Source organism: Corynebacterium aquilae DSM 44791, from assembly GCF_001941445.1.
Taxonomy (GTDB): Bacteria; Actinomycetota; Actinomycetes; order Mycobacteriales; family Mycobacteriaceae; genus Corynebacterium; species Corynebacterium aquilae.
Window position 1 is genome coordinate 2,133,584 of the sequence record NZ_CP009245.1, and the last position, 57,671, is coordinate 2,191,254.

General features: G+C 62.5%; 48 protein-coding genes and 1 riboswitch (2 of these 49 running past the window's edge). Of the genes, 17 read left to right on the top strand and 31 right to left on the bottom strand.

Annotated elements, in window-relative coordinates; translation table 11 throughout:
- From CAQU_RS08970 to CAQU_RS08990, 5 genes are all read left to right on the top strand, one after another.
- Positions 1-518: the 3' portion of an ABC transporter permease gene (locus CAQU_RS08970; RefSeq protein ID WP_075728636.1), read on the top strand. The gene continues 292 nt to the left of window position 1, outside the view; the window shows 518 of its 810 coding nt (coding positions 293-810); its start codon lies off the left edge, out of view; it ends in the stop codon at positions 516-518.
- The gene (locus CAQU_RS08975) at positions 515-2,074 is read left to right on the top strand and encodes a dipeptide ABC transporter ATP-binding protein (protein WP_075727046.1); all 1,560 of its coding nucleotides are present in this window, start codon (positions 515-517) and stop codon (positions 2,072-2,074) included. Before CAQU_RS08970 ends, CAQU_RS08975 begins: the two co-directional genes overlap by 4 nt.
- A gap of 188 nt (positions 2,075-2,262) precedes the next feature.
- The gene (locus tag CAQU_RS12675) at positions 2,263-3,267 is read left to right on the top strand and encodes a hypothetical protein (RefSeq protein ID WP_157108965.1); all 1,005 of its coding nucleotides are present in this window, start codon (positions 2,263-2,265) and stop codon (positions 3,265-3,267) included.
- Positions 3,267-3,776 carry a hypothetical protein gene (locus CAQU_RS08985; protein ID WP_075727050.1) on the top strand — a complete coding sequence of 170 codons (510 nt, stop codon included), beginning with the start codon at positions 3,267-3,269 and terminating at the stop codon, positions 3,774-3,776. The genes CAQU_RS12675 and CAQU_RS08985 overlap by 1 nt, the downstream gene beginning before the upstream one ends.
- Before the next feature lie 95 nt (positions 3,777-3,871).
- A complete protein-coding gene (locus CAQU_RS08990) occupies positions 3,872-4,264 on the top strand; it encodes a DoxX family protein (protein WP_245797244.1) in 393 nt (130 codons plus the stop codon).
- A gap of 179 nt (positions 4,265-4,443) precedes the next feature.
- On the opposite strand, the gene CAQU_RS08995 is transcribed toward CAQU_RS08990, so the two are convergent.
- From CAQU_RS08995 to CAQU_RS09005, 3 genes are all read right to left on the bottom strand, one after another.
- A complete protein-coding gene (locus CAQU_RS08995) occupies positions 4,444-5,655 on the bottom strand; it encodes an alpha/beta fold hydrolase (RefSeq protein ID WP_245797337.1) in 1,212 nt (403 codons plus the stop codon).
- 519 nt (positions 5,656-6,174) lie between these two features.
- Complete coding sequence (locus CAQU_RS09000) at positions 6,175-7,137, bottom strand: LPXTG cell wall anchor domain-containing protein (RefSeq protein ID WP_075727054.1); 963 nt, start codon at positions 7,135-7,137, stop codon at positions 6,175-6,177.
- Positions 7,138-7,175: 38 nt separating this feature from the next.
- Complete coding sequence (locus CAQU_RS09005; RefSeq protein WP_075727056.1) at positions 7,176-8,081, bottom strand: class C sortase; 906 nt, start codon at positions 8,079-8,081, stop codon at positions 7,176-7,178.
- A gap of 437 nt (positions 8,082-8,518) precedes the next feature.
- On the opposite strand from CAQU_RS09005, the gene CAQU_RS09010 reads away from it, so the two are divergent.
- Positions 8,519-9,094: a neocarzinostatin apoprotein domain-containing protein gene (locus CAQU_RS09010; RefSeq protein WP_075727058.1), complete on the top strand. Its 576-nt coding sequence runs from the start codon at positions 8,519-8,521 to the stop codon at positions 9,092-9,094.
- 142 nt (positions 9,095-9,236) lie between these two features.
- Here the strand turns inward: CAQU_RS09010 and CAQU_RS09015 are convergent, their stop codons facing one another.
- Both CAQU_RS09015 and lepA read right to left on the bottom strand, forming a co-directional pair.
- Positions 9,237-11,126 (bottom strand): IS1096 element passenger TnpR family protein, encoded by a 1,890-nt coding sequence (locus CAQU_RS09015; protein ID WP_075727059.1) that lies wholly within the window; start codon positions 11,124-11,126, stop codon positions 9,237-9,239.
- Positions 11,127-11,290: 164 nt separating this feature from the next.
- A complete protein-coding gene (gene lepA / locus CAQU_RS09020) occupies positions 11,291-13,138 on the bottom strand; it encodes a translation elongation factor 4 (protein ID WP_075727061.1) in 1,848 nt (615 codons plus the stop codon).
- 117 nt (positions 13,139-13,255) lie between these two features.
- On the opposite strand from lepA, the gene CAQU_RS09025 reads away from it, so the two are divergent.
- Together CAQU_RS09025 and rpsT are read left to right on the top strand one after the other, a co-directional pair.
- Complete coding sequence (locus tag CAQU_RS09025; protein WP_075728640.1) at positions 13,256-13,816, top strand: type II toxin-antitoxin system PemK/MazF family toxin; 561 nt, start codon at positions 13,256-13,258, stop codon at positions 13,814-13,816.
- 273 nt (positions 13,817-14,089) lie between these two features.
- The gene (rpsT, locus tag CAQU_RS09030) at positions 14,090-14,353 is read left to right on the top strand and encodes a 30S ribosomal protein S20 (RefSeq protein WP_075727062.1); all 264 of its coding nucleotides are present in this window, start codon (positions 14,090-14,092) and stop codon (positions 14,351-14,353) included.
- 139 nt (positions 14,354-14,492) lie between these two features.
- Here rpsT and holA read toward each other — a convergent pair whose 3' ends face one another.
- Genes holA through CAQU_RS09045 form a run of 3 tightly spaced genes read right to left on the bottom strand, consistent with a single transcriptional unit; the run spans position 14,493 to position 17,901 of the window.
- Complete coding sequence (gene holA / locus CAQU_RS09035; protein WP_075727064.1) at positions 14,493-15,425, bottom strand: DNA polymerase III subunit delta; 933 nt, start codon at positions 15,423-15,425, stop codon at positions 14,493-14,495.
- A gap of 17 nt (positions 15,426-15,442) precedes the next feature.
- The gene (locus CAQU_RS09040) at positions 15,443-17,119 is read right to left on the bottom strand and encodes a ComEC/Rec2 family competence protein (protein WP_157108968.1); all 1,677 of its coding nucleotides are present in this window, start codon (positions 17,117-17,119) and stop codon (positions 15,443-15,445) included.
- A 26-nt stretch (positions 17,120-17,145) separates the two neighbouring features.
- The gene (locus CAQU_RS09045) at positions 17,146-17,901 is read right to left on the bottom strand and encodes a ComEA family DNA-binding protein (protein ID WP_075727068.1); all 756 of its coding nucleotides are present in this window, start codon (positions 17,899-17,901) and stop codon (positions 17,146-17,148) included.
- 257 nt (positions 17,902-18,158) lie between these two features.
- Here CAQU_RS09045 and CAQU_RS12680 point away from each other — a divergent pair, with 257 nt between their 5' ends.
- Positions 18,159-18,365 (top strand): hypothetical protein, encoded by a 207-nt coding sequence (locus CAQU_RS12680; RefSeq protein WP_157108969.1) that lies wholly within the window; start codon positions 18,159-18,161, stop codon positions 18,363-18,365.
- Between the two features lie 19 nt (positions 18,366-18,384).
- Here the strand turns inward: CAQU_RS12680 and CAQU_RS09050 are convergent, their stop codons facing one another.
- The 6 genes from CAQU_RS09050 to CAQU_RS09075 form a co-directional block, all read right to left on the bottom strand.
- Positions 18,385-19,212 (bottom strand): DegV family protein, encoded by an 828-nt coding sequence (locus CAQU_RS09050; RefSeq protein WP_075727070.1) that lies wholly within the window; start codon positions 19,210-19,212, stop codon positions 18,385-18,387.
- 133 nt (positions 19,213-19,345) lie between these two features.
- Positions 19,346-20,080 (bottom strand): histidine phosphatase family protein, encoded by a 735-nt coding sequence (locus tag CAQU_RS09055; RefSeq protein ID WP_075727072.1) that lies wholly within the window; start codon positions 20,078-20,080, stop codon positions 19,346-19,348.
- Positions 20,077-20,544: a ribosome silencing factor gene (gene rsfS, locus CAQU_RS09060; RefSeq protein WP_075727074.1), complete on the bottom strand. Its 468-nt coding sequence runs from the start codon at positions 20,542-20,544 to the stop codon at positions 20,077-20,079. Before rsfS ends, CAQU_RS09055 begins: the two co-directional genes overlap by 4 nt.
- A gap of 248 nt (positions 20,545-20,792) precedes the next feature.
- Positions 20,793-21,782: a CPBP family intramembrane glutamic endopeptidase gene (locus tag CAQU_RS09065; RefSeq protein WP_075727076.1), complete on the bottom strand. Its 990-nt coding sequence runs from the start codon at positions 21,780-21,782 to the stop codon at positions 20,793-20,795.
- A gap of 61 nt (positions 21,783-21,843) precedes the next feature.
- Positions 21,844-22,443 (bottom strand): nicotinate-nucleotide adenylyltransferase, encoded by a 600-nt coding sequence (gene nadD, locus CAQU_RS09070; protein WP_075727078.1) that lies wholly within the window; start codon positions 22,441-22,443, stop codon positions 21,844-21,846.
- Positions 22,444-22,510: 67 nt separating this feature from the next.
- Entirely contained in the window at positions 22,511-23,602 is a 1,092-nt protein-coding gene (locus CAQU_RS09075) for a GNAT family N-acetyltransferase (protein WP_075727080.1), read from the bottom strand.
- 109 nt (positions 23,603-23,711) lie between these two features.
- Here CAQU_RS09075 and CAQU_RS09080 point away from each other — a divergent pair, with 109 nt between their 5' ends.
- On the top strand, positions 23,712-24,101 hold the full coding sequence (locus CAQU_RS09080; protein ID WP_075727082.1) for a hypothetical protein: 390 nt from the start codon (positions 23,712-23,714) through the stop codon (positions 24,099-24,101).
- Positions 24,102-24,351: 250 nt separating this feature from the next.
- Here CAQU_RS09080 and CAQU_RS09085 read toward each other — a convergent pair whose 3' ends face one another.
- Entirely contained in the window at positions 24,352-25,380 is a 1,029-nt protein-coding gene (locus CAQU_RS09085) for a hypothetical protein (RefSeq protein ID WP_075727084.1), read from the bottom strand.
- 316 nt (positions 25,381-25,696) lie between these two features.
- Entirely contained in the window at positions 25,697-27,010 is a 1,314-nt protein-coding gene (locus tag CAQU_RS09090) for a glutamate-5-semialdehyde dehydrogenase (RefSeq protein WP_075727086.1), read from the bottom strand.
- Between the two features lie 155 nt (positions 27,011-27,165).
- On the opposite strand from CAQU_RS09090, the gene CAQU_RS09095 reads away from it, so the two are divergent.
- Complete coding sequence (locus CAQU_RS09095; protein WP_075727088.1) at positions 27,166-30,243, top strand: PD-(D/E)XK nuclease family protein; 3,078 nt, start codon at positions 27,166-27,168, stop codon at positions 30,241-30,243.
- A 29-nt stretch (positions 30,244-30,272) separates the two neighbouring features.
- Entirely contained in the window at positions 30,273-33,710 is a 3,438-nt protein-coding gene (locus tag CAQU_RS09100; RefSeq protein WP_075727090.1) for a UvrD-helicase domain-containing protein, read from the top strand.
- Between the two features lie 92 nt (positions 33,711-33,802).
- Here CAQU_RS09100 and proB read toward each other — a convergent pair whose 3' ends face one another.
- A complete protein-coding gene (gene proB / locus CAQU_RS09105; RefSeq protein WP_245797338.1) occupies positions 33,803-34,906 on the bottom strand; it encodes a glutamate 5-kinase in 1,104 nt (367 codons plus the stop codon).
- 42 nt (positions 34,907-34,948) lie between these two features.
- Positions 34,949-36,451: a GTPase ObgE gene (gene obgE / locus CAQU_RS09110; RefSeq protein ID WP_075727093.1), complete on the bottom strand. Its 1,503-nt coding sequence runs from the start codon at positions 36,449-36,451 to the stop codon at positions 34,949-34,951.
- Positions 36,452-36,682: 231 nt separating this feature from the next.
- Here obgE and CAQU_RS09115 point away from each other — a divergent pair, with 231 nt between their 5' ends.
- Positions 36,683-38,029: an MFS transporter gene (locus tag CAQU_RS09115; RefSeq protein WP_075727094.1), complete on the top strand. Its 1,347-nt coding sequence runs from the start codon at positions 36,683-36,685 to the stop codon at positions 38,027-38,029.
- A gap of 230 nt (positions 38,030-38,259) precedes the next feature.
- Positions 38,260-38,430 carry a hypothetical protein gene (locus tag CAQU_RS12685; protein ID WP_157108970.1) on the top strand — a complete coding sequence of 57 codons (171 nt, stop codon included), beginning with the start codon at positions 38,260-38,262 and terminating at the stop codon, positions 38,428-38,430.
- Between the two features lie 136 nt (positions 38,431-38,566).
- Here CAQU_RS12685 and rpmA read toward each other — a convergent pair whose 3' ends face one another.
- From rpmA to CAQU_RS09130, 3 genes are all read right to left on the bottom strand, one after another.
- Positions 38,567-38,830: a 50S ribosomal protein L27 gene (rpmA, locus tag CAQU_RS09120; protein WP_075727095.1), complete on the bottom strand. Its 264-nt coding sequence runs from the start codon at positions 38,828-38,830 to the stop codon at positions 38,567-38,569.
- A gap of 44 nt (positions 38,831-38,874) precedes the next feature.
- Complete coding sequence (gene rplU, locus CAQU_RS09125; protein ID WP_075727096.1) at positions 38,875-39,180, bottom strand: 50S ribosomal protein L21; 306 nt, start codon at positions 39,178-39,180, stop codon at positions 38,875-38,877.
- Positions 39,181-39,421: 241 nt separating this feature from the next.
- Positions 39,422-43,729, bottom strand: coding sequence for a translation initiation factor IF-2 N-terminal domain-containing protein (locus CAQU_RS09130; protein WP_075727097.1), 4,308 nt, complete (start codon positions 43,727-43,729; stop codon positions 39,422-39,424).
- 85 nt (positions 43,730-43,814) lie between these two features.
- Here CAQU_RS09130 and CAQU_RS12690 point away from each other — a divergent pair, with 85 nt between their 5' ends.
- From CAQU_RS12690 to CAQU_RS09140, 3 genes are all read left to right on the top strand, one after another.
- Entirely contained in the window at positions 43,815-44,258 is a 444-nt protein-coding gene (locus tag CAQU_RS12690) for a hypothetical protein (RefSeq protein WP_157108971.1), read from the top strand.
- A 417-nt stretch (positions 44,259-44,675) separates the two neighbouring features.
- A complete protein-coding gene (locus CAQU_RS09135; RefSeq protein ID WP_075727098.1) occupies positions 44,676-45,197 on the top strand; it encodes a hypothetical protein in 522 nt (173 codons plus the stop codon).
- Between the two features lie 2 nt (positions 45,198-45,199).
- Positions 45,200-45,517 (top strand): transcriptional regulator, encoded by a 318-nt coding sequence (locus CAQU_RS09140; RefSeq protein WP_075727099.1) that lies wholly within the window; start codon positions 45,200-45,202, stop codon positions 45,515-45,517.
- 65 nt (positions 45,518-45,582) lie between these two features.
- Here the strand turns inward: CAQU_RS09140 and CAQU_RS09145 are convergent, their stop codons facing one another.
- From CAQU_RS09145 to CAQU_RS09190, 10 genes are all read right to left on the bottom strand, one after another.
- Positions 45,583-46,533 carry a 2-dehydropantoate 2-reductase gene (locus tag CAQU_RS09145; protein WP_075727100.1) on the bottom strand — a complete coding sequence of 317 codons (951 nt, stop codon included), beginning with the start codon at positions 46,531-46,533 and terminating at the stop codon, positions 45,583-45,585.
- Between the two features lie 65 nt (positions 46,534-46,598).
- Positions 46,599-48,374: an ABC transporter permease subunit gene (locus tag CAQU_RS09150; protein WP_075727101.1), complete on the bottom strand. Its 1,776-nt coding sequence runs from the start codon at positions 48,372-48,374 to the stop codon at positions 46,599-46,601.
- A gap of 21 nt (positions 48,375-48,395) precedes the next feature.
- A complete protein-coding gene (locus CAQU_RS09155) occupies positions 48,396-49,898 on the bottom strand; it encodes an ABC transporter substrate-binding protein (protein WP_245797246.1) in 1,503 nt (500 codons plus the stop codon).
- A 75-nt stretch (positions 49,899-49,973) separates the two neighbouring features.
- Positions 49,974-51,494, bottom strand: a complete 1,521-nt coding sequence (locus CAQU_RS09160; protein ID WP_084562982.1) for an MFS transporter — start codon at positions 51,492-51,494, stop codon at positions 49,974-49,976.
- Entirely contained in the window at positions 51,491-52,201 is a 711-nt protein-coding gene (locus CAQU_RS09165) for an ATP-binding cassette domain-containing protein (RefSeq protein WP_075727102.1), read from the bottom strand. Before CAQU_RS09165 ends, CAQU_RS09160 begins: the two co-directional genes overlap by 4 nt.
- Positions 52,188-52,859: an ATP-binding cassette domain-containing protein gene (locus CAQU_RS09170; RefSeq protein WP_075727103.1), complete on the bottom strand. Its 672-nt coding sequence runs from the start codon at positions 52,857-52,859 to the stop codon at positions 52,188-52,190. Before CAQU_RS09170 ends, CAQU_RS09165 begins: the two co-directional genes overlap by 14 nt.
- Positions 52,860-52,947: 88 nt before the next feature.
- A riboswitch (cobalamin riboswitch) is annotated at positions 52,948-53,169 on the bottom strand.
- Between the two features lie 334 nt (positions 53,170-53,503).
- Complete coding sequence (gene ndk / locus CAQU_RS09175) at positions 53,504-53,914, bottom strand: nucleoside-diphosphate kinase (protein ID WP_075727104.1); 411 nt, start codon at positions 53,912-53,914, stop codon at positions 53,504-53,506.
- Between the two features lie 154 nt (positions 53,915-54,068).
- Positions 54,069-54,497: a DUF4233 domain-containing protein gene (locus CAQU_RS09180; protein WP_075727106.1), complete on the bottom strand. Its 429-nt coding sequence runs from the start codon at positions 54,495-54,497 to the stop codon at positions 54,069-54,071.
- Complete coding sequence (gene folC / locus CAQU_RS09185; RefSeq protein WP_075728646.1) at positions 54,494-55,963, bottom strand: bifunctional tetrahydrofolate synthase/dihydrofolate synthase; 1,470 nt, start codon at positions 55,961-55,963, stop codon at positions 54,494-54,496. The genes CAQU_RS09180 and folC overlap by 4 nt, the downstream gene beginning before the upstream one ends.
- 379 nt (positions 55,964-56,342) lie before the next feature.
- Positions 56,343-57,671, bottom strand: partial view of a valine--tRNA ligase gene (locus tag CAQU_RS09190; RefSeq protein WP_245797247.1) — the 3' end only. It continues 1,353 nt past the right edge of the window; 1,329 of the gene's 2,682 nt are visible here — the last part of the coding sequence; the start codon falls outside the window, past its right edge; its stop codon occupies positions 56,343-56,345.

Here is a 57,671-nt window from a genome sequence, read left to right on the forward strand (position 1 = left end):
AACAAATCGTCATGCGCATCTCCGATGTGCTGCTCGCCTTCCCGGCGCTGCTCATGGCGATCGTCACCGGCGCCGTCTTCGGCGCCTCCACCTGGTCGGCCATGGTCGCCATCGGTGTGGCCACCATCCCCGGGTTCGCCCGTGTAGCCCGCGCCGGCACCCTGCAGCTGCTCAACCGCGACTTCGTCGCCGCAGCTCGCGTCGCCAAAGTCACCGGCTTCTCCCTGGCCTGGCGCCACATCCTGCCCAACATCGTCGGGCTGGTCATCGTACAAGCCTCCGTATCCTTCGCGCTGGCCATCCTCGCCGAAGCCGCCCTGTCCTTTTTGGGTCTGGGCACCCCACCGCCGGATCCCAGCTGGGGACGCATGCTGCAATCGGCACAGTCCTCCCTCGGCTCCCACCCCACCCTGGCACTGTGGCCAGGACTGACCATCGCGCTGACCGTGCTCGGCTTCAACCTGCTCGGCGACGGCCTGCGCGACTTCTTCGACCCGAAAAATAAGGAGCGCTCGTGATTGACGTCAAAAATCTCACCATCGCCGATCTCGTCCACTCCTTAAGCTTCAGCATCGCCCCCGGCGCCCGCGTCGGCCTGATCGGCGAATCCGGCTCCGGTAAATCGCTGACCGCCCTGGCGTTGATGGGGCTGGTACCGGACAACCTGCCGGTATCGGGGTCTATCACCCTCGACGGGGAAGAACTGGTCGGCGCAAGTGACAAGCAACTGTGCAAGATCCGCGGCAAGCGGATCGCCATGGTGTTCCAGGAGCCGATGACCGCACTAGACCCGCTGATGAAGGCGGGCGCCCAGGTTGCCGGCGCGCTGAAGCTGCACGGCTTTAGTGGCGACCGCAATGCCCGGGTCGCCCAGCTTTTCCGCGACGTCTCCTTAGAGGAACGCCACATCGACGCCTACCCGCACGAGTTGTCCGGCGGCCAACGCCAACGCGTTCTAATCGCCATGGCCTTGGCGAACGAACCCGACGTGCTGATCTGTGACGAGCCGACCACCGCGTTGGACGTGACCGTCCAAAAAGAAATCGTCGATCTCATCCTGGACGTGGTGGCCAAGCGACAGCTGGGCCTGCTGTTTATCACCCACGATCTGGGATTGGTCAGCGAGGTCGCCGAAGAACTCATCGTGATTCAGCACGGCCGCATGGTGGAAAAAGGGCCAACCGACAAGGTGCTGCGCAACCCTTCCGCCCTGTACACCAAGGGTCTGTTGGCAGCCAGCGATCTGCACGCCCGCGATCACGACGGCCACCTGTACACGGTGACCACCGCCGCGGATGGCACCTACTCCCCCGGCGTCGCCCACGCCCGGCCCGCATTTATCCCCAAAGGGCAGCAGGTCCTGCTCAAAGCCACGGGTATTTCGAAAACCTACACCAAGGGCCTGTTGACGAAGTCCTCGGTCAATGCGCTGGCCCCGCTGGATGTGACCTTGACGGCCGGGCAGCGTCTCGGTGTGGTCGGCGGATCCGGCTCGGGCAAAACCACCTTGTTGAAGCTGCTGGCTGGACTGGTCGAACCCACCACCGGCACCATCGAACGCCACGCCGATGTACAGGTCGTGTTCCAGGATCCTTTCGACTCGCTGGATCCGCGCCGCACGATCGGCGACTCGGTGGGCGAACCGCTGTTGGCGACCTCGGCTGCGGATCGTGCCCGTCGCGTCCGCGAGGTTCTCGACGAGGTCGGTATTGCCTCGGATGCGGTCGCACGCTACCCGCACGAGTTTTCCGGCGGCCAGCGCCAGCGCATCTCGCTCGCCCGCGCACTGACGGTCACCCCGAAGGTGCTTCTGGCAGATGAGCCGGTCAGCGCCCTGGATGTGTCAGTGCGCGCCCAGGTGATGAACCTGCTGGCGGATCTGGCCGGCGAGTACGAGTTCTCCTTGCTGTTTGTCTCCCACGACTTGGCGGTGGTGCGCCAGCTGTGCGAGGACGTCCTGGTGATGGACAACGGCGAAGTCGTCGAGCACGGACTGGTCAAGGACGTTTTCGATGCGCCCGCAACGGAGTACACCCAGCGGCTTCTCGCTGCAGTTCCCAGGATTGTGCTGTAACTGCGACTGCTTTGTTCTGACAGCCCCGTCCACCGTGCTCGGTGGGCGGGGTTGTTGGGTTGTAGCGTGCGTGTCTTTCTTTGCGCGACATGCCAAGCCGGTAAAAGGGTCACAGTTTGGCCACGGCTTGGGTTGTCGTGCGTGCCGTGCCGGGGGTGCGGGGCGCAATCGCCCTAGAATCCTTCCCCGTGACTTCCACGCCTAGAGATGATGCTGCAGAAACCGGAACGCTTGATTCCGGTACTTTTCGTGCAGCCTATGGCGCGGAGTTTATTTCTTTAACGGGTGGTACGAGTACCACGGGAACCTGGCGGGCCCAGTCCTTTCCGTGGCGCGCCTCGGAAGCAGAAGCCGAGGCTCAGCGCAGAAGTTTCCAGACCGGGCGGCACGCCAAACTGGAGGTAGTCTCCCCGGACGCTGCGGGAAATCCCCCAGAGCCAGCCACCCAGGCCCAGGCCCTGGCGGCGGATTTCGGTCCGGCTGCTCGCCCAGAGCCCCGCGCCGTCGCCTCCGAGGACAAGGCAGAACCGAGTGCGCCGGATCTGCCCGCTGATTCCGCTCCAACCGACTATCCGCAGCCGCGCGCGGTGTCTGGCCCACTGTTTTCTACTGCCGCGGTCGCGGCCGCTGCCCGGCGCAGCGTGGACGATTGCACCAGCACGTCCCCGCGCACCGTGGTGCTGGATGATTGTGTGCTGGCTAGTGTGTCTGGCGCTGAGGTAGCTAAGCCTTTTGCTGCGCGTAAGCAAAGCGGCGCGGATGCGCCAGCAGACGCGACTTCGCGACATGCCGAGGATGGTGCGACTGCGGCTGCTGTTGCGCCCTTGGTGCCCCCGGTGGCTCCGCGTACCACTCCCCGCATTCATTCGGATTCTTCCGGTAGCCACCGGCGGCGGGCTGGCAATCGCCACCCTTGTTCGGGGTATGCGGATTCCTTTTTCGCGCTGTGGGCGGTGCCCACCGGTGAGGAAAACGCGTTGCTGCGTCCTAGCCGGCTGCGACAAATGCGTCGGTGGTTCGTGGCGCTGCTGGTCGCCACGGTGTTGGCGACGATCGGGGTGGTGCTGATGGTGGCTGGGGTTGTTGAAGATGTGCAGCAGTGGGTTCGTATTGGCGGGGTCGCTGCGGCGACTGCGCTGGTGGTGGCCTGTTTGGCCGAGGTCACACTACGTCCTGCGAAGGGGGCTTGCTGATGGTGTACGTGTTGTTGGCTTTGGTGGTGTGGGCGGCAATTTTGGGCCGCACGATTCAGGTGTGGGGTGCGTGGGGTGTGGCCCGCGGGCGGGCCCGGGTGCGGGCTCAAGAGCTTGGTCTTGCTCCGGGGGCGCTGCGTGGCGATGTGGAGGATGTGCCGTGTGCTGCCGAGGTGCGGGTGGAAAAGAGTCGCGCGTTGGCTAGCTATGTGGCCGGTAGGAAGGCTGCCGATATTTCCGAGTTCGAGTTTTTCTTGATCCGCCAGGATGTGCGGCGGCGGAAGGAGTCGTGGCGGATGGCTGCGGCTGCTTCGTGGGTGGGCGTTGCGGTGGCCGCGGTGGAGGCTTTTGTGCAGCAGTCGGTTGCGGTGGGCTTGTTGGCGGCGCTGGTGTTGTTGGTGGCTGTGGTGACTACGGTGGCTGCCCGCAGTTTGCAGGACATGCACGACACGGTTGCTTTGGTTAGCGCTGTGCCGGCTGCTGGGCGCGAGGGCGTGGTGCAGGAGTAGCCTTGGGGTCTTAAGGCCAGCTTGTGGTCCCTGCGCGCTGGTATGTGCTGCGTGGCGGGCTGTAGGCGTTGATTGTTGTGAAAGGTTGATTGTTTGTGAATCTCCCACCGGTTTCTCGTCGCGTGTTTGCGCGTCATCATTTGTTGGCGGCGCTTTTTGGTTTCGCTGGGGTGCAGCATTTTCGCAAGCCCGAGCCTTTTGACACGTTGGTGCCTGCGAAGTTGCCGGGTTCGGCGCGGGCGTGGACTTATGGTTCTGGGGTGGCGGAGTTGGCCACTGCTGCGGCGTTGGTGGTGCCGAAGACTCGTCGGTTGGGCGGCTGGATGACGGTGGTGTTGATGTTGGGGGTGTGGCCGGGCAATTTCCAGATGGTGGCGAATTGGCGGGATAAGTCGCTGCCTTTGCGGGTGTTGTCGTGGGCGCGTTTGCCCTTGCAGTTGCCGTTGATTGTGGGTGGCTGGAAGATCGCCCACGAGGACAAGTCCTAGTTTTTCTTGACTTGGGTATCAAACACCGGCTGCCCGGCTAATTGGGCTGGGGGCTCGGGGTGCTCGGCGGTGGTGAGCTGTGTAGGTCTGCTCGGTGTGGGTATGGCAGTGCCCCAGCGCCTGCGGGTTGACCCTAGGGCGCTGGGGCACGGTGTTTGTGGCCGGGGTGTGGGCTGGATTTAGTGGTCGGCGATGAGTTCGAGTAGCCGGGTGAGGATTCCGGCGCCGTTTTCGGCGATACCGTTGTGTTGGTATTGGTTGGTGACGTGGGGGCGTAGGTCGCGGAACATCGCGGCGGTGTTCATGGAGTGCTCGTAGGGCACGAAGATGTCGTCGAGGTAGACGGCGGCGGCCGCTGTCGCTGGGGTGTTGGCGAGTGCGTCCGGGTGGTACAGGGCGGGCCAGTCGGCTTTGGCGGCCAGCGTTTCGGCTTGGTCTTTGAAGGGGATCAGGGCGGGGTCTTCGTCGAACATCCAGGGGTAGATGTGTTCGCCGGTGAGGTAGGTGCCGCCGTTTTCGGCGAAGCAGTCGAATTCTTCGCGGATGCGGTGGGCTGACCAGTTGGTGGCGTAGCCTTCGGCGTAGATGGATTCGTGCATGACGGCGTAGAGGGGTGCGTGGGCGAAGCTGACGCGTTGTCCGACGTTGTGGAGGAAGTCGCCGCGGAGTTTCTTTTCGCCTTTGACGGTGACGAAGGGTTCTTCAAGCAGGTGCGCAAGGGTGGCGAATCCGGCGCCGCGACCGAGTTCGATGCCGATGGTGCGAAAGCGCCGGCTGCTGAGCCTTTCGCCGGTGCTGAGGCGTTCGTCGCTGTTGTCGAGGTGGTCGATGATTTCGGCGATGCGGTCGGCGGCCCAGGGCACTTGGTGGTTGAAGGTGTCGTGGCGTTTTTTCAGTTTGGTGTAGGTCGCCCGGTAGATGTCGTCGATGTGGACGCCGACGGCGGGCAGTCCCCCGGTCAGTAGTGCCTTGTCGACGCTGTTGGGGTGTTTGCTTAGGTAAGTGGTGATGCAGAAGCCGCCGTAGGATTGCCCGAACAGGCTGACGGTGTCGAGGCCTAGGGCTTGGCGGAATTTTTCGCAGTCTTCGACGATGGCGTCGGCGCGGTAGTTTTCCAGCTCGGTGGCGGTGGCGGGGTTGATGGCGTCGATGCGGCCGGAGTTGCCGGTGCCGCGTTGGTCGAGCAAGAGCACGCGGTGGCGTTCGAGGAGTTTTTTCAGCCAGCCGCCGATGGCGGTGGGCCGGGGGCTGGGGTGTCCGGGCCCGCCTTGGAGGAAGATGACTAGTGGGGCGTTGTCGTTGCCGTCGGCGAAGATTTCGCGGGCGAAGATCCCGTCGAGGGTGTGGGAGGAGATGGTGTGCCCGAGCATGCGGGTGGTGGTGGTTGTCAGTGGCATAGGTTCCACTGTAGTGAGTGGGGTGGGTGGAGGTGGTGTGCCCGGGAGGGAAGCTGGCCGGGCGGGCCGGCGTGTGGGTGATGGCAGCGCCACACCTTTGCGAGTATGAGCTTGGCCACATTTTGCATTTTTACCCCCCTTTGAGGGGTTTTTCGCATCATCGGAGGCGAATGGCCCGCGCGCAAATGACACCACTGTCATTCACAGCAAGCACTTGCCGAACACTTAAACTTCTCTCATATTAGTCTAAGAAATAGCGTTTTCCTGGCACCGCGCTGAAGGGATAAAAAGCCCTAAAAAAAGGGGGCAAAATACGACAAAAAGACCCCTTGGAAAAAAGTTTTAATTCTTTTCCCAAGGGGTCTTTAAAGGCGCCATTTATTTATGCATTTTGCCTTGCGGCTTTTATGGCGCCTTTTTCTGAAGAAGAAATACGCCCGTTGTGTCACGGACCGGCGCCCCTGACACCGCCGATTCAACCGGGGTGTCTTTCAAGGGTGCGAGAGGCTAGTTTTAGGCCTCGTCGGTCTTACGGCGACGGCTAGCCAGGAAGATACCGCCGATCACCAGCAGGGAGCCAGCAATCACGACACCGATGACGGAGGCACCGGTGGAGGCGAGGGACTCACGCACACGACGCGGAACGCTCTTTTCAGCTTCCGGGGTGTTCGGGGTCTTACGCTGCACGTTTTCCTCACCCGGGGTGCCCGGACGATCCGTGGTGGTCGTCTTGGTGGTGGTCGTGCGGGTGACGGTTTCCTCGTCGGGCAGACGCGGCGTGGTGGTCTTCGTCTTGGTGGACGGAGTGGTCGTCACGGTGGTCTTCGACGGGGTGGGCTTGGTGGAGGTCGGCTTGGTCGGAGTGGTGGTCTTCGACGGGGTCGGCTCCGGGCCAGGACCCGGCACCGGCGGCGGCGGAGTGTGATCCGGGTAGGTCGGACGCGGCTGGTTCTTCGCCTTCACGGAGACGTCATAGTTCCAGGCAGTGCCCTCCGGGTTACCGGTGGGAAGGGTGATCACGAAGGGGGCGGAGTTCACGTACTCACCATCAACGGTGGTCGGCTCCAGCTCCACGACGTAGTACACGCCACGCGCCAGGTTGGTGGCAGTAGCCTCACCATCAGCGTTGGTGGTGATGTCAATGGGAGAACCCACGAACGGGCCACGAGCGGCGTCAGCAACCTTCAGATCGAAAGCCTTCTGCCAGTTCTCAGTGGTGGACAGGTCGAAACCCTCCAGGCGCTGCAGACGGAACTGCACGCCAGCAACCGGACGATCGCCACTAACCTTCTTAATAATCTTCAGATTAATGGTGCGGTTCATGTCGATGGCTGCAACGTTCAGCTTCGAGGCATCGACGCTGACACCACTAACGACCTTTTCAGTATCTGCCATCGCGCTCGGCGAGACAGACAACATCGCAGCGGCGGTCGCGGCAGCCAAAACTGCCGAACGCCATTTCTTTCCATGAGTCATTCCTGAACTCATCCTTTCATTTCCCACCGACGGGTTTTTTAATTCTTCTTCAGTTTGCGATAAATCGCACGTGCACTTAAGACTAGCAGCACAAGCAGGATCAGCACGACTGCAGCAACCGACAGAATCATCCACCAAGTCCACACAATCTTGTTGTGATTCTCGAAAGCCTTGGTTTCTTCCTCCGGATCCATCGGCACACGAGTACCGGTGACCAGAAGCCTGTGAGAGTTGATGCCGTACGGAGTACAGGTGATCAGCGTGACCTGATCCTTGCCTTCTTCGATGCGCAAGGAATCAGTCTTATCGGGCAACACCACCTGAATGTCCTCGACCTGGTACTTCATACGCCGGCCGTAGGTATTCAAATAGAACGCGTCGCCCTTTTTCACCGCCGTGAGATTGTCAAACAGCGTCGAGTTCGTCAGTCCAGTGTGGCCGGTCAACACCGCGTGGGTGCTGGGTCCGCCCACCGGAAGCGAAGAACCAAACAAGTGACCGACGCCCTTTTCCAACACCTCATCGCTGGTCCCGTGATACACGGGAAGATTCACCCCGATATCGGGGATCACCAGCTGCGACATGGTGTCGACCACATTGAGCTGGCCGAGGTATTCCTGATACTCCGGGCTGTTGGGATCCACCCCACCAGTCCACGGGTCATAGGTCGGACCCGAAGTGTGGCTGGCGTTGTATTCCTCAGCGCGCACCAGATTCTCATTGACGGTCGCCTCGGGCTGGGTCTGGATCAAATCCGCATACGCCTCAGCGATCTTGCCCTGGCGATAGTTGTTCCACTGCATCGCCACCACGGGGTAGCTGACGACCAGAACACCCAGCAACACCAAGACCAGCGGCAGCACAGTACCGAAGAAGGTGCTCTGCTTCTGCTTCTTTTTCTTGGGTTGTGGCTTCTTCGTCGCCTTGGGCGCGGCGTTGGTCACAAGACACCTTCCTCTCAGGTGATTCTCAGGCTCCGATAATCGTACACGCTGGAGCAAAGATAAAAAGTTCGCAGTTCACCGGCCATTTTCCGCGGGCCCAACAAACTGAAAAACCACACAAAACACCAACAACTACCAACAGCCACCAACAGCAACCAGCAGCCACCAGCAGCTAACAAGAGCTAACTAGAGCCGCCAACAGCTATCGACAACACTTCAGCGCCACCAGCCACGAACGGCACAAGCCACACACGAGACCTCCGCCGTGAAAACACAGCGCTGAGACAACACGGCATACCCACAGCACACCTTGCTGCCACCATTGTCCACCGAACACCCCACTTTTCCCACCCCAGCGCCAACGCTCACTTCCACCACCGCCGCCTCAGCCACCACGAAAAGCACTCACAGACTGCAGCCAGGTAAGGTGAGCAACCATGACCACTGAACTGCCCTTCGCCCGCCGAGCCCTCGCGATTAGTGGCGCCGCACTAGCCCTGGCCGCCGCCGGATGCTCCACCGACGCATCCCACAGCACCGACACCACCGTCAGCGTCAACCCCACCGCATCCAACGTCACCAGCCTGGCCGCCGCCCCCTCAGAGGCCCCCGCCACCGGTGGTAGCGCAAAGGTCGAAACCGCCGGCGGAGTCACCCTCGAAGCCAGCCCCGCCACCAACCTGCACGACGGCGACGAAATCACGGTCACCATCACCGGACTCGACCCCAAGCTCGGCTACTACGCCGCCATCTGCGCGCCCGAACGCCCCGCAGGCTCCCCTGTCCCGCTGTGCACCGGCGGCCGCGGTGACGCCACCGCCCAAGCCTGGATCAAAGCCGAAGGCGGCACCGCAACCCTCAACAACGACGGCTCCGCCACCGCCACCATCGCCGTCAGCCCCGTCGGCGACGGCGTGAACTGCCACGAACAAGACTGCGTTCTCAAAGTCTTCGGCGACCACACCGAAGGCTTCAAAGACGTCGAACAGGTGCCGGTAATCTTCGCGAAATAACCCCGCACCCAACCCACACACCACAAAGGGTGGTGGGTCGCTGCCACAACCGGCACCGACCCACCACCCTTTGTGCATAAACCCCCGCGCCCCACCGAGGTCCCCCACGGGCCCAAGCACACCAGGCAGTAACGAAAACTACCTACTCAGACTGCGCCTCATAACAGCCGGGCGGAAACTGCGGATGCACAAAATCGTGATCCTTAAACTCCGCCAAGGTCTGCTCAATCTTGGACACATCCTCCTGGCAGTGCGACAGAATATAACCCTCCACATCGTCAGTGATCTGCCGCAAACGCTCAAAACCAGCCACGCCGCCACAATCCTCCGGCGGGCACGCCCGATCAGCCTCATCCACGTAATAACCACGGGCACGATCCTCCACCCGCATCGGATGAATCGTCATCCGCCACTTATCCCCCGGGTCATAACACAACGTCACCGGGCTGCCAGCCGGAATCAAAATCTGACTCAACTGCACCGCATCCGCGCGATAACACAACGGCCCATAGACCTGATCGCGACTATTGACCACACGGACCGGCCACGTCTGCTCCTCCTGCGACAACTCCCCCAAATCCCCCGGCTGACCACTCGGCACCGCCGCCAAAGAAATCGCCTTCGGCGCATCAAACTGCACATACCACGGGTGATTATTCTCCCACCCAAACAAGCACAAAATAGCCTGCATGCCCTGGGAAACCACATCCCCCCACGGCACCGCCACCACTCGCGTAATCGCCGGCTCCACCCCATTAAGCGTCACCCGCGCCACCACATGCGGCTGATGCAACGCCGCCGCCGGCACATCCAACGGCTCACCCGGCAAATACGCCGTCGACGCCTGCAAAGGATGCGCCTGCGCATCCTTCGCGGTCGCCACAAACTTCGGCAACACCCGCTCCGGGATCGTCACATCATCCAACACCGCCGAAAACGTCGTCCGCACCTTCCGCGGCGCAAACGTCACCAGCCGCGGACGCACCCCATCCTCCAGCTCAATAGTGTCCAACGCATCATGGTCAATCAACCACGACAACGTCCACGCCGCCACCTGCAACACCAAATTCAACGTCGGCAAATCCACCAACTTCTTGGCGTAATCCGTCAAATACACCGACTGCTCAATCGCCTCCAGCAGCCCCACATCCTGACCAATACGCAACGCCGCCGCCAACGCCGGCTCATACTGAGCACGCCGAATCTGATGCTTAGAGATGTGGTAGGTCAAAAAGCTCTCCCCCTCCACCAGCTCAGTGACCACCGCAGGATCCGACAACCCCTCATCCGTCAACGCAATCGGCCCCTGATTGTTGATGTAATCCACCAACGCCACCAACGCCGTATACCGCGCATCCTCCCCCAACAACAGATCAAACAACGGATACGCACCCATATTGACCCCCGCGTTACGGCACGCCCCAAACTTCAACACGTCATACAAAGGATCCGGCAAACGATCATGGATCCGATCCACCAACGCCGCATCATCAACCACCCACTCAATATGCGGCGGAATATCCTGGCCACACAACGCCGCACGCACCATCGCATACGTCGCCGGGCTGATGGTATCGACCACCGTGCCGGAATACTCCACCAAACAAATCAAACCCTGCTGCTCCGCAACGAACTCCATGTCCTGCGGCTCCGGATCCGACAACTCCAACCGGAAACGCCACCCATGCATCGGGCTGGCCTCCAAAAACACATCCCGGCCCGGCACAATCAACTCCGCCAACTGCAAATCAGTGGCATCAATCAAGTTGTCGTGCAAATAGTGATAGCCCGCCCGACCCACATAGGTATTCCGCGGCCCCGTCAACGTCAACACCGTGCGCGGATGGGGCGGCAAACCCAAAGACACCACAAACTCATCCATGATGTCGCACGCCGACCGCGAAATATCCACCAACGCCACCCGGCGCACATCGCACTCAGCGTTGGTCAGCGTGATCTTCTTGATCGTCTGCTGCTTCAAACGAGGCCCAAACACCTCGCCGCGTACCAGTCGAGCGTCCTTATCAGTCATGCGGTTTAGTATCCCACCTTCCACCCACCCACCGCTGCACACCCCCACACAACACCCCATCCCCGCAGCGCAAACCACCCCGGCGCCCGCCCCCAACAACGCAACCGCCCCCTGCCGTCCACCAAGGACAACAGGGGGCGCGAGAAAACTACGAAGGAAAAACCCTAGTTCTCATCCGTCGACAAAGCAGCAACGAAAGCTTCCTGCGGCACAGCCACCGAACCGATGGACTTCATGCGCTTTTTGCCTTCCTTCTGCTTCTCCAGCAGCTTGCGCTTACGCGAAATATCGCCACCGTAGCATTTCGCAAGAACGTCCTTACGCAACGCACGAATGTTCTCACGGGCAATGATCTTCGAACCGATCGCAGCCTGCACCGGCACCTCAAACTGCTGGCGAGGGATCAATTCCTTCAACTTCACAGTCATCTTGTTGCCGTACCATTGCGCATTATCGCGGTGCACAATCGCACTAAACGCATCCACCGGATCGCCCTGCAGCAAAATATCGACCTTCACCAAGTTGGCCTGCTGCTCACCGGCCTCCTCATAGTTCAACGAGGCATAGCCGCGGGTACGGGACTTCAACATGTCAAAGAAGTCGAAAATGATCTCACCCAACGGCATCACATAGCGCAGCTCCACACGATCCTCGGACAAATAATCCATGCCCTTCATCTCACCGCGCTTGGACTGGCACAGCTCCATGGTGGTACCCACAAACTCCGCGGGCACAATGATCGTGGTCTTCACGATGGGTTCCCACACCTCGCGCAGCTTCCCGCCCGGCCAGTCGCTCGGATTGTGCACCATCGACTCAGTGCCATCCTCAGCTACCACCCGGTAGGACACGCTCGGCGCCGTCGAAATCAGATCCAGGTCAAACTCGCGCTGCAAACGATCGCGGGTGATCTCCATGTGCAGCAAACCCAAAAAGCCACAGCGGAAACCGAAGCCCAAAGCCACAGACGTTTCCGGCTCAAACGTCAAAGCAGCATCGTTAAGCTGCAGCTTCTCCAACGCATCACGCAAATCCGGATAGTCGGCCTGCGAAATCGGGAACAATCCCGAATACACCATCGGCTTGGGCTCCTCGTAGCCCTTCAACGCCTCCTCAGCACCCTTCTGAGCCCACGTGACGGTATCGCCCACCTTCGACTGGCGCACATCCTTCACGCCAGTAATCAGATAACCGACCTCGCCAGGCCCCAGCCCACGGCACTTCTTCGGAGTCGGGCTCACAATGCCGATCTCCAACAACTCGTGGGTGGCACCAGTAGACATCATCTTGATCTTCTGGCGCGGCTCCAAGGTGCCATCGACCATACGGATATAGGTCACCACACCCCGGTAAGTGTCATACACCGAGTCGAAAATCATCGCACGCGCCGGCGCTTCCTTACCGAACTCACTGGTCGGGGCGGGCACCAAATCGCACACCTTATCCAACAGCTCCGGCACCCCCTCGCCGGTCTTACCCGACACCCGCAAAACCTCATCGGGCTCACACCCAATAATGTGCGCGATCTCCTCGGCATACTTATCCGGATCCGCGGCCGGCAGGTCAATCTTGTTCAGCACCGGAATGATCTCCAGATCGTTTTCCATCGCCAAATACAAGTTCGCCAGCGTCTGCGCCTCAATGCCCTGCGCCGCATCCACCAGCAAAATAGCGCCCTCACACGCCTCCAAAGCGCGGGACACCTCATAAGTGAAGTCCACGTGACCGGGAGTATCGATCAAGTGCATGACGATCTCCTCCCCCGCATGCTTACCGCTGCGCGGCACCCACGGCAGACGCACGTTCTGCGCCTTAATAGTGATGCCACGCTCGCGCTCAATATCCATGTTGTCGAGATACTGATCGCGCATATCACGCGCCTCAACAACACCGGTCAAACCCAAAATACGGTCTGCCAGAGTCGACTTACCATGGTCAATGTGCGCGATGATGCAGAAGTTTCGGATCTGCGCCGGGTCCGTGAACGTTGTCTCCGCAAAATTGCTGGCCATCTGCGAGCTTCACCCTTTCGTTGATCAGGGCTTAACAGTACCCGACGACACCGAAACACAAGGTACTTGCTCGCCACTACTAGATACCGAAGCGTGACGGTGATTATGATTGCGGTCATGCAGCGCGCCACCAAAACCGGGCTTTTCGCCCGCCTGCGACACCTGTTGAGCTCCCCCAGCGGAATCGGCGTGTGTGACCTCGACCAGGGGCTCGACCGCATCGCCCACCGGCTCGGCCTCGAGGGACAACCCGCAGAAAACTTTGAGCGCAACTCCCACCGGGCGGAGGTAGACGTCATCCGCAGTCGCGACGTCTCTCGCTCCATCTACTACGCCCCCGACATGGACGGCCAAGCCGACCCCGGAGAAGTCGTGTGGGTATGGGTGCCCGATGAAACCACCGGCAGCGCCCAAGAACGCGCACTCGTCGTCGTTGGACGCACCCGGCAACACATCCTGGGACTACTCATCTCCCCCAACAGTCAACACGCCACCGAAAGCACCTGGCTCGACATCGGCTCCGGCGCCTGGGACACCTCAGGGAAAAACTGTTGGGTACGACTCGACAAAGTCGTCCGCGTCGCCGAAGACGCCATCCGGCGCCAAGGCGCCATCATGCCCCGCCGCCGCTTCGACCGCATCGCGCATCGCCTCCGCAACGAATTCAGCTGGACCTAACACCCCACCAGCACACCAAACTTGCAGGAAATCCCCCCAAAAGAGTAAAGTTTTCGCTCGGTGTCTTTTTCAGCCGCCTGCGCGCTCCATCGATGCACCTCATCACTGAAGCCGCACGCAGCCAAAACACCACGTTTTCTTTCGCTTCGGCACACTGCCAGCAACAGCTGACAGTAGCCGCGGACAGGACCTTGGGTTCGTGCACTGTCGAAGCGCATTTCCGTACCGGGACTCGCACCACGAGCAGTCCCCCAACGTCAAGAGGTTTATCCCATGGCTAACATCAAGTCCCAGATCAAGCGCAACCGCACCAACGAAGAAGCCCGCGAGCGCAACAAGGCTGTTCGCTCCGCAGTCCGCACCGAGATCCGCAAGTTCCGCGCTCTCGTTGAGGCCGGCGACAAGGCTGCCGCTGAGACCCAGCTGCGTGTTGCTTCCCGCAAGCTCGACAAGGCTGTCTCCAAGGGTGTCATCCACCGCAACAACGCAGCCAACAAGAAGTCCCGCATGGCTTCTGCTGTCAACAAGATGGCCTAAGCGCTTTCCCACACGGCGAAAGCCGGCCTGGGCACCGATGATGTGCTCATAGCCACCATGAAAGTCTTGACTCACCCAAATCAAGACCTCACCACAAGATCCCCTTGCGCTTCATGCACAAGGGGATTTTTTGCGTCCCCTACTTCGCTAACTCCGAAATCCGGCGCACCGCATCCTCAATAGCGAACTCCGGATCTGCGGCCTGCCCCTTGACCGCCGCATCCAACTCAGCGACCACAATCACCGCATCGCTGACCGACTCTCCCGACCACCGGCGCGCAATCTGATGCGTCAGCTGCACCGCATAGGGATGCATGCCCAACGCACCAGCATCCGGCTTGCCACGTGTCGAATACATTCGCGCAATAGCATCAACCTTGTTGGCCAGTGCGCTGGCCAACTGCACCGGGCTCATTCCCAGCTGCAAAGCCCGACGGGTCGACGCCACCGCCTTGGCAGTCTTGCCCTGCACCGCCAAATCTGCGATCTCAAAGCCACTGACTTCCGCCACACCGGTGTAGTAGGCGTGCACCGACGCCACCGAAATATCCCCGCCCGTATCCGCCACCAGCTGGCCGACAGCACTAGCCAACTCGCGTAAATCACTACCCACCGACTCCAACAGCGCCAAATGCACATCCGGGGTCACCGACACCCGATGGCGCGCAAACTCCTCGCGCACAAACCCCGGCAAATCCTTCGGCTTCAGGCTCGGCGTCCGATGCACCTGAGCAATCTTCTCCAGCTTCGTCGCCAACTGCTTCTGCCGGCCGCCCCCACTGTGCTGCACAATCAACGTCATCCCGGGGCTCATGTCCATCGCCGCCGCCAACACCGCATCCGCGGCATCCTTACCAGCATCCTGGGCCCGCGTAATCACCACCGCCTTATCATCGCCGAACAAACTCGGCGACAACTGCAAATTGAGTTCGTTGACGGTGACCTCGCTAGGAGCCATCACCACCACCTCAAGGCCAGGAGACTGCTGCCGCAGCTGGTCGATAATTTCACGGCGGGCACGTTCGGTGAGGAATTCATCATCCCCCACAATGAGCTGTACTGGGTTCGTCACACGTCATAGTGTGCCAGCTATTGCCCGCCCGTGAAGCTTTGGGTGCCATCGACATGCACCCGCCAGCCTGGACACACCACCGGCACCCCATCTACCCGCTGCAACGGCCGAGGCTTCGACACCTGCCGACAGTGGCGCACCACCACAGCATCGACATGCCCGCCCAATCCGGCGCCTTCATTCAGCTCAATCGCCTCGGCCTCTGCCACCGTATCCACCACCACAACCCGGGGGTTTTCCAGCACCGGTTGGACATCAACACCCAAACCCACTACACCAAACACACCCGTGGCGTACAGCACACCGACGCTCACCAGCACGCCCAACCGCCGCCAGGCGCCCACACTGATAAGCGCCACCAACCACGCCCCCATCAGCGCAGCAATAAGAATCCCACCCAAGTCATCCCCAACTGGCAGAGTCGGGTGTGCAAGTCCCGCCAACGCAGTAGCAGTACGCTGAATCCACCACGCACACGGCGCTATCACGGTGAGCAACAAGCCCGCCACCACATCTCCGACCACCGGCACCGGCGCACACACGGCGGCAGCCATTCCCACCACGGTGATCGGTGCAACCGCCACCGCCACCACCAAGTTCGCCACCACCGACACCACAGGAATCTGCCCCGCCATGCTCGCCACCAATGGGGCGGTAGCCACATCCGCTCCCACAGCCACCGCCACCGCCCGCGCAATAGGGCCTGGCACTCCTGCCCGAGCCACCGGCTTAAGCAACAGCGGGTGCAATGCCACAATGCCCACCGTGGCCGCCACAGACAGCGCGAATCCATAAGACACAGCCATCTCGGAATCCACGATCACCAGCACGATGACCGCCACCGCCAGCCCATGGATCGCCTCCTGGCGCGTGGCCGCCACCACCCCCACCAAGGCCAACACTCCACTTATCGTGGCTCGCAAAACACTCGGTTCGAACCCCACGATCAATACAAACCCAACCAAGGCCACAGCAGCCCACACCACCCGCCAGCGCATCGACACTCTCCACAACCCGGCAAGAAAAAACACTGCCCCCACCACGATGGCAACGTTGGCGCCACTGACCGCCGATAGATGACTCAGCCCCGTGTGTTGATACACCTGGCGCATCTGCGGACTCTGGCCGCTGGTATCGCCTAGCACCATCGCCTGCAACAGGCTGCCCGTCGTCGAGCCGGCCGTATGCTGCGCCACCCGAGCAAAACTCGCACGCACCCCCTCCGCCACCGCAGCCACCCCCTTCGGCGGACTAGTGACATGCAAGGAATCGCAACTGGCGATGACCTGCGCCACCCCAGGACGTTGGCTACCAGACACCGTCGCCTGGCACTGCACCATGCTGCCCCGCGGAACTGGTTGGGCAAACACGTCACGAATCAGCAATGGAACGGCAACCGGGTGACCTGGCGTTTCCAGTTGCACAAAGCTGAGGTCTTCCGCCACTGTTTTCGGCGCCGTCAGCAAACGCCCGGACAGCTCACCACGAAACCCGGGTTGGATCCGCGACGCCCGCGCCTGCCGCATGCGCAGAGCCGCGACGCCAAGCGCCGCGCTTGAAGCACTCACCCCCACCACCGCCTGACCAGGCTGCTTCAGGCTCAGCGCCAGAAGCACCATCACCACAACGATTGCTACCGGCAGCCACCAGGTGTGGGTCGTCAGCAGCGCCCATGTGGCACACCATGTGATCATCGCCGGTGGCACCAGCCGCACATGGCTCACACCGTGGCCTTGTCTTTCAGCTTCTCCAGTTTTGCGGGGCCGATGCCTTTCACCTTGGCCAAATCATCCACGCTGGCAAAAGGTCCGGATGCTTGCCGGTGCTCAACGATTGCGGCGGCGGTCTTCTCTCCCACTCCGGGCAGTTGTGCCAGTTCGACCGCATCGGCGGTGTTGATATTGACCCCCGTGGTGCCTCCTACTGGGGCACCAGCCGGGGGTGGGGCTTGCCCTGCGTGTGCCGCGCCGCCAGCGGGGAACACCCCCGCTCCGCCGGGCGTGGTGCCGACAACCCCCACCACCACATGCATCTCATCACTTAATTTTTGGGCCTGGTGGATCGACTCAATATCCGCGTCGCCCCGAGGACGTGCCAGGGCCAATGCGTCAGCGACCCGCGCGCCGACGGGCAGGGTGAACACCCCGGGGTTATCCACCGCCCCCGCGACACTCACGACAATGTGCTGGGGTGCCGCACTTGGTTCGGGACGGGTTTCAGAAGGAGTGCCGTGCACCAGAACCAGGTGCTGAGATGTTGGTGCTGGCGGGGCTAGAGGTTCGGGCGCAAGCGTCGTTTTTTCGGGATTGTCGCCGGAGGTGAGAAGAACCACCGCGAGTGCCAGGCTGAGCACCAGCACAGTTGCCACGACGGCTGCCTTGGCGTCGATTCGCACCCGGGGTTCGGGGTAGTTGACCGCCAGAAGTTCTTCCTCCCCCAACGGACGTGTCAGTTCCTTGACTCGTTCGGTAATCATGGGCTGAGGCTACAAAGCCAGCCTGCTGTCATGTCGGGGCTCGCCGCGGCTGCTGTGGGTGTCGCCAGTGGCTTCCTCCTGCCCCACGGCTTTATCCACATCCGCAGCGCCCCACCCCGGGTAGTTTCGTGAATCAGCCTTTAGGGTGAAACGTTGCCCAGCGCATTCGGTCACTGAACATCGTTGCCCCAAAACACCGCTAAAAGTGATCCAAGCCACTGCCATTGGGGAAAATTCACCTAAACGGAGGAGAAGAGATGTCCAATCCCCCACGTCCTACATCGTTTGCCCCTGGATTCTTCATGGGCCTGCTGTCTTTGATCATCGTGGCTGCGGCTATTGCCACGAAGGTGATGTGGCCGTTGCTGATCATCCCCGCCGTCGCCATCGCGCTGTTCGTGTTCAAGCTCGGACCACGTAACTGGTATGCCCCACAGGCTCCCGGCGATCACCTCGATCGATAAGAAATTGCGGGGGATGCGTTTATTCGACAGCTAGTTCGCCGGTGGGGGTGGCGGTGGTGTCGTCGTCGGGAAACACCACGCTGACGGCGAGCGCCCCGGGGCCGGCGTGAACCGACAGCACTGCGTCCATGTCGACGATCATCAGGGATGATTCAGGCGACAGCGCAGCGGTGAGCTGATCTGATAGCAGCCGGGCGGCTTCGCGCGCCTCAAACTGTTGGATTGCAACGAATAGGGGGCGGGTTGCGGCCCGCTGGGCGATGATGTCGACGAGCTTTGCGAAAGCTTTGGTTTGGGTGCGGGTTTTCGCCGCGATCTCTAGGCGTCCATCGTTGAGGTGCATGATGGGTCGGGTCGCTAGCGCCGTGGATACCAGCGCATCGGCGGCAGAAAGCCGGCCCGATCGCCGCAGAGCGTCCATCTTGTTGATGTAGAGCCACATATCACTGCGCCGCACCGTGGATGCTGCCACTTCGTAGCATTCCTCGAGGGATGCGCCCTGTTGCGCTAGGCGGGCGGCAGCCATGGCGGCCGCACCCACCCCCATGCCGATGCACTCTGTATCGACGACCCTGACTAGCCCTTCCTCAAACACGCCTGCTGCAGTCACCGCAGCCGACCAGGTGGAGGACAGTTCTTTGGACAGGTGCAACGCCACGATGCCGTCATCTTGGCCACGTTCTAGCTGTCTAGCGTAGGTGGCGACCAATTCCAGCGCCGACAGTCCTGCGGTGGATGCGTCGTCCCCGGAGCGCATCATGTGCAAGTCGATGACGACGATATCGAGTTCCTCGACGATGTCTTCCGGCAGATTGGAGGATGAGTCTGTGACGATGCGAACTGGCATGTCGTGTATCTCCCAATCGTCAAAAAGGTGGTCGTGGTGCGCGCCCCGGGCGGGTGAGCAAACGGGGTGGCGGGCTCGAAGACTATTGTCGCACCAGTTGCCGAAGAATTGCTGCGAACTTTCGTGTTTATGCCTACAGGATGGTGGCGTCGGCGCTGGGCTGGTCGATGGACATCCCGGCTGCGACTCCCATGTTCCAGCCGTCGAGGTACCACTGGGCATTGTCAATGGTGTCTGGGGTGAAGCGGATTTCGCGCGAGAAGTCTTCAGCGTCATCGGTGGTGCGCGGGGTGAACCGTGGGCGCGCCAAAAGCTGGGCCCAACAGGTATTTTTCAGCCCCGAAAGCATGGGGTACTGGGACTCTGCAAAGCCCAATAGGTTGCAGGTCAACGCGCTGATCGTGCCGCCGTGCGCGACGAGCAGCACGGTGGAGTCATCCCAGTCGTCGTAGTCACGCATCAGCTCGTCGACAACTGCGCGGGCGCGCGCAGCGACCTCGAGTCGGGTTTCCCCACCCGGTGGCGCCCAATTCGCGTCGTGGCGCCACAGGGCGCGCTGACCGGGGAATTGGGTGTCGACTTCCTGGTGGCTCATGGCCTGCCACTGCCCCAGATCGGTTTCCCGCAGGCGGTGGTCCACAGTGACCTCGACGCCAAGTAGTTCGCCGACGGCGCGGGCAGTAGCATGCGCCCGATCCAGGTCGGAGGACACGATGCGGGTGATGTTCAAGGTGGACAGGTAGCGGGCAGCATCGCGCGCCTGGCGCATGCCCTTATCCGACAACTGGGTGTCCAGTTGACCCTGCATGCGGCCGGTGGCGTTGTAGTCCGTTTCGCCGTGGCGCAGGGCGATCAGACGGCGGCTCATAGCTCGTCAGCGTCCGGGGTCGGCTCCGCGAGAGGCAGCTCGTCTTGGGTTTGCGCTTCGCGGGCGGTCGCCAGACCTTCCCACTCGGCAGGTCGGGTGTAGCCGTCGACGCCATCGATGTCGATCAGCGGGCAGTCCGCCCACAAACGGTCCAGGCCGTAGAATTCGCGCTCGTCGGTGCGCATTGCGTGGACGACGATCTCGCCGTAGTCGAGGAGCGCCCAGCGGGATTCGCGCACACCTTCGCGGCGCAGGGGTTTAGCACCGGCCTCGCGCAACTTGTCCTCCACCTCGTCGACGATGGCGTTGACCTGGCGTTCGGTGTCAGCGGAGACGATGACGAAGCAGTCGGTGATGATCAGCTGATCAGCCACGTCGATGACTGCGATGTTTTCGGCCAGCTTCTCGCTGGCCGCGTGGGCAGCTACGGAGGCAAGGTCAATGGAAGTTTGTTGTGCAGGCACTGTAGTAACGCGATGCTTTCTTTGTCTGGTGTGTGAAGCGCTGATTGGCATCAGGCTTTATCAACCATGCAATCAGCCCGTGGTGCGCAAACTTTTGTTCGGTGGCACCACGACGGCAACAACCGCGAAGGCATTAAACCGGTGCGATGAACCGGGGAAAGGTCTTTGAGACCCGGCCACATGGGTTGCACCGCAAGTATAGCCCGGTGGCGGGCATTTCCCAGCACCGAAGCTACTTCTGGGTGCTTTCAGGCACGGCTTTTCGTCGAGCGCAGGGCACGAATCGCATATCCCACGGCGACGACTTCGAGGCACACCAGGACAGCGACCAGCCCGAGGGGGCCGGATAGGAGTTGTTCTTGGGTGGTGCCGGCGGCGTGAAACATCAGGGTCAGCCCGGCCGCCCCATTGATGGCTCCGTGTGCGACGGCGGGAATGTAGACCGAGCCGCTGGCGTAGCGCATCCACCCCAGGATCATGCCCCAGGCCATGCAGGCCACCGTCATCATGGCTGGCCCGATGATATCGCTGCGTTGGTAGTTGTAGCCCAGCAGGATCAGGGGGGTGTGCCACAGGCCCCAAGCTGCGCCGACCAGCAGCACCGAGGGAACCACCCCGAGGGGCCGCAAGGCTGTGATGAGCCATCCCCGCCATCCGATTTCCTCACCGAAGGCTAGCAGCGAGTTCAACAGCGCTCCCACGGGGAAAAACAGCAGCTGGATCCCGACCAGAAGCCACGGATGAAGTGAGGAGGCTTCGAGTCCGGACTGTTGCATGTAGCCGGAAAGGTGAACGATGTCGGGGGTGATGAAGCCGAACAGGATGGATTCGGCGACGATGGCAACGATGATGGCGAAGGGGCCGAAGATGGCTAGCGCTACATAGCCCAGGAATGCGCCCCAGCGTTTGGGCACTCCCATGCCGAGATAAGCCAGGCGCTCACCTGCGGCCGGGGTGTGGGTGATGAGCATGGCGGCCACCACCCCGAGCGCCGGGGTAAACATCATGACGCCCGCCAGCGCCCCGACGGCAAGCATGTTGTGTTTGAGATCTGTAAGCCACAGTGGCAGGCACACTACCCAGGCCATGGAAAAAGACACCAGGAAAAACACCGCTAGTGCTTTGGTTGGCAGGGTTGCTGGCGCGGACACGCTGGAGGAGCCGGGGGTGTGGCGCAGGTCGAGCGCGGGATTGGTGATCGACGCTGGGGGGTGTGGGGTGTGGTCTGCGGGGATCATGGCTCCTCCACGGTTTGGGCCAAGCTTTTGTGGTGTGTGTTTTCACCGTACCCGGGCGGGTTTAGCTGTGTTTGCGATATAGCCCGGTTTTCGCGATGTATTGCACGACGCCGTCGGGCACGAGGTACCAGACGGGTCGGCCAGCTTTGGCGCGGGCTCGACAGTCGGTGGAGGAGATCGCCATGGCGGGAATTTCGATGAGGTGGACGCGTTCTTGGGCGCTTTGTGGCAGGAAGTCTTCTTCGAGGACGTAGCCGGGGCGGGTGACTCCGATGAATTGGGCGACGTCGAACATTTTCTCCCAGTCGCGCCAGGTCATGATTTTCGCGAGGGCGTCAGCACCGGTGATGAAGAATAGCTCCGCCCCGGGATATTGTTTTTGCAGGTCGGTGAGGGTGTCGAGGGTGTAGGTTGGCCCGCCACGGTCGATGTCGACGCGGCTGACCGCAAAGCGCGGGTTGGAGGCGGTGGCGATGACGGTCATCAGGTAGCGGTCTTCGGCGTCGCTGACGGATCGGTCTGCTTTTTGCCAGGGCTGCCCGGTGGGGGCGTAGATGACCATGTTCAGGCCGAAGCGGTCGGCGACTTCGCTTCCGGCGACCAGGTGGCCGTTGTGGATGGGGTCGAAGGTGCCGCCCATGATTCCGATGCGCAATGCCATAGTGGGAGTCCTTTTCGGAGTGTGGCTTACCTGGTGGGGTGTTGCCGCTGTGAGGTTGTGGGGGTCATTATGCCCGGCGGGTCCATCCGGCGGAGGATGCAACCGTGGTCATGCCTAGGCGTTGATTGATGAGCAGCATGCCGTCGTTGATGATGGCGTTGCTGGTGTAGAGCCGGGTGACGTTGGGTAGTACTTCGCGGCAGTGGTTCATCACCGCATTTTTGAGGGCGGTGCCGATGCCTTTGTGGCGGTAGGCGGGGTCGACGAGGGTTACGCCTTGGGCGCCGACGTGGGGGCGGGCGCCGGAGCTTTGCCCGAACACGCTAAAGGCGACCGCGCCACTTGCGTCGGTGACCAGCACGCAGTGGTTGTTCCTGTCGGCGTCGATGTTTGCTTGGTGGAGTTGTTGCAGGGTCTCGAAGGTCCAGTGTTCTTCGTCGACGGTCATCTCCCCGGAGGGGACTTCCTTTTCGACTAGGTTGAACAGGCGCAGTTGACTGTCGATGAGGGTGGGGTCGTCGCCGATGATGTTGGGGAAGGTGCGCAGGGCGTAGCCGTCGGGGAGGTTGACGGGCAGTGGTTGGCTTGGCACCGGCAGATAGGAGATATGTTCGGTGATGCCGATGCTAAATCCGTGTTGGGCAAGGTAGTCGGCGATGACGTTGTCGCGGGGGTCGCCGTCGGCCGGGTAGTACAGAGTGGTTTGGAGGACCGGCTTGCCGTGGGTTTCTGCGGTTTTGAGCAGGGCATCGCAGACTTTTTCGGCGGTGTCGTTTAAGGGTTGCCCGGGCAGCGGCAGCAGGGTGTCGTTGAGGGTGAGGGTGATGTCGGTGGTTTGGGCGCCTTCTTCGGTACTAGTCCATAGTTCGATCCAGCCCAGCGGATAGGTGTTTTCGGTGGGGTCTTCGGCGGGGTTGGTGATGCCCAGGGGGAGGCTGGTGGTGTTGGTGGGGCAGGATTCGTCGTCGAAGGCGGCGTAGATGGCGATGTGGCAGCCGACGGCGTTGGCTAGGCCGCCGAAGGTTTGCTCGAGTGATCGGGAGAGGTCGTCCACACCGGTGTATTGCTGGATGGCGAGTCCCTCGCACATGACGAGGCTGTGGAGTAGTGCGGTGGGGTGTTGGCCGTTGGTGGGCAGCTCGAGCGGGATGATGCGCATGGGGTTTATTCAAACATAGACAGGCCCGGCGGTTTGTGAACTGGGGCACGTGCGCGGTTTTTTCGTTATGCTTGCTGTTTCACGCATCTACCTGAAAGGACGTGTCGTGATGAATATCCGTCGTTTTGCAGTTGCTGGTGCAGCAGCTGTTGCTCTTGTTTTTACTGGCGCTTCGTCTGCGCAGGCTGCGCCGATTGACGACAGCCTGTTGCAGACCCGCGTCAATGGCGCTGTGAGCTTGCCGTGTGTGGCGTTGAAGGCCGGCAACGAGCTGGATCACAAGTTTGTTTCTTACTCGGATGCCTACAACAGCATTGTGGCGCAGGGTAAGCAGACGTCTTTGCCGAAGGCGAAGGTGCATGAGTTGGCGAAGACCTATGCGAATCGCTACGTGGAGTGCAAGATTGTCAAGGCCGATTTGGCTAGCGGTTCTTCCCAGTTTTTGGGTGGGTCTTCTGACGTCATTGAGGGCGTCGGTGGCCTGTTTGGTTCCTCCTAGGGTTTTCTAGGTTGCCGCTGCCCGTGGGGGGCAGTGGGGCGTGTGGTCTTTGCCGGCGGGTCGAAAGACCTTAAGGCCACTTCGGGAGAAGTTCCCACTGGATCCCATGAACTCCACGAGCGCCCCAAAGACCCCAGCATTGCCCCTGTTTGTGGGCGGTGCTGGGGTCTTTGGGGGTCTTGGGGGTCTTGGGGGTCTCGAGGCTTGTGGACTCTGTGGGCTTTTGTGGAGCTTGGAAGGCCTTTTGGGGTTAGCGGGCGATGAGGGGTTGTTTTTCCCGGCGCGCGGCGGTGGGGGTGATGGCGATGGTGGTGCGTGTTGGGTGGGTGAGGTGGCCGGGGCGGCGCCAGAGTCCCCGGGAGGCGATGGGGGCGATGCTCAAGCTGGGGTCGGTTTGGCGCATGGCGGTGATGACGTTGGCGTCGTCGCTGTAGATGCGGGTGAGTTCGGGCCAGGTTGTGTGGGCGAGGTGGAGGCTTTCACGGATCGCTGCGATGATGACGCAGGGGCTGGCTTCGAAGGTGTCGATGTGGGCTAGGGCGCTGGTGCCGGGGGCGTTGGCGGGCCGGATGATGGTGCAGCGGGCCCAGCTGGAGTGTCCGGATACGGTGACGTCGATGCGGTTGTCACCAGTGGCGTGGCTGTGGGTGGCGGCGAATCCTGCGGGCAGTGGTTTTTGGCGCGGGGCTGTGTTCAGGGGCAGGTAGGCGACGGTATCGAGGCGTTCGAGTTCGAATCCGTAGTCGTAGAGGATGCGCCCGATGACGCTTCGTTTGGGTGCGAGCCCCGGGGTGGCGAAGGTGTTGGCCACAAGGGGGCCTTCCCAGTAGGCGCCGACGGTGTCGAGGAGGGTTTCGACGACGTCGCGGACGTGGGTGGAGGTTGGGTCTCCCGGCATGGGGTAAATGTTTGCGCTGATGGTGATGTCGATCCAGGCGGGCTGGTCGGCGTCTTGGCTGGCGGGTAGGTGCAATTCGGCCCATCCCAGCACGTCGAGGGCGACGGTGGGGTCCTCCTGGCCGGCGGGGATGCTGCCCGGCAAGATGTCGCCTAAGCGTTGGGTGCCCTCGAGTTCTTGGGCGTCGTCGTTGACGCAGGCAAAGAGGCGAACCCGCCCGTGGGCGCCCAGCATGTCTTCGGTGAGCTGTTGCGTGGAGAAAGACAGGTCGTTGCTGCCGGTGATTTGCTGGCGGATGGCGCTGGAGTGCACGGCCAGGGCGGTCACGACTTCGCTGGTGGGTTGGTGGGGCTGGGGCTGGGTGATTTCGAGGATTCGCATTACCCACATTCCTAACATGAATCATGCGGTTTTTCGCGTGAATAGCCCCGCCAAATAGCCCCGCCACCTGCAAATATGCCCAAACAAACATATGACCTCACCCCCGAAATCATCACACCTTATCCCCCGGCATCCACCACCCCACCACCGATAAACGCCCCTTAGCCCAGGTCACCCCGCCCCCACCACACGCGCCACCCCAGCAGCACACCCCCACCACCACAGCTCACACCACCCCCGCGCCGGCGGCAAAACTGTGAGCAAAAAACGCGCCCCGCAGCAGCTTTCACACCACCACGGGGCACCACCGGCACCACTAGGGGCGAGTATGCCCCTGCCCCCGCACAATCCACTTCGACGTGGTCAGCTCCGGCAACCCCATAGGCCCGCGGGCATGCAGCTTCTGCGTAGAAATGCCGATCTCCGCACCCATGCCGTACTGCTCACCATCGGTAAACGCGGTGGAGGCATTGACATTGACGGCCGCCGAATCCACCTGGTCGACGAAGTAATCACACGTGTCAGTATCGTGTGCGGCAATTGCGTCGGTATGCCCGGATGAGTAGCGGGCGATGTGCTCGCAGGCCGCTTCAACACCATCGACAATCTTGATGGCAATGTCCATGGACAAGTACTCCTCTTCCCAGTCGGTCGATTCCGCAGGAATCAACCCATCGATGACCAGGTGACTGAGGTTGTCCACGTCCCCGTGAAGGCGCACACCTGCACCAACCAAGGCGTCAACGACCCGCTGCTGGCTTGCCACCGGCAGCGACGCGTCGAGCAAAGCAGTTTCGGTCGCGTTACACACGCTCGGCCGGCGGGCCTTGCCGTTGACCAGCATCTCAATTGCTTGCTCAAGCTGTGCCTCGGTGGCACAGGACGCATCAATATAGAAGTGGCAGTTTCCGGTGCCGGTTTCGATCGCGGGAACCGTCGCACCGGTGACCACCGCCTCAATCAACCCCGCGCCACCACGCGGAATCACCACATCCACCAGCCCCCGGGCCGTGATCAAGTCCTGAACAGAATCGTGGGTCTGGCACGGCAGCAGCTGCACAATCTCTGCGGGAAAACCGTGCTCAACCGCAACATCCTGCAGAATTGCCACCAACGCCTGGTTGGAAGACTCTGCAGACTTCGATCCGCGCAGCAGCGCCACGTTGCCCGACTTCAACGCCAACCCAAAAGCATCAACGGTGACATTGGGGCGCGCCTCATACACCATGCCCATCACCCCCAACGGCACCCGCACCTGCGTCAATCGCAAACCATTAGCCAGGCGGCGACCACCCAACACCTCCCCCACCGGGTCAGGCAAATCCGCAACCTGATTCAACCCGCTCGCAATCCCCGCAATCCGCTCCGGCGTCAACCGCAAACGATCCTGCAAAGACTCACTCATCCCCGCGGCAGCACCGCGGCGCAGATCCTGCTCATTAGCGGACAAAATCTCCTCCGCCCGCGCTTCAAGCGCCACCGCAGCCGCCCGCAGCAACGCATTTTTCTGCGTCGTCGTCGCCTGCGCCACCCGGCCCCGCACACAACGCGCGGCACGCGCCTTCGCTAACACTTCCTCGCGCTGGCGGGCACGCACATCATCATCACCGGTTAAACCTTGAGCAATCATGCCCCATAGTTAAGCACGAAAAAACACCCCACATCCCCCAAAACCCACACCACCACACACCCCCACACCCACACCACACCCACACCCACGCACACCCCAGCCAAAAAACACAGATTCGCCCCGCGTTTGCGCACCGGAATCTATTGTGGAAAACCATGGGACGTTTTCAGCCACTCATCGACGCCATCACCGCCGCCAAGAAAAACAACCCCCTGCAGGCAATCCACGTACTGTGCATGCCCGGCGCGCGCGACGACATCATCACCGCCCTCGCCGCGCACACCCCCATGGCAGGCGTCAGCGTCTCCGCGCTATCAACCTACGTCAACGAGCGCAGCCGGCGGCCCATCGCCTCCCGCATGTTCATCGCCCACCACATCGCCCGCCTCTTGGCCACCGACAACGACGCCAGCCACGCATTTTTCCAGGCAGGCATCGCCGACAGCCCCGCCACCTGGCTCTCCCTCGTCGACATCGTCGAACGCGTCCTGCTGATCCCCACCGAATACCGCCACCGCACCAACGGCCAACGGCTGCCCCACCACGTCGACCAGCTCGCCACCCTCGTCGCCACAGCCGCCCACACCCACGGGCTTATCACCGGCGCCGAAGCCTGGGAAGCCGCCGCCCAGAACCCGGCTAACGCGCACCGCTTCGCCGTGGACATCCTCCCCCAAACCATCACCGAACGTGACTTCCTTCGCCGCGCCACCGACCTCACCCACCTAGACACCCTTGGGCCTGCCACCTCTGATATCACCGTGGTGTCCACCGCCGAAGAACGCGACGAAGCAGCAGCAGCCGTCGACGCCGTCCGCCGCGCCCTGCTGGCAGGCATCCCACCGCACCGCATCGCGCTGGCCTACACCGACGATGCCCTCCTGGCCTACCTGCGCATGGAAGCCGCCGACACCCCCCTTGCCGGCCCCACCCTCGGCAGCCGGCTCAGCGAACCCCTCATCCGCGCCTTCCACGCGCTAACCAGCCTCGACCCCACCCACATCGACACCAACCTGCTCGTCGAAGCGCTCAACACCAACACCATCACCACCCGCGGCGGCAGCCCCAACCCAGCCACCCTCGAACGCATCGCCCGCACCCACCCCCGCAGCCTGCCACCGGTGAGCACAGACACCGACGACACCACCGCCACAGCCCTGCGCTGGGCGACAGCCGTCATCGACGACATCCGCCGCATTCACGCCGCAGAGACCTTCACTAGCCTCGCCGACGCCCTGACCCATCTGGTCCGCACCCACCTCACCCCCACCCACGCGCCCACCAACACCGACCCCACCCACGCCTCCTACGCCCTCATCAACAACGTCATCGCGCAACTGCGCACCCTGCCCGGTGCCCTGGGCCCACAGGGAGTAGCCGGCGCCCTCGAACTGGTCACCCAATCCCTCTCCATCCCCCGCGAACCCACCACCCAAGGACCCACCCTGGGCCCACTACCCCACGTGCTCGGCCGCGACCTCGACCTGCTCGTCATCGCAGGCACCTCCTCGACCACCCTGCCCCAAGCCGTCAAAGAACACTCCGCCATCACCTTCGCCCAACTCGACACCGACACCGCCAAGGAAGTCCAACACCAAAAAGACCTCCTAGAAACAGCACTACAAACCGCCAGCCGCGTCCTGGCCACCACCCGCCGCACCAGCATCACCGGCGGCACCTACCGGCCCTCCCGCTGGCTGCCCGACCCACAACCCGCCACCGCCACCACCCACCGGGGAGCCGCCTACCGCTGGCGCCACCACACCGGGGCCGACTACAACCTGCGCGAAGACGCCCACGCCATCTACTCCACCCGCGTCATCTCCCAAAACCTCGCCCCCACAGACAGCATCGACAGCGACATCGACGCCCAAGCCCGGCGCGCCCGCGCCCTCCACCACGCCCGCACCACCGGCGAACACACCGGGGACGGCCGCGAATACAACGGCTTCGTCGGCCCCCTGCAACGCATGCTCAGCGAGCAGGCCCAATTCAGCGCCTCAGCGCTGGAAAACTACGCCAACTTCCCCTACGAATTCTTCCTCACCCACGAATGCCGGGCCTTTATGCCGGACTCCCCCTTCGACCCGGAAGGCATCAACCCCCGCGACCGCGGCACCTGGATGCACGCCATCGTGCAAAACTTCACCAACCAGCTGTGGGAGATCCACCCGGAGTCCACCGCCCCCTTCGCCTTCGACCCCGCCACCCGCCGCATCCTCGTCCAACCCGCCGCCCCCTACCGCGCACAGCCCAACACCACCCCCGCAGACGGCATGCTCGACCTCGGATTAAACACCCCAGCCCAGGCGGGGGCCCGCATCCTGAACGTGCAGGAATTCGCCGAACTCGAACAACACCTCGGCCAGGACGCGCTGGGATCCTGGACGCTGGAAACCATCCCACCCGACCGGCAGCGCGCCCGGGAGCTCCTTTCCGCCACCGTGCAAGCCGAACTGCAGCAGCACGCCGACATGCTCGACGCGCTTCAGCCCGCGGCCCGCAGCCACATCGAAGACTTCCTCCGCACCACCGCCGCCGCCTGGTTCGACCACGAATTTTCCAACTACGCCGAAGGGTGGGTGCCCCTAGCCAGCGAGCTGAACTTCGGCACCTACAGCGACGGGCGCGCCCACACCGGCTTTGAAAACGCCCGCATCACCACCGACCAGCACGACATCCGCATCCGCGGATCCATCGACCGCATCGAATTCAACACCCACGACCGCTCCATCCGGCTCGTCGACTACAAATCCGGGCGCGCCCCATCACGCACAGACAACACCATCCGCCTCCAGCTGCCTTTCTACGGCGAAGCTTTCCGCCTCACCGGCCAGCTCACCGCCCCCGCCCCCGGGCTGAAAACCGCCTGGAGACTGTCCTGCGATCTCACCGGGGTCAAAAACCACCCCGACCTAAAAGGCCGCTACCTGTACCTGCGTTCACTATCCGAAGATCCCTGCGTCGATGCGGATCTTTCCACCGCCACCCGCGCCGAATTCCACCGCACTGTTAACGCGCTGCTCAACGGGATGGCCGCCGGATACGCTCCCCCACGCCCGCACAGCGACGGATCCAACTTCATGCGTTTCCTCGACGACCTGGAAGTCCGCCTCGGCTATGCCAGCTACGACCAGCAAGCCCACGCTCTGGCGGCCGACAGCCCCGTAGACGCCTTCGCCACGGATAATCCCACTTTCACCACCGACAGCACCGACCCCGCCGACCGCTGAAAGCTCAGCACAACCCCCAGGACGACACCATGACGACTTCCGCGCCGACCCTGAGCGACCACAGCGCCCGCGACAGCATCACCCACGAAACCGACACCACCTTGTTCGTCGAAGCGGGTGCCGGCTCGGGCAAAACCCACCACCTCGTCGAGCGACTCATCACCCTCATCGTCGACGACGGCGTCCCCATCGAAGCCATCGCGGCAATCACCTTCACCAACAAAGCAGCCGACGAGCTAACCGACCGGCTGCACCGCGCGCTCAGCTCCATTGCCGCCGACGGCCAACTGGTCTCCCCGCACGCCGACCAGCCCCGAACCTTTTCAGATCCGCAGCAAGCCCGCGCTCGGGCCCGCCGCGCGGTAGAAAACCTGCCCGGCGCCGCCATCGAAACCCTGCACGCCTTCTGCCAGCGCATCCTGACCCGGTACCCGCTGGAAGCCCATATCCCGCCGACGTTTACCGTCGCCGACGGATTCCAGCCCCGCCCAGGGCTCAGCGTCATCGACACCCTGATTCACCACGCCACCGAAGCACGCACCGACGAGCACGGCTCCACCATCTACGACGACTCCGGCGAGGTGTGCTACGCCCACAATGAGAACATCGACACCGCCTTACGTTTCCTGCTGGGCCAAGGGGTCAGCCCGCGGGCGCTGAAAAAATTCGAAAACTTTCTCGCCGAACGCTGGAGCGAACTCGCCCACCTCACCCCCAGCCGCGAACCCGAACCCACCCCATTTACAGACGAGTTCCTCCAACAGCGCATTGGTGCGCTGCGGGTGCTAGCGGAGGCGAAAAAGGATCCCACCGTCACTGACCCACTCAACGACGTCATCGTCTCCCTGACAGAATTCCTCAACCACGCCCTGTCGCTCAATGTGGCCTCCCGCGCCACGCTCGCCTGGCCGAAACCCAGCGGCCTAAAAAAGCTCGGCACCGCAGCCCAATGGAACGGCATCACCAAAGTCCGCCAGGGCATCAGCGAACAAATTGACCTCATCTCGCAACGGGCAGCCGGTTTTCAACGCCAAGCCCTCGCAGTGCTGCGCGACGAACTGATCACCCAGGTCCCCCAGGCCGCCCGCGACCGAATCACCCGCGGCGACCTGCAGTACCACGACCTGCTGTTCCTCGTCGATGACATGCTGCAGCGCGATGCAAGCGTGGCCGCCGCACTCCACCAGCAATACCAACGCATCCTCATCGACGAATTTCAAGACACCGACCCGGTGCAGCTGCGCATCGCCACAGCCATCACCAAAGACCCGCACTCCCAGCAGCCCGTGGCGGGAAGCCTGTTTACCGTCGGCGACCCCAAACAGGCCATCTACCGTTTCCGTGACGCCGACATCGACACCTACCTGGCGGCGCGGACCGAACTCGGCGCCAACACCAAAACCTTAAGCACCAACTTCCGTTCCGCCCCGGCGGTACTGGACTGGGTCAATGAATTCTTCGACCACTGGCTGCACACCATCAACACCTCCACCACAAACCCCGACTCCCCGGCCCCACAGGTCGAATTCCAGCCCTTAAACCCCCGGCCCGGAGCCAGCAACGACGGCTACGGCGCCTGGGCCATCGTGGCGAAAACCCCCGGCACGGCCGCCCAGACCAACAGCCGCGGCACCATTGTCGGGTGCCCCGACGTGGCCCCATCCGGGGGCTCCGGGGCCGCCCACCTGACCATCGCCCACACCATCCGGGCGCTGGCCACCGGGGACGTCTCCGCGTTTGCCGGCCTACCGGAAGTTGAACCCTGCCCCCTCGACGACATCGTGGTACTCGTCGCGGCCCACCAAAAAGCGCGCGACCTGATGCGCCTGCTGGGTTCGCTCAACATCCCCTACCAGTCCGAAGGCTCCACCCTGGCCTACGCCGGCGCTGAAGTCGAGGCCTTGCACTGTGTCCTCTACGCCATCGCCCACCCCGACAACGCCTTCGGCATCGCCGCCAGCCTGCGCAGCCCACTATTCGGCATCAGCGATACCCAACTCGCCGAGTACTCCTACGCCCACCCCGATTTCCCCTTCACCACCCCACCCCCGGATGAAGATCACAGCCTGGTGGCTGATGCGCTGCGCACCCTGACGCGGCTGCGTCAGGACACCCGCGGGATGGATACCGGAGAAATCGTCAGTTTCGTAACCCGCGAACTTCAGGTGCGTGCCGTGGCCTGCGCCATGGAAAACTACGCCGACGACGCGCTACGCCGCATCGATTTTGTGCTCGCCCAGGCCCGGGCTTTTGCCGACAACACCCAAGGCTCCCTCCGTAGCTACCTGCAGTGGGTGGACTCTATTCACAACCCGGATGTCTCAGTGCCGGTCGAAACCACCGAGTCGGCGCGCACCGGGTGCGTGACCATCATGACCATCCACGCCGCCAAGGGGCGGGAATTCCCCGTCGTCATCCTGGACGGGCTCAGCGACCAGGAAAACTCCAACCCGCAACACACCGCAGGGTTTTCCCCAGATCGCACCCGCATCGATTTCAAGGTTGGTGGGTGCGAAACCTCCGGCTACGCCGACTGGCTCGACAGCGAAAAACAGGCCCGCACCGCAGAGCTGGCGCGCCTGTTCTATGTGGGTGCCACCCGCGCCAAAAAGATGCTGTTCGTACCGATCATTCCGCGGCTGACCACCAAGGCCGTGACCAGTGAGCTGACCGGGGAGGAAATCCGGGTGGCCTACAGCAACTCCAAAGGCGCCACGCTTTTCCGCTACCTGCAAGAACACGACTCCCTGGCGCGGTGCGCCTGCGATATTTCCCTGCCCGAACCGTTGGATCTCGACGAGGCTGCGCGCCAGCCGTTCCCGGAGGACGTCTATGAGCGCATCGACGCCGCCAACAGCACCATCGCCACCGTGACTGCTGCGGCCCCGCGCCGACGCGGGGTGACCTCCTTGGTGCACGGCGAGGACACCACGCTGGAGCCACTGGCCGGTTTCGCCGAGCTACCCTCGCTGCCCGGCGCCAATCGCCCCGAGCACGGCACCGACTACGGCACGGCCCTCCACCTGGCGATGGAACGCATTTCTGTGGCTGAAGTCGATAAGGATCTTCAGGCCAGCATCGCCGCCGCCATCGCCGATACCGCGGTGGCGCTGAACCCGAAGCAACACGAAGCGTTGACACAAGACGTCCGCATGCTGCTGATGGATCCACACGTGCGGGCAGCGCTTAAGGCCCCGAATCATCGAGAATTGCCGGTGTTGGGCACCCTGGCCGACGGCACCGTGGTCGATGGTGTGATCGACCTGTTGTATCGAGAAAGCGACGGGTGGGTCATCGCTGACTACAAGACCGACGCCGGGGTATCTGACCGCACTCGGCTGGAGTACTTCCACCAGCTCAAAACCTATGCGGATCTGATCAGCCGTACGCTAGGCGAGCCCGTCAAGCGCCTGGAATTGCTGTTCTTGCGGGAGCAGCACGTGCAGATTCAGACACTGAGCGTGTAAGCGTGGCTTTCAAGCGCACAAAATAGCGCGACCAACAGCTGCCCGGCCCCACCTATCTTGCGAAGGTGAGGCCGGGCAGGTGTTTTTGGGGTTTAGGCGCGGCTGGCGTAATTCGACAAATAGTCGGCGTGGACTACCGGGCGTTGTTGGTCTGCTGGTAGGTCCCCGGAGTGGCGGCCAAGCATTCCGGCCAGGGTGTGGGAGTCGTAGTTGACCTCGCCACGGCCAATCATTTGGCCTTTGGGACCGTGGATCTCAACGATGTCGCCCGGGTGGAATTCACCGGAGAAGTCGGTGATACCTACTGCCAGAAGGCTGTTGCCGCCGGCAGTCACGGCCTTCATCGCGCCCTCATCCACGCGAATGGTGCCGGAGACGTCGGCCGCATACAACGCCCAGAACTTCCAGGCGGTCAGTCGGCTGCTTTTCGGGTGGAATACGGTGCCGACGCGGGCCTCGCCGACGGCTTCGGCGATATTCGCCGCCGAGGTCAATAGCACGGGAATGCCGGAGCGGCTGGCCAGCCGTGCAGCAGAGACCTTACTGGCCATCCCGCCAGTACCAACCCTGCCACCATCACCGGCGACCACATCGGCCAGATCATTGCCGTCTTTGACTTCGGCGATAAAGCGGGCAGTCGGATCGGTGGGGTTTTTGTCGTATAAACCGTCAACATCCGATAGCAGGATCAGCGCGTCGGCGCTGGTGAGGTGGGCAACGATGGCCGCTAGTCGGTCGTTGTCGCCGAAGTTGATTTCGCCGGTGACCACCGTGTCGTTTTCGTTAATGATGGGCACCACACCCATCTGGCGCAGGCGGTCGATGGTGCGTTGTGCGTTGCGGGCGCGGGTGCGATTACCGGCATCGGCGGCGGTGAGCAACACCTGGCCGATGACTTTGTCATAGCGCGCGAAGCTGCGCCCCCACTCGTTGGCCAAAAACACCTGCCCCACTGCGGCGGTGGCCTGCTTGTTGGCCAGATCCTGGGGGCGTGCTTTCATACCCAAGGGGGCCATGCCCGCGGCGACAGCACCGGAGGAGACCACCAGCACGTCACTGCCGCGCCCCATGCGCGCCTGGAGGGCGTCGACGAAGGCGTCAATACGATCCGGCTGGATCCAAAAGTCATCACCGGTCAGGCTGGATGAGCCAATCTTGACCACGATCTTTTTTGCCCGCGCGATGCGCGCACGCACCTCGGCTCCCTCCAGGGCCACGGAGTTCTCCCCTGCCATCGGCTAGCCCTGCCAGCGGTCGCGATCGGCTTCCTGGCCGTCGCCGAAATCGAATTCGTCGATGAGGCCACGGCGCACCTGGGAGGCGCGCTTACGCTCAGCGGCGGAGACACGGCCGGATTGTTCGAGTCGGATGTCAGTGCCGCGACCGGTCAGCGTGGTGTCCACGCCAGCGGCGGTCATCGGCTCCCATTCGAAGGACACCTCACCAATGGTGACGGTGCAGCCCTCAACCGCGCCGGCTTTAAACAGGGCTTCCTCCACTCCGAGCTTGGCCAAACGGTCGCCGAGGAAGCCGACCGCCTCATCGTTTTCGAAGTCGGTCTGGCGGATCCAGCGTTCGGGCTTTTCGCCACGCACGATGTAGCCGTCCTCAACCTCGGGATCGGCCTCAATGACGAAGTCCTTCTTCCCATCGACTGCCTGCGGACGCAGGATGATCTTGGAAGTGGCTTTTTGCTTCGGCTGGTTTTTGCGGTGCTCGTTGACCATGTCCATCAGGGCGTACTTCAGCGGCTCTAGGCCCTGGTGCGCGACGGTGGAGATGATAAACACCGGCCAGCCGAACTTTTCCTTGATGTCATCCAGCAAGAACTCGGCCAGCTCCTTGGCCTCCGGGACATCCGCCTTGTTCAGGATGATGATGCGGGGGCGCTTTGCCAGATCCCCCAGCCCGGAATCGTTGCTGAGCGCGGATTCATATGCCGCTAGCTCTGCTTCCAGGGCCTCAATATCGCTGATGGGGTCGCGGCCGGGTTCCAGGGTGGCAACATCGACCACGTGTGCAAGCACGGCGGTGCGCTCGATGTGGCGCAAAAAGTCCAGACCCAGCCCCTTGCCTTCGCTGGCACCGGGGATCAGCCCGGGCACGTCCGCGATGGTGAAGGTGCTGTGCCCGACGTTGACCACGCCAAGGTTGGGCTGCAGCGTGGTGAAGGGGTAGTCGCCAATTTTTGGCTTCGCCTTGCTCAGCACGCTAACCAGGGAAGATTTACCAGCAGAGGGGAAACCCACGAGTCCGACATCGGCCATGGACTTCAACTCCAGGGTGATGTCGTGTTGTTCGCCCGGCTCGCCCTTCAATGCGAAGCCGGGGGCTTTGCGGGCGCGGCTGGCTAGCGCGGCATTACCTAGGCCACCGTGACCGCCTTGGGCTGCGATATAGCGCATCCCGTTGGTGGTCAGATCGGCAACCTGGTTGCCCTTGTCGTCAAAAACGACGGTTCCGGCGGGAACCTGCAGCACGAGATCCTCACCGCGTGCGCCGTTGCGGTGATCGCCGGCGCCATTGCCGCCGCGCTTGGCTTTGATGTGGGGGCGGAAGTGGAAGTCCAGCAGGGTGTGCACCTGGGGTGAGACTTCGAGGATGATGTCGCCACCGTGTCCACCGTTGCCGCCGTCTGGTCCGCCCAGCGGCTTGAACTTTTCGCGGTGGATGGAGGCACAGCCATTGCCTCCATCTCCTGCGATCAGGTGGAGTACTACGCGGTCTACAAAGCGGCTCATTCGCCCAAGGATACCTGACACACGCTGGAAGTTAGGTGCCCGCCGGTATGGGCACCTGGGAAAACCACCCCCAACACATTATGTCGCTTAGCTCACAATGTGGTAGGTATATGTGTCGGCCATCACCGTTTTGGGTGGCGTGCACTACCCGCGTCGTGCCACCTGTGGTGATTCCTGCGCGACACCCACCCGCCGCCGTTTTTCGTATACGAGCGCTCACGAGGAGACCCCATGAGCACACCATCACCAAAGTCCCAAGCGACGACGAGCCCCACTAACCTGCGCGTCCTCACGGGCAGCCTGGCCGGAAGCACCATCGAATGGTTCGATTTCTTCCTCTACGCCATGGCCGCTGCCATCATCTTCGATAAGCAGTTCTTCCCCACCGATGACCCGCTGGTTAGCCAGATGCTGTCCTATTTGACGCTGGCCTTGACCTTCTTCATCCGCCCCTTCGGCGGCATTGTCTTTAGCCACATCGGCGACAAGGTCGGCCGCAAAAAGACCCTGGTGATCACGCTCACCATGATGGGTGCGGCGACCGTAGCCATCGGTTTGTTGCCCACCCACGATCAGGTTGGCGTGTGGGCCCCGATCTTGTTGATCGTGTGCCGCATCCTCCAGGGCCTGGCAATTGGTGGCGAATGGGGTGGCGCACTGCTGTTGGCCTATGAGTATGCGCCGAAAAACCGGCGTGGCTTTTTCGGCTCCGTTCCTCAGACCGGCGTGACCGTCGGTATGTTGCTGGCCTCGTTCAGCTTCGCCCTGGTTTCCCGCCTGCCGGAGGAACAGTTCACCTCCTGGGGTTGGCGCCTGCCGTTTATCGCCTCCATTGTTTTGGTGCTGATCGGCTTGGCCATCCGTAAGGGACTGGGCGAGACCCCCGACTTCGAGCAGGCACAAGAGTCCGGCGATGTAGCTAACATTCCTCTGGTGGATACCCTGCGCGATCACTGGGGCAGCGTGCTGATTGCGGTAGGCACCAAGGTCGTGGAAACCGCCCCCTTCTACATCTTCGCAACTTTCTCGGTGTCCTACGCGGTCACCGCTCTGGGCTACGAACGCCTGACCATGCTCAACGCCGTCTCGCTGGGTGCATTCTTGTCCTCCATCATGATTATGGTGATGGGTCGAATCTCGGACAGCATTGGCCGTAAAGCAGTATTCCTGGCGGGTTCTGCCGCGACGTTCGTCTTCGCTGCCCCCTTCTTCATGATCTTGGGCCAGCAGTCCACTGGCGCAGCCTTCTTGGCCATCGGCATTGGTCTGGCTGTGGTGTGGCCCCCGGTCACCGCCACCTTGGGCACTTTGATGTCCGAGACCTTTTCGGTGCGCGTCCGCTACACCGGTGTCACCCTTGGTTACCAGATCGGCGCCGCGCTGGCTGGTGGTACCGCCCCGCTGATCGCGACCTGGATGCTGGATGCCTTCGACGGTTCCTGGCACCCCATCGCCATCTACGTCTGCATCCTGGCGATTATTGGTTTTGCCTCTGCCGCTCTGTCCCCGGTGGTGGTGCGTAAGGAATCTGAGCGTATCGCCGCCCGCGGAGACGTCGTGTCCGCCGACGCGGCATAAGGACTAGAAAAGCGCCTCCCCGCATCCATCCCGGTAAAGCGCCTCACAGGCTCTCTGAGAGCCATTTGTGGGGCGCTTTCGCATGGCTGCCCCCTTGAGTCCTCTACCCCAAGCCCGCCTGCCCCTCGAGCTCACCAGCGCTAGCTTTCTGTATCTGCCGCTCCTTGCGTTTGTGGGATTACAGATGGGTTGCCAAAAGACCTGTCTAGTATCGGTTGGTGGAGAAAGTCATGAAGTCGAACAAAGAAAAAGCCCTGGCTGTAGCCATTGTGGCGATCATTTTTATCCAAGCGATCGGCAGCGTGTTGTTTGATTATCCTTTTTGGCTCACGGGCATTGTGATCTGCGCTGCCGTGGTGGTGTTTTATCTCGCCTCGCACTCGGGTGGGGATTCTTCCTAGCGGCCGTCTAATTTGGGAGACAACGCAAAACCGCCACATCACCTCGAGGAGATGATGTGGCGGTTTGAAGCTTTTTGCCACGCCCGTGGCTCACCTGCATGGGGAGCCGGGGCGCAGTTTCCAGCCTGAAGCGTGTTTAGGCAGCAGCCTCAGCCGGCACGATGTTGATCATGCGACGGTTACGCTTGGTGGAGAACTGGACGTGACCTGCGGTCAGTGCGAACAGAGTGTCGTCACCGCCACGGCCGACGTTCTCACCGGGGTGGAACGAGGTGCCGCGCTGGCGGATGAGGATCTCGCCGGCCTTGACCTGCTGGCCGCCGAAGCGCTTCACGCCGAGGCGCTTGGACTCGGAGTCACGGCCGTTGTTGGAGCTAGATGCACCCTTCTTGTGTGCCATGTTGGTTTCCCTCCTTTAAGAGAAATTGTGAAGCCTTGAGCGGCTTACTTGATGCCGGTCACCTTGATGACGGTCAGCGGCTGACGGTGGCCCTGACGCTTCTTGTAACCAGTCTTGTTCTTGTACTTCAGGATGCGGATCTTCGGGCCCTTGGTGTGCTCGACGATCTCGGCGGTGACGTTCACCTTGGCGAGCTTATCTGCGGCGGTAGTAACAGTTGCGCCATCGACGAGCAGAACCGGGGTGAGAGCCACGGACGAACCCGGCTCACCCTCGATCTTCTCGACCTTGACGAGGTCACCTTCGGCAACCTTGTACTGCTTGCCGCCGGTCTTGACGATCGCGTACATAGGAGGGCTACCCCTTATCTAGGAAGTCGGTTCGCGCGGCGCGGGTGTGCACCGCAGCGAGTTGGACGAATGTTTCTTAGCTGCCCGTTATCTTTAGCAGCTTTTCTTTGCCACGGGCACAGCTTCGCGCAAAATTTGCGCGGTTGAGATGTACCGTGCCCCAAAAAGCCGATGTGGCAGCGACTGTCCAAGGGTACCCGCTACCACACCGGAACACCAAACCGAAAAGGTTCAGTGTTGGTTAGTTACCGCGTGTCGTACGTGACCCACGGCGCCGAGTGCGGGTAGTGCTTCCCGCGGATTCTTCCTGTTTATCCGCATTCTTGGAGCTTCGACGGCGTGTCGATCCTCGCTGTGCGGAGTCTTTTTCAACGGGGGTACCTTCGGCCTTGTCGGCGGCCACTCGACGGCGACGTCGGGTGGTTGCACCCGACTCCTTCTTTTCTTCCGCGGCGGGCTCGTCTGCGGGTGCAGACGCGCGCTTGCGCGGCTTTTTAGCCGGAGTCTTTGCTCCACCGTCGGCGTCTTGGCTATCGGCCGATGTGGTGGCGCGGCGACGGCGTCGGGAGGCTGCACCGCTGTCGGCTGCAGTATCCCCGCCATCGTTGGTGGTTTCCTGCGGCGCTGCTTTTTTCGCGGCGGCACGGCGACGCGGCTTTGCAGGGGCCTCGTCGGCGTCCTGTGCGGCGGGTGCGGCTTTCTTAGCAGTACCGGCTGCGGCTTTGCGGCGGCGGGTGCGCTGCGGGGTCGCGGGCGCGGATTCCTCCGTGGCAGCTTCCGGTTCCTCGGCGGTATCCGCGGCCAGTTCTGACAGGTCGGCAGGTACCTCCAGCACCTTGACGGCGCGGCGGCGGGTTGCCGCGCTGGCGGCAGCGGCTTTGCGGCGACGGGTGCGACGCTGGCTGGGGGTTTCACCGGTGTTGTTGTCAGTGTCGGCGGGGTTATCCGCGGGGATGGCGGTGGTGTCGTCGATGATTTCTTCTTCGATACCGTCGTCACCGAGGGCGACCTGTTCGACCTTGACGCGGCGTCGCCTGGTGGTCTCGCCGGCGCCTGCCTTGCGGCGGCGGGTGCGGGAAACCGGGGCGACGGTGTCGGCGTCTTCGGCAGCCTCTGCTGCCTGGGCGCGGGCTTTTTGGGCTGCGCCTCGGGCTACTTGTGCGTCTTGGGCGTCGTGGGCGGCAGCGTCGAGACGCTGCTGGCTGTCGCGCAGCGCTGCGGCGTTGTCGCCGCTGGCGTTTTCGGGGTAGTCCTCCGGTCGCGGTGGCACGTCGGAGCGGCTGTTGCCGCGGGTGGCGCGCTTGCGTCGTGGGGATGCCTCGTAGGCGGCTAGGGCTTCTTCGTAGGTGGAGAATTCCAGGCCGGCTGCGGCGACGTCTTGTTGCGGGGTGGCTGCAGCGGTGGCGGAGACAACCACGTCGACGTCGCTGTCGGCGTTGGCTAGTTCCCGCACCTGACGATCGGAGTCCTTCTCGGCGCGGTCGCGGGTGTTTTTTCCACGTCGCGAGGCGCCACTGCGGCGGCGAGTGCGGGAGGTGGTGTGCTCCGGCAGGTAGTCCGCACCGCTGGGCTCGTCGGGGTCTTCGTTGTCGGCGACTGCGACCGCGGCGGCTGCAATAGCTGCGATATCGGAGGCGTCGTCGTCATCGTGATCGTCGTGCTCGTGGGAACGCGCGGATTGTTTGCGGTTGCCTCGCTCCTCGTCGCGACGACGTCCGCGACGACGGTTGCGACCACCGCGGGAGTCTTCCTCGGAGGTCTGTTCGCGGTCGCTTTCGGCGTCGTCATCGGGGACGATGGCAGCGACCAGCGACTCGAGGTCTTCGTCGATGGGGCGGCGGGTTGTGCGCTTTGAGCGCCCGCGGTCGTTGTCGCGGTCTTTGGTGTCCTCGCGCCCACGGTCACGCGAGTCACGGGAGTCGCGATCGTGGTCGCGGTCGCGGTGCTCGTCACGGTCGTGGTCTTTGCGGTCGTGGTGGCCGCCGCGCTTTTTGACGTGACGTTCCGGGTCGTGGTGTTCGACCGGGTCGTCGTGGATGATCAGGCCTCGGCCTTCGCATTCCTCGCATTCGGTGGCGAAGGTTTCGATGAGTCCGGTTCCCAGGCGCTTGCGGGTCATTTGCACCAAGCCCAGGGAGGTCACTTCGCTGACCTGGTGGCGGGTGCGGTCGCGGCCGAGGGCTTCGGTAAGCCGGCGCAGCACGAGTTCTTGGTTTTCGGGCAGCACCATGTCGATGAAGTCGACGACGATCATGCCGCCCATGTCGCGCAGGCGCATTTGGCGGACGATTTCTTCGGCCGCTTCGAGGTTGTTGCGGGTGACGGTTTCTTCAAGGTTGCCGCCCGAGCCGGTGAATTTGCCGGTGTTGACGTCGATGACGGTCATGGCTTCGGTGCGGTCGATGACCAGGGTGCCGCCGGAGGGCAGCCACACCTTGCGCGAGAGCGCCTTGTGGAGCTGTTCGTCCAGTCGGTAGTGGGCGAAGACGTCTTGGCCGTCGTGGTCTTTGGGTTCGAATTTGGTGAGTCGGTCGTAGAGGTCGGGGGCTACCGATTTCACGTATGCGCTGACGGTGTTCCAGGCGCGGCGGCCTTCGACGACGAGTTCTTCGAAGTCTTCGTTGAACAGGTCGCGGACGACCTTGACCAGCATGTCGGGTTCTTCGTAGAGGGCGACGGGGCCGGAGGTTTTGTCTTTTTTGAGTTCGGCGACGCGAACTTTGATGTCTTCCCACAGGCCATGCAGGCGCAAGACGTCGGCTTCGATGTCTTTTTCGGACACGCCTTCGGCGGCGGTGCGAATGATCGCGCCGCCGGATTTCGGCACCACGGTGCGCAGGATTTCTTTGAGGCGTTTGCGTTCGGTGTCGGGCAGTTTGCGGGAGATACCGGCGTTTTTGCCGCCGGGGACGTACACCAGGAAGCGTCCGGCTAGGGAGATTTGGGTGGTCAGGCGGGCGCCTTTGTGGCCGACGGGGTCTTTGGAGACCTGGACGAGCACGTAGTCGCCGGCTTTGAGGGCTTGTTCGATGCGGCGGGAGCGGCCGCCGAGTCCGGTGGAGCGCCAGTCAACTTCGCCGGCGTAGAGCACACCGTTGCGGCCTTTGCCGATGTCGATGAAGGCGGCTTCCATGCTGGGCAGCACGTTTTGGACGCGGCCGAGGTAGATGTTGCCGACCAGGGTGGATTGGGTTTCGCTGGTGACGAAGTGTTCGACGAGGAGGCCGTCTTCGAGGACTCCTACCTGGGTGACGAGTCCCGGGTGGTCGGTGCGGCGGCGGTCGCGGACGACCATGGTGCGGTGGACGGATTCGCGGCGAGCGAGGAATTCTTCCTCGCTGAGCACGCGCTTTTTGCGGCCTTCTTCGCGGCGGTCGTGGCGGCGCCGGCGTTGTGCTTCCAGGCGGGTGGAGCCTTTGATGGCTTTGGGCTCGTCGATTTCTTCGACGTCGGTGGTGGTGGCCTCAGTGGTGGCTTCGGCTGCCTTAGTGTCTTTGTCGCCCTTGCCGCGGCTGGCGCCGCGACGGCCACGGCGGCGGGTGCGACGAGTGTCATCATCCGCGTCGTCCGCGTCGTCGGCGGTGGTTGGGGGAACGAATAGCGGCGCGGTCGTCGGCGGCTGGAAGATGGGGGTGATCATGGTGGCCGCGGGTGCTGGTGCGGGTGCTGGTGCGGGTGCGATCTCAGGGACGACGTCTTCGAGGGGTTCGGCGTCTTGTTCGGCGACGACCGCGTGGGCGAATTCTTCGGAGCCCCCGGCTGTTTCGGCGAGGTCGCGCTCAACCTTTTCTTCGATCTGTTTGATCTCGTTGGCGACGTTCTTTTCCACGCGGGCGCGGATTTTTTCCTCGTCGGGGTTGGCGGTGGTGGGCTTAGGCGTGGCCAGGGAGTCGATCAGGCGCAGCGCTTCCTCCCGGGACAGGGTGGATTGGGCAACCTTGACTAGGCCCAGCCCGTCTAGGGCGGCAATGAGGTCCTTGGAGGACGCTTTGAGCTGCTTGGCCAGGGCATGTACGCGGATTTTTTGGCCGAGGACATCGCGGTCGTATTCGGCGGCTGCTTTTTGCAGGGGGGTGGGCTCGGCAGCGTCAGTGACGGGGGCCTTGTGGGCGGCTGTGTCGGTGGCTTTGCCGCGACGACGGGTGGTGGTGCGTGCCGGTTTGGTTTCTTCTGCCGGGGCTGCAGCCGTGGTGGTGGCGGTGGTCTCAGCGCTGTTTGCCTGCTCGGCGGTCTTGCGGGAGCGGCTGCTGCGCGTGGTGGGGGCCTTGGTGGTGCGCTTGCGGGTCTTTTTCGGCTCGGCTACCTCGCCTTCAGCGCCTTCAGCTACCGCCACTTCCGTTGCTGTGGCTTTAGTGTCGGCCTTCTTGGTGGCCTTCTTGGCTGCCTTTTTGGTGGCTTTTTTCGTAGCCTTAGTGGCTTTAGTGGCCTTAGTGGCCTTGGTGGCTTTAGTGGCCTTTGTAGCCTTGGTGGCTGTGGTCGCGGCGCGCTTGCGGGTACGGGTGCGCGACTGGTTTGCAGTTGTCTCAGTTGTATCGGTGGTGTCAGCCACGAAAACTCCTTAGAGGTTTTCGCGAGGGCAACCCGCCCAAGAAAATTGGCGAACCCCCTGGGGCCACACGCCAGACGGCGCAGGCATGATTACCAGGGATTCACTCACCTGCGCTAAACACCCGGGCGCTGAACGCGTCGACGTGCTTTTGGCACGCCACTCGCGATCGCAGCCGCGCGGGAAGCGCAGTTTGTCCGTTCACTACCTGCCGGCGCTGCGCGATGGCGCGCAGCGTCCTTGGCAGGTGGTGTTCTTGTCACTTTCTCGGGAAGTGAAACCCTCACTCAAAGTGTTGGGACATCTTTTTTGTGTTTGGCCGGCGCTGCTGGAATGCGTTGTGAAGACAAAAGAAGAAGTCTTTGAGATAAACGCGAGAAAAACAGTCAAGGGCGCCGGGGCGAAACAGGTGGGGCGTGCTGGAGTAAAACGTCGACTCGTCGGGTCAGGAAAACCGCTGGCAGCTGGTTTCTTGGCAAGGGATCGATCGATCCGCAGGTCCCCATCAAAAGATGTGTGGGAAAAGTTATGAAGTTGTGGGCGTCTCCTCCGCGTGTGGCGCCACAAGGTTGCGGCTCGCGAAGGCGAGGTCATGATGAGCACCAACGCTTAGAGCGCGGCACCGCATCTCATTGTTCCACATCCTGAAGCCTCGGTGTTGGGAAGCAGCACCCAAAGTCGTCCCGCCTTCTCTCGCGCCTGTCAGCTGCGCGTTGTGCTGGCGCGGACGGTGGGTGCCGAAAAAGACTTGCCATGAACCACCCGCCAGCCCTACACTTTCCACATAAGAAAGTAAGGCTTCGGGGAAATATTCCGCAAGCTTCGGTGTATAACCTGCACCCAAACCGCAGCCATGCCACCTTCAAAGCGTGTAGAAAATTTCTACGATAACCCCAGGTTTGCCCCTTTGGAAAACAAAGCGCAGTCAAAGAGCACAGGAGTAAAAACCATGAGCGAAGACAGCACACTTCCACCCACAAAACAGCAAGCTCTCACCCAACTCGCCGCCGTCGATGCCATCAACCACGAAGTCAAAGCCGTCACAGAACTGTCCTGGCCCATCCGGATCTTCTTCGGCGCATTTTTCGGCCTCTACATCGCAACCGCCATCATCTTCGGCGCCAACTGGTTCGCCGTCGCTTTCCTCCTGATTTTGTTGCTGGGAGTGGCCTTTTTCTACCTGCGCAGCAGAAAAATCGGCGTCCGCGCATCCAGCCGCACCGAATTCGGCACCGCAGCTCCCAAGCCAAGCACCCGCACCACCGTGTCCCTTATCGTGCTCTACGCGATGACCATCGCGCCGACGTTGTTTGTCAACGACATCCACCAGGGACTATCCGGCACCACCAGGACCATCGTCGGCGCCACCGTGGGACTGGTCTACTTCGTCGCCACCACCCTTCTCATCAGTGACGACACCTTCTACCCTCGCGGCACCGCAACCAAGCACGCACCCGGGCAGGAGAAGTAGTCATGGGAGAAATCGATCCAACCATCCACCCCATCGCCAGGCTAAAAATCTGCGCCGCCCTCGCCGCAGCGCGCGCCGACGTCGACCACCGCGAAATGCGCTTTTCCAACCTAGCGAAAGTCACCGACCTCTCCCCTTCAGCGCTGTCGAAAAACCTCTCCACCCTGGAGGCAAAAAACTACATCAACCGCATCCGCGAATGGGGCACCACCAGGGACAAAGACCAAGTATGGGTCTCTTTAACCCGGCAAGGCCTGGCCGCCTATGAAAGCCACGTCGAAGCACTCAGAGAACTCGCCGGAGACATTCCCACCGAATAACGCCACAGCACACGCGCTGCAGATGACACACCACACGTCACCCGCAGCGCGTCCGTTTTTCTTAGCTATTCACCATCTCGTGCGGGCACCGAAAAGCGGGGCTCCACCCCGTCCCTGCGATCAAGCTCCAATTCCAACAGCGCACAAATCGCCCGGGACGCATCCACGCGCACCCCCTTACTGTCAGCGAGTCGAATCACCGCCGGCAACTGGGCGCTGAGCTCACAGGTATCCCCCCGCAAAAAATCCCGCTGCATCGACGTCGTCGACCCCGAAGGCATCTTGTCGGAAAAAGCCAAGGTTTGCGCCACCGCGTCCTCAGCAAGCGGCACCCCCATCGCCACACCAGTGCGATACACGTCATCCATCATGGCCTCAAAAGTAGGACGCAAACGACCATGAAGCACATCCAACGGCGCGTTGGCCGCCGACCCCAAAGCCCCAAACGTCGCCACAAACATCGCCTTCATCCACACATCAACCAAGATGTCATCCAGGAAGTCACCACCAACGCCTGAACGATTCAAAGCGGCAACCAGATCGCGGGCCGCCTGCCGGGACTGCTCATTCGTCCCCTCCAACGCGCCCACATTCAAACTCAACGGACCCGGCGTAAAAGCAATAGTGGCCGGACCAAGGTAGTGCATAAACCCACGCACCACCCCCGGAACCACCCACTGCTCCCCCACCGCATCAGCGGCAATATAGGGCGACTCCACCGAATTCTGAGTCAACACAATCGGAACGTTCGGGGGCAGATTGTCGAAAGTGTGCGCCGGATCCAGCGCTTTCGTGGCAATCACGATGCAATCAGGATTTTCCAATTCGGCGACACTACCCACCGTCGGAATATCAAGCGTCTTCTTCGTGCCCAGATCATCAAAAACCAGACCACGGGAACGCAACCGCTCATACGTCTGCCCACGAGCAACCAGCGTGACATCTTCGCCAGCCTCGTGAAGTCGTGCACCAAATGTTCCGCCGACCGCGCCGGCACCAAGGATCGCAATCTTCATACCTCGACGGTAATACAGCTCACATCGCGATGGGGTGGTTTCGCACAACACCCGCCCAAGAAAAACTACGATCCAGCGGATTGCTCTTTCACTACCCGCCGGCGACGCCGCGGCAGCAAAGTGGTGTCCGTCGCCAGCGCGGCCGCCACACCCAAAGCAATCAGCAACACCGTCGGCGCCGCCATCACCCAGGGGGCGCGCTCGGCGTAGCGAATCGACTCCGACAACACCACCCCCCACTCCGGCGAATCATGCGGCGCGCCCAAACCCAAAAAACCCAAACCAGCCAACGCCAACGCATTATGCGCCACCCGGCTTGCCGCGTGACGAACCGTTGCCGGCACCACCGTCGGCAACAGGTGAAACACCACCACCCGGGCGCGGGAGGCCCCCATCGTTTCAGCCCAACGCACATAACCGGTCGCGCGGGTTTCCTGTGCCACCGTCGCCGCATGCGCAGCCAAAGGAATCCAGCCGACCAACACGACCGCGCAGGCCGCCGTCAACAAAGAACCACCAAAAATACCGGCCAACACCAACCCGATCAGCACCGCCGGCAACGCATTCAGCGCGTCACCAACCCGGGACGCCCAGCGACCCGACAAACCCAACACCAACCCCACCAGCGCACACACCGCCGTCACCGCGACCGCCGCCCCGATGGTGTACACCGCACCGTGCGCCAAGCGAGCCAGCATGTCGCGCCCCAACTGATCAGTTCCCAGCGGATGGCTCACACTCGGCGGCAACAACCGCAAAGAGGTAGTGATTTCCAGCGGACGCAAAAGCCCCACCAACACCAACACCAGCGGCGCAATACTCAACACAAACGGCACCAACCCAAAAGGCTTCACCACTGCCGATCGGGCCGCCGCATCGTTATCGCTGCCCACCAGTGGGGCCAACAACACATTCCGGAAGATAGTGGCCGCAGCACCGGCAACAATTCCGATAGCCACCACCGTGACCAGCACGACCTGCAGCACCGGAATGTCCTGATTGGTGGCCGCCGTTAATGCAGTACGCCCAAATCCGCTGATTCCGAAGGTGTTTTCCACCAGCACCGTAGACGCCAACGTGCCGGCAAAAAACAACACGACCAACGGCGCCATCGTCGCAATACTGCGCACCGTAATAGCGCGCGCAATCCGGGTGGCGTTTACCCCGTTAATCCTCCAGGAAGCAACCCAGGCTTCCTGGCCAATGGTGTCGATCGTGATCAGTAGAACACGGCCCAATAAACCGGCCGAAGGGATCGCCAGCGCTAACACCGGCAACGCACTCATGCCCGTCACCGGCTGCCAGGCCAGCCGCAAACCAACCACCACCAGCAACACCACCGCGAGAACGAATTCCGGGATAGAACCCAACACCGCCATCGCGGTGATATCCGTGGCGCGGGCGTTTTTGCCCCGCACCACAGTCACCAATCGGGGCACAGCCAAAACAAACGCCAAAACGCATCCCACCGCAGTCGATACCGCGGCCAAAGTCGCAGAAGTCGCAAGACCTGCCCAGGCCATCTCGGTGGCGCTACGGGAGGTCGACACCCAGGAAGTACCGAAATGGCCAGAAAATGCCTGCGTTATCGACTCCCACGGGCTTGTCGGCAGGTTCAGCTCTACCCGCAGATCCTGCAGGATCTGCGGATCTGGGGCGCGTTCAGCTTCCCGCGCGCGAAACACCGCCATCGCCGGGTCACGATGCCCAATCCACGGCAGCAGGGCCGCCACCAGCAGGGCGGCCGCCAGCAGCAGCACCGAGGTGACAACGCTAGGCACCACCTGACGCGCCCAGCGCACCAGAGGCCGGCGTGTGGTGGAGGCGGTGTCCGTTGTCATGCGGGAGTCCTGTCCTAGTGATTACTTGCTGGTATCGACAGTGATCAGGCGACGCTCGAAGGGGTCATAGGTGACGTCCTTCAGATCCTTGGTCGCAATCATGGAGTACTCGTGCGCGAGCGGGATCACCGCGTTATCGCCAACAATCTGGGCACCGATTTCGGCAGCCTTCTTGAAACGTGCATCCATATCTTCAATGTCGGCAGCTTTGGTGATCTCCTGATCGATGTCCTGGTTGCAGTAACGGGACAGGTTGTAGGAGCCATCGCAGGTGTAGTCACTGGCGAGGAAGCTGACGGGGTCCGCGGCACCTAGCTGGTAGTTGCGGGAACCGATCACCGCATCGAATTCGCCATCAAGCAGTGCGGCTTCCATGGAGTTGTAGTCGGAAACCTTCACATCGACCTCAAAGCCGGCTGCGCGAAGCTGATCCGCAATCACCGAGGCAACTTCGCCAAGCTCAGGCCGCTCGGACCAGGTGGCGAGGGTGATCTTCTTCCCGGCCGGATCCGTTGCGCCCTCGGTGGTGTTGTGGGAATCAGCCGCGCTGGCCCAATCGACGGTGGGAACGAAGATTGAGCCCTTCGCATCACCGGCGTGGCCTTCGTAGATGGCCTCGATGATGTCCTTGGGGTGCACAGCCTTAGCGGCAGCAGCACGCAAGCCCGCATCCTGGAATGCGCCCTTGGCGGAGTTGAGGTGCAGGTACACGCCGCGCGGCAGCGGGGTCTGGTTGACGTCGATGTCTTTCAGGCTGTTGAGCTGAGCGATCGGCACCGCCTGGGCGAGGTTGACTTCACCAGAGCGAATGGCGTTGGAACGTGCGCCGCCATCGGTGAGGAATTCAACGTCCATCGCCTCAAGCTTCGGGGCGCCACCCCAGTAGTCACCAAAGGCCTCGGCGTGCGCCTTACCGTCGGACAGCTCAGTGATGGTGTAGGGGCCGGTGGCGGTGCCGACAACGCTGGGGCTGGCGGGGTCGGTGTACGCGGACTCGGCAAGGATGATGGTGCCTGCGTCAGCGAAGCGCTGCACGAGGATCGGGTCGGCAGCTTCCGCCTGGACGCGCACCTTGTCTTCGCCGTCGGCGGTGAAAGTCAAGGGCTTTTTGCCCAGGCCCTTCGGCCGGCTGGTGGCATCGAAGGCTGCCTGCAGGGAACGGACCACAGCGGCGCTGTTCATCTCGGTGCCATCGTGGAATTTCACGCCCTTCTTCAGGGTGAATTCGACGGTGCGATCGTCGATGCGGTTGACGCTGTCGGCAAGCCAGGGCTGGGCGACACCGTCTTTGTCGAGTTGTACGAGGGTTTCGCCCACGCCCATGCGGGTATTGAGCAGCGCATCATCAGAGAACGGGGAAAGGTGCGCGACAGGTGCGAAGGGCAGCGCGATGGCGGTGGCGTTATCGGCCGGGGCCTTGTCGGCGGCGGTGGTGTCCTCACTGCCGCAGGCGCTCAGCCCGAAGACCAGCGCGGGTACGAGGGTGATGCCGGCGAGAGCACGCAATGTGGTGGATTTTTTCACGTTTGTGTCCTTAAAAAAAAGGGGGAAGGGATGGTGAATATGCAGTTATAGACCGGAGGTTTCCCTCGGTACATTTTAGTGGGAAACTTTTTGGACTTTGGCCGATGCTGTCCGAGAAGTAGCGATGATGCGGGGCATGGCGACAGCGGAGGCCGCCATGAGTGCGGTGAGCACCACCCAGGGGGCTGCGGCGGGAATTCCGGTGATCTCGGCGTAATCGAGAAGTTCGCCGACCACCAGGGAGGACAACAGCACCGCCAGCCCGCCGAAGGAATTGAGGAATCCGTAGTAGGAGCCGAGATTTTTTTCACCGGCAACGATGCCCACAACATCGCGGGAGGTCGGCACGGCCAACATTTGCCCGGTGTGCAACAGCGTCAGCATGAAAAGCGCCGGTGCCAAAGCGCCAAACCCCGCTGGATGGTAAAAGGTGGCGGAGATGGCGACGACGGCGAATCCTAGTGCTTGCAGGGCAAAACCGATGGCAATGCTGGGCATGGTGCCGATTCGGCGGGCTAGCCGGGCGATCGGCAGCTGCAACACGAGAATCAGGATGGATGAGTAGACGAACATCCACCCAAGTGCGGTTTTGCTCCCGGTTGCCCGTTGCAGCTCCGTGGGAAGGGAGAGGTACTGCTGGTTGTAAGCGACCAGGCCGGTGGAATACGCCAGGGCAAACAGGACGAATTCCTTGTGCTTGAGCACGCGGGCGAAACCCGCGAGCACAGATTGTTGCTGGGTGGTGGTGTCGACGTGGGGCACGACCAGTAGGTGGGAGAAGAACAGGAACGCGAATATTCCAGCAGCAACGAAGCAGGTGATGTGGAAGCCCTGCTCGATCAGGGCGGCACCCAACAGTGGCCCGGTCAGTGCGCCGACGCGGGAGAAGAAAACATCCATGGCGAATAGCTGGCTGCGGGGGATGCCGCCGGCTTTTTCGAGTTGGGCGCCCCGCACCGCAAATGCTGCTTCGGCGGCTGGGGAGAATAGCGCGGCCGCGAAACCAATGAGGATAACCGCCAGGATGAGGGTTTCGATGCTGTTGGACAGCCCGGCGAGCACGAATCCGGCAACGCGGATGGCAACGCCGGTGAGCAGGACGGGTTTGATGCCGAAGCGGTCGGCGAGCCCGCCGCCGACGAAAAAGAGTCCCTGTTGGCTGAAGGTGCGCAAACCCAGGACGAAGCCGACCATGACGCCGCTGGCTGCCAGGGAGTCGGTCATGTAGTTCGCCAGGAACGGCACGACGAGGTAGAAGCCGACGTTGAACAGCATTTGAGTGACCAGCAGCAGCTGTAGTTCCAGCGGCAGTGAAACAAAAGCGCGGACTTCGCTGCCAAGATGGCTGCCGAGGCGGTAGCGCCGGCGAGAAGAGGAGCTTTGGGGCTCGGTGGGGTGCTCGTCCGGGGCTGACTGTGGGCTAGATGAGCCATCTCCGGCAGCGACGGTGGCGAGCAGTTTGCTGGGTGTTGCGCTGGTTTTTTCGGTGCGGGTGCAGGCGTTGCCGGGGTGTTCTTGGTGGTGCGGGCTGGGCCGGGTGGCGCCGGCACGGTTGGGTTGCAGGTTGAGGTTGTCCGGTGGGGTGTTCTCACTCATTGGGCTAGGACCTCCTCGGCGGCAAGTAGTTCTTTTCGGGCATCGCTGGCGTTGTCGTCGTTGGTGAGCAGCCTGCTGGCTGGGCCTTGTTCGGCAATGGTGCCGCCGTCGAGGAGCAGGTAGCTGTCGCAGATGCTGGCTGCGGCGTAGAGGTCGTGGGTGATGAGCACCAGTGCTGCGCCACTGCGTTCGATGCTGTCCAGGCACAGTTGTGCGGTGGTGTGGTCGAGGGCGCTGATCGCTTCGTCGGCGAAGATAATGTCGGGCTGGTTGATCAGTGCCCGGGCGATGGCGACGCGTTGGCGTTGCCCGCCGGATAGTTGTGCAGCACGACGGTGACCGAGGTGCGGGTCAAGGCCGAGGCTTGTAAGAAGTTCGCTGGCGGCGGGGTGGGCCTGGCGGCCGGCGCGGGTGCCGCGGGCAATGGCGATGGGCTCGGTGATGATGTCGAGGATGCTCATGTGGGGGTTGAGGCTGGCGTCGACGTCTTGGGGGATATACGAGAAGGTGCGCGGGGTGGTGGCGGTACCGCCGTCTGGGGTGATGGTGCCCATCAGCAGCCGCATGATGGTGGTCTTTCCGGCGCCGCTGCGTCCGATGAGCGCCAGGCGGTGCCCGGGATGGACATCGAGGGTGATTTCGCTGACGCGCCCGGTGACGGTGGCGTGGTCGAGTCGGGCCAGGGGGCTTGGGCTAGTGGTCGTCATGGGGTGCTCCGGCGGCGGCGATGGGCCCGTAGTGGGCGGTGAAAATGGCGCTATCTGGCTGCTTCTTTAAGGTGATGGCCGTGTCGCACAGGAATCTTGCTGCACCGTGGTGGTGGCTGATGAAGATGACTGTGGTGTTGCCGGCGGCGTGGTCGAGGGCACGCAGCACGTCGACGATGGCAACCGGGTCGAGTGCGGAGGTGATTTCGTCGGCGATGATGATGTCGGGTTGGGAGGCTAGTGCGAAGGCGATGGCTGCGCGTTGGCGTTGCCCGCCGGAAAGTTCTAGGGGGTACTTGTGGGCGTTGTCGCGGCTAAGCCCCACCTGTTCGAGGATGCTGGTGTCGCCGAGCAGCCGGATTTGGTTCTCGACCCGCATAAGGGGGTTGAGCGCCCCGAAGGAGTCTTGGGCGACGTATCCGACGCGCCCGGAGACCTGCAGGGATTCGGCGCTCACGGTGGCGGTGGTGGGGAGGAATCCGCCGATGGTGGCCGCCAGGGTGGATTTTCCGGAGCCTGATGGCCCGGTCAGTGCGACTCGTGCCCCGGCGGGGATGACGAGTTCGTCGATGTCGATGCCGACGTCGTGGTGGGCGTTGTCGTAGCGCACGCGGACGTGCTTCATCGACACCGCCGGCGGTGGAGACAGCTGTCCCATCGCAAACGATCCTCACATTCGCCACGTGGGGTCAAATACTCGTGACCGCAGTGGCAGCTCGCGGGCGCACCCAAGTAAGTGTGCGCCGTAAAACCGGTCATCTCCTGTAGGTCTCCTGGCTTCAACGCCGTCACACGGCCGCCGACACCTCGTTGGTGGCGAGGTTTTCAGGCCTTCCCGGGGGCGTGTTTGCCCCTAGTGGCCTCGCGCGGGGCGAGGCGGTTCGTGTGGTGTCGCGTCATACAGTGGCGAGTACCGCTTCCGGATTCACACCGGAGATTCCCTTGACACAGGTGATGTTGTTCTTTTCTTCCCCGGTGAGTTTACCCACCAGCTTTAGCTAATGCATGTTGGTATCAATTGAACATGCCACTGGATCGTTTCTCAGGCAGGCACTTCGTTAGCGGGGTCAGTTGGGTTTGGGCGGATGGGGGCGGCCGGCAGCTTCTGCAGCAGCAGCGGTGCAGGTCTTCTCCCCCACCCCGGCGTTGGTCGCACCCACCGCAACACGTCTCATGACGTTGTGGGATGTGGGTTTTAGGCATGAAAAATCCGCCCCGGAGCCAAGCCCAGGAGCGGATTGTGCGGTTTCGGCTATCCCCGGCGCGCGCTGTGGCGGCGTGGGGGTAGGGAAAACGAGGTTTTTAGAGGTTCGGGAACCAGATGGAGATTTCGCGTTCTGCGGACTCCGGGGAGTCGGAGCCGTGAACGACGTTGTTGGCGACCTCGAGGGCGAAGTCGCCGCGGATGGTGCCCGGGGTGGCCTTGGCGACCGGATCGGTGCCGCCGGCCAGCTGGCGCCATGCTTCGATGGCGCGGGGGCCTTCGACGACGCCGGCGATCAGCGGTGCGGAGGTGATGAACTCGACCAGTTCGCCGAAGAAGGGCTTGTCCTCGTGCTCTGCGTAGTGAGCCTTGGCGGTTGCTTCGTCGGCAACGCGCAGGTCGAGGGCGGCCAGCTTCAGGCCTTTGCGCTCGATGCGGGAGATAACTTCGCCGACGAGACCGCGGGAGACGCCGTCCGGCTTGATCAGGATGAGTGTACGTTCAGACATGCGCACCATCCTACAGGGCTATCGGTTGTGGTGGCTGCGCCTGGTGTACCCCCGGGCGTGCTTTGCGTAGTTGTCTTAGGGGGGTGGATAGCGAAACCGCCACCGGCAATGGGGTTTGCTGGTGGCGGTGTGGTGTGGGCTGCGGGGTGTGCGGCTAGGTGTGTTGGGTGGTCAACAGGCCACGCTTCATGCGTTCTATGAGGTTGGCGCGGAGGTACAGGATGAAGGCCCACACGCCGATGAAAAACAGCACCATGATGATCATGGAGTAGTGCACGAAGAAAGCGCCTACCAGGGCGATGACTTGTAGGGCGATGTTGACGATGAGGTTGATGGGTAGTCGTTGGAAGAAGGCCCAGACGAACATTGCGACACCAATGAAGGTGACAAAGAGCCAGTTTGCGGTGGTCCAGTAGGCGCCGTTGTCGAGTCGTCCGATGACAGTGAGGACGAGCAGCAGGGAGATGGCTTCCATGACGAGGGTGCCGGCCATGACTCCGTTGAGGCCTTTGAGGGGGTCTTTGGCGGGGGCGTGGCCGGGGCCGAGGGGGCCGTATTCGATGTCCTGGCCTGCGGTGCTCATGCGGGGTCCTTTCCAAACAGGGTGCGGGCCTCGCCCGCGGTGACTACCGAGCCGGTGATGACGACACCGGAGCCGGACACTTGTCCGCCTGGTTCGTCGGATTCTTCCGCCAACTCTACGGCCAAGGCCACGGCGCCTGATAGTGACTCGGCGGTGTGGACGCGTTCCTCGCCGAAGATTTCGCGGGCCATGTCTGCGAGTTCCTCGGTTGGCAGGGCCCGGGGGCTGAGGTTTTCGGTGATGACGACTTCGGTGAGGACGGGTTCGAGTGCGGTGAGGATGCCTCGGGCGTCTTTGTCGCCGAGGACGGCGAGCACGCCGATCAAGCGGCGGAAGTCGAAGTCGCGGTTGAGTGCTGCGGCTAGGGCTGTGGCGCCGTGGGGGTTGTGGGTGGCGTCGACGAAGACGGTGGGGGTGGCGCGGACGCGTTCGAGGCGTCCGGGGGATTGCACGGCGGCGAAGCCGGCGCGGACGCGTTCGATGTCGAGGGGGCGGCCGGGGCCGGCGCCGAAGAATGCTTCGACGGCTGCGAGGGCGCAGGCTGCGTTGTGTGCTTGGTGTTCGCCGGATAGGGGCAGGAAGATGTCGTCGTATTCGCCGCCGAGCCCTTTGAGGCTGATGCGTTGTCCGCCGACGGCGAGGGAGGATTCGATGACGCCGAATTCTTGGCCGAAGCGGGCGACTGCGGCGTCGGCTTCGACGGCGCGTTCGAGGATGACGCGCAGGGCGGCTGGTTCTTGGGCGCCGACGATGGCGACGTTGTCTGGTGGGGTGAGTAGGTCGCTGGCGTCCCAGCGGGGTTTGATGATGCCGGCTTTTTCGGCGGCGATTTCCTCGATGGTTTCTCCCAGGTAGTCCTGGTGGTCGAGGCCGACGGGCATGATGACGGCGACGTCGGAGGAGATCACGTTGGTGGCGTCCCAGCGGCCGCCGAGGCCGACTTCGACGACGCCGACGTCGACGGGTGCGTCGGCGAAGGCGGCAAAAGCCATGGCGGTGAGCACTTCAAATTTGCTCATTTTGGGCCCGCCTTTGGCTTCGCTGCGGGCGTCGACCATTTCTACGTAGGGCTGGATTTCGCGCCAGGTGCGCACGTAGTCGGCGGGGCTAATCGGGGCGCCGTCGATGGCGATGCGCTCGGTGACCAGTTGGAGGTGGGGGCTGGTGGTGCGTCCGGTGCGGCGGGCAAAGGCGCGCACGAGGGCCTCGATCATGCGCACTGTGGAGGTTTTGCCGTTGGTGCCGGCCACGTGGATGGTGGGGTATGCCTGGTGCGGGGAGCCGAGGATGTCCATGAGTTCCTCGATGCGTTCCATGGTGGGGTCGATTTTGACCTCCGACCAGCGCTGATCGAGTTCCCGTTCCACCTGTGCGAGGTCCTCGAGGTCTTGCGGGGTGTAGGCGGGTTCCTCACTGTCGGCTGGTGCTGCCCCAATGGGCAGGGTTAAGCCTTGGTCGTCGACCATGACGGTGCCGGTGATGGGGGCGCTGTCGGCATCGGTGTCTTCTTCCTCGTCGAAGTCTGCGCCGAGGCCTAGTCCAGCGGCTGCTAGTGCGGCTTCTACGGCGTCGCCGTCGGTGGGGATTTGGTGTTCGGGGATGCCGGCGGCTGCGGCGAGTTGGGCAAGTGCTGCTGCCTGTTGTTCGTCCACAACACCGGTGGTGTCTTCTGTGGGGTGCTCGCGGTCGTCGGGTTCAGGGGTGGGGGTGTCGTGCATGGAGTTTCCTCACAGAATTGGGGGGAAGGTCGGCGAATACGGTGGGGGCGAGAAAACAGCGAAGCCTGCCCCGCGTTGCCTACTTGGGCGTGGGGCAGGTCATGGCGCTGCTGGTGTGGGGCGGGGCTTAGAGCTCTGCCAGGCGGGCGGTGATGCGGGCGACTTCTTCCTCGGCGACTTGGCGGCGGGCGCGGATCTTGTCCACCACCGCTTCGGGGGCTTTCGCGAGGAAGGCTTCGTTGCCGAGTTTCTTGCCGGTGGTGTCGAGTTCCTTGGTGGCGGCCGCGAGGTCCTTTTCTAGGCGCTTGCGTTCGGCTGCCTTGTCGACGGTGCCGCTGGTGTCGACGGCGATGGTGATGGTGGCCTGGCTGAGGCGCACTTCGAGTTCGGCGGAGGCGTTGAAGTCTTCGGCGGGAACGTCCACGCGGGCCAGGGAGCGCACGGCGTCTTCTTGGCCGGTGAGGTCGGCGGCGGCGAAGTCGATGCGGGCGGGCACGCGCTGGGAGGGCTTAACGCCCTGGTCGGAGCGGAAGCGGCGCAGCTCGGTGATGAGCTTTTCTTGGTCGGCCATGCGGCGGCGTGCGACGTCGTCGGTTTCCACTCCACCGTTGGTGTCCTCGGCGGTGGGCCAGGTGGCTTCGCACAGGGAGGTGTTGCCGGTCAGCGCGGTCCACAGCACTTCGGTGACGAAGGGCATGGTCGGGTGCAGGAGGCGCAGCACCACATCGAGGGCGCGGCCCAGCACGATTTTGGTGTTTTCGCCGGTGGGGGTTTCGCCGTCGCGGGGGATTTGAGATTTGGAGATCTCCAGGTACCAGTCGCACAGCTCGCCCCAGGCGAACTGGTAGAGGGCCTCGTTGGCCTTGGCGAACTGGTAGCCATCCAGGTAGGTGTCGACCTGGGCGCGGACTTCTTCCAGGCGATCCAGGATCCACCGGTCTGCGTCGGTGAGTTCCTCACGGGCCGGGAGTGCGTCGACGCGGGCGCCGTTCATCAGGGCGAACTTGGTGGCGTTGAAGAGCTTGGTGGCGAAGTTGCGGGAGGACTGTGCGGAGTCTTCACCGACCGGCAGGTCGACGCCGGGGTTGGCGCCGCGGGCCAGGGTGAAGCGCAGGGCGTCGGCGCCGTAGCGTTCGACCCAGTCCATGGGGTCGATACCGTTACCGAGCGACTTGCTCATTTTGCGGCCGTGTTCGTCGCGGACCAGGCCGTGCAGGTAGAGGTCGTTGAATGGGATTTGGGGTCGGCCGTCGGCGGCCTGGCCTAAGGGACTGTTGGGCAGTGTGGCCGCGAAGGTGGAGAACATCATCATGCGCGCCACCCAGAAGAACAGGATGTCGTAGCCGGTGACCAGTACGCTGGTGGGATAGAACTTGGCCAGCTCGGCGGTGGCGTCGGGCCAGCCCATGGTGGAAAACGGCCACAGTGCGGAGCTGAACCAGGTGTCCAGCACGTC

Coding starts and splice junctions, on each gene's coding strand:
- CAQU_RS08985 (WP_075727050.1), top strand. CDS start 3,267: ATGGTGTACGTGTTGTTGGCTTTGGTGGTGTGGGCGGCAATTTTGGGC.
- CAQU_RS09000 (WP_075727054.1), bottom strand. CDS start 7,137: ATGACTCATGGAAAGAAATGGCGTTCGGCAGTTTTGGCTGCCGCGACC.
- CAQU_RS09010 (WP_075727058.1), top strand. CDS start 8,519: ATGACCACTGAACTGCCCTTCGCCCGCCGAGCCCTCGCGATTAGTGGC.
- CAQU_RS09015 (WP_075727059.1), bottom strand. CDS start 11,126: ATGACTGATAAGGACGCTCGACTGGTACGCGGCGAGGTGTTTGGGCCT.
- lepA (WP_075727061.1), bottom strand. CDS start 13,138: ATGGCCAGCAATTTTGCGGAGACAACGTTCACGGACCCGGCGCAGATC.
- CAQU_RS09025 (WP_075728640.1), top strand. CDS start 13,256: ATGCAGCGCGCCACCAAAACCGGGCTTTTCGCCCGCCTGCGACACCTG.
- rpsT (WP_075727062.1), top strand. CDS start 14,090: ATGGCTAACATCAAGTCCCAGATCAAGCGCAACCGCACCAACGAAGAA.
- CAQU_RS09040 (WP_157108968.1), bottom strand. CDS start 17,119: ATGATCACATGGTGTGCCACATGGGCGCTGCTGACGACCCACACCTGG.
- CAQU_RS09045 (WP_075727068.1), bottom strand. CDS start 17,901: ATGATTACCGAACGAGTCAAGGAACTGACACGTCCGTTGGGGGAGGAA.
- CAQU_RS12680 (WP_157108969.1), top strand. CDS start 18,159: ATGTCCAATCCCCCACGTCCTACATCGTTTGCCCCTGGATTCTTCATG.
- CAQU_RS09050 (WP_075727070.1), bottom strand. CDS start 19,212: ATGCCAGTTCGCATCGTCACAGACTCATCCTCCAATCTGCCGGAAGAC.
- CAQU_RS09055 (WP_075727072.1), bottom strand. CDS start 20,080: ATGAGCCGCCGTCTGATCGCCCTGCGCCACGGCGAAACGGACTACAAC.
- CAQU_RS09065 (WP_075727076.1), bottom strand. CDS start 21,782: ATGATCCCCGCAGACCACACCCCACACCCCCCAGCGTCGATCACCAAT.
- nadD (WP_075727078.1), bottom strand. CDS start 22,443: ATGGCATTGCGCATCGGAATCATGGGCGGCACCTTCGACCCCATCCAC.
- CAQU_RS09075 (WP_075727080.1), bottom strand. CDS start 23,602: ATGCGCATCATCCCGCTCGAGCTGCCCACCAACGGCCAACACCCCACC.
- CAQU_RS09080 (WP_075727082.1), top strand. CDS start 23,712: ATGAATATCCGTCGTTTTGCAGTTGCTGGTGCAGCAGCTGTTGCTCTT.
- CAQU_RS09085 (WP_075727084.1), bottom strand. CDS start 25,380: ATGCGAATCCTCGAAATCACCCAGCCCCAGCCCCACCAACCCACCAGC.
- CAQU_RS09090 (WP_075727086.1), bottom strand. CDS start 27,010: ATGATTGCTCAAGGTTTAACCGGTGATGATGATGTGCGTGCCCGCCAG.
- CAQU_RS09095 (WP_075727088.1), top strand. CDS start 27,166: ATGGGACGTTTTCAGCCACTCATCGACGCCATCACCGCCGCCAAGAAA.
- CAQU_RS09100 (WP_075727090.1), top strand. CDS start 30,273: ATGACGACTTCCGCGCCGACCCTGAGCGACCACAGCGCCCGCGACAGC.
- obgE (WP_075727093.1), bottom strand. CDS start 36,451: ATGAGCCGCTTTGTAGACCGCGTAGTACTCCACCTGATCGCAGGAGAT.
- CAQU_RS09115 (WP_075727094.1), top strand. CDS start 36,683: ATGAGCACACCATCACCAAAGTCCCAAGCGACGACGAGCCCCACTAAC.
- CAQU_RS12685 (WP_157108970.1), top strand. CDS start 38,260: ATGAAGTCGAACAAAGAAAAAGCCCTGGCTGTAGCCATTGTGGCGATC.
- rpmA (WP_075727095.1), bottom strand. CDS start 38,830: ATGGCACACAAGAAGGGTGCATCTAGCTCCAACAACGGCCGTGACTCC.
- rplU (WP_075727096.1), bottom strand. CDS start 39,180: ATGTACGCGATCGTCAAGACCGGCGGCAAGCAGTACAAGGTTGCCGAA.
- CAQU_RS12690 (WP_157108971.1), top strand. CDS start 43,815: ATGATTACCAGGGATTCACTCACCTGCGCTAAACACCCGGGCGCTGAA.
- CAQU_RS09135 (WP_075727098.1), top strand. CDS start 44,676: ATGAGCGAAGACAGCACACTTCCACCCACAAAACAGCAAGCTCTCACC.
- CAQU_RS09140 (WP_075727099.1), top strand. CDS start 45,200: ATGGGAGAAATCGATCCAACCATCCACCCCATCGCCAGGCTAAAAATC.
- CAQU_RS09145 (WP_075727100.1), bottom strand. CDS start 46,533: ATGAAGATTGCGATCCTTGGTGCCGGCGCGGTCGGCGGAACATTTGGT.
- CAQU_RS09150 (WP_075727101.1), bottom strand. CDS start 48,374: ATGACAACGGACACCGCCTCCACCACACGCCGGCCTCTGGTGCGCTGG.
- CAQU_RS09160 (WP_084562982.1), bottom strand. CDS start 51,494: ATGAGTGAGAACACCCCACCGGACAACCTCAACCTGCAACCCAACCGT.
- CAQU_RS09165 (WP_075727102.1), bottom strand. CDS start 52,201: ATGACGACCACTAGCCCAAGCCCCCTGGCCCGACTCGACCACGCCACC.
- CAQU_RS09170 (WP_075727103.1), bottom strand. CDS start 52,859: ATGGGACAGCTGTCTCCACCGCCGGCGGTGTCGATGAAGCACGTCCGC.
- ndk (WP_075727104.1), bottom strand. CDS start 53,914: ATGTCTGAACGTACACTCATCCTGATCAAGCCGGACGGCGTCTCCCGC.
- CAQU_RS09180 (WP_075727106.1), bottom strand. CDS start 54,497: ATGAGCACCGCAGGCCAGGACATCGAATACGGCCCCCTCGGCCCCGGC.
- folC (WP_075728646.1), bottom strand. CDS start 55,963: ATGGTCGACGACCAAGGCTTAACCCTGCCCATTGGGGCAGCACCAGCC.